54 protein-coding genes and 1 pseudogene (2 of these 55 only partly in view) are annotated in these 55,944 nt (G+C 68.9%); 32 read left to right on the top strand and 23 right to left on the bottom strand.

Annotation, left to right across the window (positions count from 1 at the left end):
* A protein-coding gene (locus ACFXJ5_RS03270) for a pentapeptide repeat-containing protein (RefSeq protein WP_384626056.1) crosses the window boundary here: on the top strand, positions 1-1,415 show its 3' portion. 187 nt of this gene lie to the left of the window's left edge; the window shows 1,415 of its 1,602 coding nt (coding positions 188-1,602); its start codon lies off the left edge, out of view; the stop codon is at positions 1,413-1,415.
* A gap of 9 nt (positions 1,416-1,424) precedes the next feature.
* On the opposite strand, the gene ACFXJ5_RS03265 is transcribed toward ACFXJ5_RS03270, so the two are convergent.
* From ACFXJ5_RS03265 to ACFXJ5_RS03245, 5 genes are all read right to left on the bottom strand, one after another.
* Positions 1,425-1,811 carry a DUF5994 family protein gene (locus ACFXJ5_RS03265; protein WP_384626053.1) on the bottom strand — a complete coding sequence of 129 codons (387 nt, stop codon included), beginning with the start codon at positions 1,809-1,811 and terminating at the stop codon, positions 1,425-1,427.
* A complete protein-coding gene (locus ACFXJ5_RS03260; RefSeq protein WP_384626050.1) occupies positions 1,808-2,062 on the bottom strand; it encodes a hypothetical protein in 255 nt (84 codons plus the stop codon). The genes ACFXJ5_RS03265 and ACFXJ5_RS03260 overlap by 4 nt, the downstream gene beginning before the upstream one ends.
* A gap of 44 nt (positions 2,063-2,106) precedes the next feature.
* Positions 2,107-2,322: a hypothetical protein gene (locus ACFXJ5_RS03255; protein WP_384626048.1), complete on the bottom strand. Its 216-nt coding sequence runs from the start codon at positions 2,320-2,322 to the stop codon at positions 2,107-2,109.
* 8 nt (positions 2,323-2,330) lie between these two features.
* Positions 2,331-2,807, bottom strand: a complete 477-nt coding sequence (locus ACFXJ5_RS03250; RefSeq protein WP_384626045.1) for a DUF5994 family protein — start codon at positions 2,805-2,807, stop codon at positions 2,331-2,333.
* Between the two features lie 177 nt (positions 2,808-2,984).
* On the bottom strand, positions 2,985-4,025 hold the full coding sequence (locus tag ACFXJ5_RS03245; protein ID WP_384626042.1) for a fatty acid desaturase family protein: 1,041 nt from the start codon (positions 4,023-4,025) through the stop codon (positions 2,985-2,987).
* 267 nt (positions 4,026-4,292) lie between these two features.
* Here ACFXJ5_RS03245 and ACFXJ5_RS03240 point away from each other — a divergent pair, with 267 nt between their 5' ends.
* Positions 4,293-5,813 (top strand): UDP-N-acetylmuramoyl-L-alanyl-D-glutamate--2,6-diaminopimelate ligase, encoded by a 1,521-nt coding sequence (locus ACFXJ5_RS03240; protein WP_384626040.1) that lies wholly within the window; start codon positions 4,293-4,295, stop codon positions 5,811-5,813.
* A gap of 7 nt (positions 5,814-5,820) precedes the next feature.
* On the opposite strand, the gene ACFXJ5_RS03235 is transcribed toward ACFXJ5_RS03240, so the two are convergent.
* Positions 5,821-6,387, bottom strand: coding sequence for a nucleoside deaminase (locus ACFXJ5_RS03235; RefSeq protein WP_384626037.1), 567 nt, complete (start codon positions 6,385-6,387; stop codon positions 5,821-5,823).
* 81 nt (positions 6,388-6,468) lie between these two features.
* Between ACFXJ5_RS03235 and ACFXJ5_RS03230 the strand changes: the two genes are divergently transcribed.
* Genes ACFXJ5_RS03230 through ACFXJ5_RS03220 form a run of 3 tightly spaced genes read left to right on the top strand, consistent with a single transcriptional unit; the run spans position 6,469 to position 9,999 of the window.
* Entirely contained in the window at positions 6,469-7,449 is a 981-nt protein-coding gene (locus ACFXJ5_RS03230) for an antibiotic biosynthesis monooxygenase (RefSeq protein ID WP_384626035.1), read from the top strand.
* A 17-nt stretch (positions 7,450-7,466) separates the two neighbouring features.
* Positions 7,467-8,837: an FAD-binding oxidoreductase gene (locus tag ACFXJ5_RS03225; RefSeq protein ID WP_384626032.1), complete on the top strand. Its 1,371-nt coding sequence runs from the start codon at positions 7,467-7,469 to the stop codon at positions 8,835-8,837.
* 10 nt (positions 8,838-8,847) lie between these two features.
* Positions 8,848-9,999 carry a serine hydrolase domain-containing protein gene (locus ACFXJ5_RS03220; protein ID WP_384626029.1) on the top strand — a complete coding sequence of 384 codons (1,152 nt, stop codon included), beginning with the start codon at positions 8,848-8,850 and terminating at the stop codon, positions 9,997-9,999.
* A 33-nt stretch (positions 10,000-10,032) separates the two neighbouring features.
* On the opposite strand, the gene ACFXJ5_RS03215 is transcribed toward ACFXJ5_RS03220, so the two are convergent.
* Positions 10,033-10,773 (bottom strand): class I SAM-dependent methyltransferase, encoded by a 741-nt coding sequence (locus ACFXJ5_RS03215; RefSeq protein ID WP_384626027.1) that lies wholly within the window; start codon positions 10,771-10,773, stop codon positions 10,033-10,035.
* 306 nt (positions 10,774-11,079) lie between these two features.
* Here ACFXJ5_RS03215 and ACFXJ5_RS03210 point away from each other — a divergent pair, with 306 nt between their 5' ends.
* The 3 genes from ACFXJ5_RS03210 (at position 11,080) to ACFXJ5_RS03195 (ending at position 13,379) form a co-directional block, all read left to right on the top strand.
* On the top strand, positions 11,080-11,604 hold the full coding sequence (locus tag ACFXJ5_RS03210; protein WP_384626024.1) for a roadblock/LC7 domain-containing protein: 525 nt from the start codon (positions 11,080-11,082) through the stop codon (positions 11,602-11,604).
* A gap of 514 nt (positions 11,605-12,118) precedes the next feature.
* On the top strand, positions 12,119-12,853 hold the full coding sequence (locus tag ACFXJ5_RS03200) for a dienelactone hydrolase family protein (RefSeq protein WP_384626022.1): 735 nt from the start codon (positions 12,119-12,121) through the stop codon (positions 12,851-12,853).
* A gap of 208 nt (positions 12,854-13,061) precedes the next feature.
* Positions 13,062-13,379 carry a hypothetical protein gene (locus tag ACFXJ5_RS03195; protein ID WP_384626019.1) on the top strand — a complete coding sequence of 106 codons (318 nt, stop codon included), beginning with the start codon at positions 13,062-13,064 and terminating at the stop codon, positions 13,377-13,379.
* Positions 13,380-13,648: 269 nt separating this feature from the next.
* Here the strand turns inward: ACFXJ5_RS03195 and ACFXJ5_RS03190 are convergent, their stop codons facing one another.
* Entirely contained in the window at positions 13,649-14,266 is a 618-nt protein-coding gene (locus ACFXJ5_RS03190; protein WP_384626016.1) for a MarR family winged helix-turn-helix transcriptional regulator, read from the bottom strand.
* Between the two features lie 89 nt (positions 14,267-14,355).
* Here ACFXJ5_RS03190 and ACFXJ5_RS03185 point away from each other — a divergent pair, with 89 nt between their 5' ends.
* Positions 14,356-15,105, top strand: coding sequence for an SDR family oxidoreductase (locus tag ACFXJ5_RS03185; protein WP_384626013.1), 750 nt, complete (start codon positions 14,356-14,358; stop codon positions 15,103-15,105).
* 81 nt (positions 15,106-15,186) lie between these two features.
* On the top strand, positions 15,187-16,098 hold the full coding sequence (locus tag ACFXJ5_RS03180) for an NADP-dependent oxidoreductase (RefSeq protein ID WP_384626011.1): 912 nt from the start codon (positions 15,187-15,189) through the stop codon (positions 16,096-16,098).
* Positions 16,099-16,499: 401 nt separating this feature from the next.
* On the opposite strand, the gene ACFXJ5_RS03175 is transcribed toward ACFXJ5_RS03180, so the two are convergent.
* Complete coding sequence (locus ACFXJ5_RS03175; RefSeq protein WP_384626008.1) at positions 16,500-17,141, bottom strand: HAD family hydrolase; 642 nt, start codon at positions 17,139-17,141, stop codon at positions 16,500-16,502.
* Positions 17,142-17,445: 304 nt separating this feature from the next.
* Between ACFXJ5_RS03175 and ACFXJ5_RS03170 the strand changes: the two are divergent.
* Positions 17,446-17,853 (top strand): annotated as a pseudogene (locus tag ACFXJ5_RS03170) (tyrosine-type recombinase/integrase); the annotation flags it as partial.
* A 324-nt stretch (positions 17,854-18,177) separates the two neighbouring features.
* Here the strand turns inward: ACFXJ5_RS03170 and ACFXJ5_RS03165 are convergent.
* Positions 18,178-18,642 (bottom strand): hypothetical protein, encoded by a 465-nt coding sequence (locus tag ACFXJ5_RS03165; protein WP_384626002.1) that lies wholly within the window; start codon positions 18,640-18,642, stop codon positions 18,178-18,180.
* A 172-nt stretch (positions 18,643-18,814) separates the two neighbouring features.
* On the opposite strand from ACFXJ5_RS03165, the gene ACFXJ5_RS03160 reads away from it, so the two are divergent.
* Positions 18,815-21,817: a Tn3 family transposase gene (locus ACFXJ5_RS03160; RefSeq protein WP_384625999.1), complete on the top strand. Its 3,003-nt coding sequence runs from the start codon at positions 18,815-18,817 to the stop codon at positions 21,815-21,817.
* A gap of 40 nt (positions 21,818-21,857) precedes the next feature.
* Here ACFXJ5_RS03160 and ACFXJ5_RS03155 read toward each other — a convergent pair whose 3' ends face one another.
* The gene (locus ACFXJ5_RS03155; RefSeq protein ID WP_384625997.1) at positions 21,858-22,025 is read right to left on the bottom strand and encodes a hypothetical protein; all 168 of its coding nucleotides are present in this window, start codon (positions 22,023-22,025) and stop codon (positions 21,858-21,860) included.
* 183 nt (positions 22,026-22,208) lie between these two features.
* On the opposite strand from ACFXJ5_RS03155, the gene ACFXJ5_RS03150 reads away from it, so the two are divergent.
* Positions 22,209-25,316, top strand: coding sequence for an NACHT domain-containing protein (locus tag ACFXJ5_RS03150; RefSeq protein ID WP_384625996.1), 3,108 nt, complete (start codon positions 22,209-22,211; stop codon positions 25,314-25,316).
* A 124-nt stretch (positions 25,317-25,440) separates the two neighbouring features.
* Positions 25,441-26,019: a recombinase family protein gene (locus ACFXJ5_RS03145; RefSeq protein WP_384625993.1), complete on the top strand. Its 579-nt coding sequence runs from the start codon at positions 25,441-25,443 to the stop codon at positions 26,017-26,019.
* A gap of 319 nt (positions 26,020-26,338) precedes the next feature.
* Here ACFXJ5_RS03145 and ACFXJ5_RS03140 read toward each other — a convergent pair whose 3' ends face one another.
* The 3 genes from ACFXJ5_RS03140 to ACFXJ5_RS41240 all read right to left on the bottom strand — a co-directional run bounded on the left by ACFXJ5_RS03140 (position 26,339) and on the right by ACFXJ5_RS41240 (position 29,772).
* The gene (locus tag ACFXJ5_RS03140) at positions 26,339-27,793 is read right to left on the bottom strand and encodes a serine/threonine-protein kinase (protein WP_384625990.1); all 1,455 of its coding nucleotides are present in this window, start codon (positions 27,791-27,793) and stop codon (positions 26,339-26,341) included.
* 288 nt (positions 27,794-28,081) lie between these two features.
* Positions 28,082-28,771 (bottom strand): Tn3 family transposase, encoded by a 690-nt coding sequence (locus tag ACFXJ5_RS03135; RefSeq protein ID WP_384625987.1) that lies wholly within the window; start codon positions 28,769-28,771, stop codon positions 28,082-28,084.
* Positions 28,771-29,772 carry a DUF4158 domain-containing protein gene (locus tag ACFXJ5_RS41240; RefSeq protein WP_459253978.1) on the bottom strand — a complete coding sequence of 334 codons (1,002 nt, stop codon included), beginning with the start codon at positions 29,770-29,772 and terminating at the stop codon, positions 28,771-28,773. Before ACFXJ5_RS41240 ends, ACFXJ5_RS03135 begins: the two co-directional genes overlap by 1 nt.
* Positions 29,773-30,095: 323 nt before the next feature.
* On the opposite strand from ACFXJ5_RS41240, the gene ACFXJ5_RS03120 reads away from it, so the two are divergent.
* Both ACFXJ5_RS03120 and ACFXJ5_RS03115 read left to right on the top strand, forming a co-directional pair.
* Positions 30,096-30,632: an aminotransferase class IV gene (locus ACFXJ5_RS03120; protein ID WP_384625985.1), complete on the top strand. Its 537-nt coding sequence runs from the start codon at positions 30,096-30,098 to the stop codon at positions 30,630-30,632.
* Between the two features lie 571 nt (positions 30,633-31,203).
* Complete coding sequence (locus ACFXJ5_RS03115) at positions 31,204-31,740, top strand: NUDIX hydrolase (RefSeq protein WP_384625983.1); 537 nt, start codon at positions 31,204-31,206, stop codon at positions 31,738-31,740.
* Here the strand turns inward: ACFXJ5_RS03115 and ACFXJ5_RS03110 are convergent.
* Positions 31,737-33,059, bottom strand: coding sequence for a helix-turn-helix domain-containing protein (locus tag ACFXJ5_RS03110; RefSeq protein WP_384625981.1), 1,323 nt, complete (start codon positions 33,057-33,059; stop codon positions 31,737-31,739). The genes ACFXJ5_RS03115 and ACFXJ5_RS03110 overlap by 4 nt on opposite strands.
* A gap of 303 nt (positions 33,060-33,362) precedes the next feature.
* On the opposite strand from ACFXJ5_RS03110, the gene ACFXJ5_RS03105 reads away from it, so the two are divergent.
* The 4 genes from ACFXJ5_RS03105 (at position 33,363) to ACFXJ5_RS03090 (ending at position 35,910) form a co-directional block, all read left to right on the top strand.
* On the top strand, positions 33,363-33,734 hold the full coding sequence (locus ACFXJ5_RS03105; RefSeq protein WP_384625979.1) for an ATP-binding protein: 372 nt from the start codon (positions 33,363-33,365) through the stop codon (positions 33,732-33,734).
* Entirely contained in the window at positions 33,728-34,093 is a 366-nt protein-coding gene (locus tag ACFXJ5_RS03100) for a hypothetical protein (RefSeq protein WP_384625976.1), read from the top strand. Before ACFXJ5_RS03105 ends, ACFXJ5_RS03100 begins: the two co-directional genes overlap by 7 nt.
* Positions 34,094-34,244: 151 nt before the next feature.
* Positions 34,245-35,339: a radical SAM protein gene (locus ACFXJ5_RS03095; protein WP_384625973.1), complete on the top strand. Its 1,095-nt coding sequence runs from the start codon at positions 34,245-34,247 to the stop codon at positions 35,337-35,339.
* Positions 35,340-35,364: 25 nt separating this feature from the next.
* Positions 35,365-35,910, top strand: coding sequence for a class IV adenylate cyclase (locus tag ACFXJ5_RS03090; protein ID WP_384625972.1), 546 nt, complete (start codon positions 35,365-35,367; stop codon positions 35,908-35,910).
* Between the two features lie 90 nt (positions 35,911-36,000).
* On the opposite strand, the gene ACFXJ5_RS03085 is transcribed toward ACFXJ5_RS03090, so the two are convergent.
* The 4 genes from ACFXJ5_RS03085 to ACFXJ5_RS03070 form a co-directional block, all read right to left on the bottom strand.
* Entirely contained in the window at positions 36,001-37,716 is a 1,716-nt protein-coding gene (locus tag ACFXJ5_RS03085; protein ID WP_384625969.1) for a relaxase/mobilization nuclease domain-containing protein, read from the bottom strand.
* Positions 37,713-38,495: a plasmid mobilization relaxosome protein MobC gene (gene mobC, locus ACFXJ5_RS03080; protein ID WP_384625967.1), complete on the bottom strand. Its 783-nt coding sequence runs from the start codon at positions 38,493-38,495 to the stop codon at positions 37,713-37,715. Before mobC ends, ACFXJ5_RS03085 begins: the two co-directional genes overlap by 4 nt.
* A 204-nt stretch (positions 38,496-38,699) precedes the next feature.
* A complete protein-coding gene (locus tag ACFXJ5_RS03075; protein WP_384625964.1) occupies positions 38,700-40,199 on the bottom strand; it encodes a DUF3631 domain-containing protein in 1,500 nt (499 codons plus the stop codon).
* A 139-nt stretch (positions 40,200-40,338) separates the two neighbouring features.
* The gene (locus ACFXJ5_RS03070) at positions 40,339-40,557 is read right to left on the bottom strand and encodes a helix-turn-helix transcriptional regulator (protein ID WP_384625961.1); all 219 of its coding nucleotides are present in this window, start codon (positions 40,555-40,557) and stop codon (positions 40,339-40,341) included.
* A gap of 431 nt (positions 40,558-40,988) precedes the next feature.
* Between ACFXJ5_RS03070 and ACFXJ5_RS03065 the strand changes: the two genes are divergently transcribed.
* A complete protein-coding gene (locus tag ACFXJ5_RS03065) occupies positions 40,989-42,290 on the top strand; it encodes a tyrosine-type recombinase/integrase (protein ID WP_384625959.1) in 1,302 nt (433 codons plus the stop codon).
* 66 nt (positions 42,291-42,356) lie between these two features.
* Here ACFXJ5_RS03065 and ACFXJ5_RS03060 read toward each other — a convergent pair whose 3' ends face one another.
* Positions 42,357-42,926: a hypothetical protein gene (locus ACFXJ5_RS03060; RefSeq protein ID WP_240677229.1), complete on the bottom strand. Its 570-nt coding sequence runs from the start codon at positions 42,924-42,926 to the stop codon at positions 42,357-42,359.
* 115 nt (positions 42,927-43,041) lie between these two features.
* On the opposite strand from ACFXJ5_RS03060, the gene hemL reads away from it, so the two are divergent.
* The 8 genes from hemL (at position 43,042) to ccsB (ending at position 51,499) form a co-directional block, all read left to right on the top strand.
* Positions 43,042-44,355, top strand: a complete 1,314-nt coding sequence (gene hemL / locus ACFXJ5_RS03055) for a glutamate-1-semialdehyde 2,1-aminomutase (RefSeq protein WP_384625956.1) — start codon at positions 43,042-43,044, stop codon at positions 44,353-44,355.
* On the top strand, positions 44,352-45,035 hold the full coding sequence (locus ACFXJ5_RS03050; RefSeq protein WP_384625954.1) for a histidine phosphatase family protein: 684 nt from the start codon (positions 44,352-44,354) through the stop codon (positions 45,033-45,035). Before hemL ends, ACFXJ5_RS03050 begins: the two co-directional genes overlap by 4 nt.
* Positions 45,036-45,188: 153 nt before the next feature.
* Complete coding sequence (locus tag ACFXJ5_RS03045; RefSeq protein WP_384625951.1) at positions 45,189-46,529, top strand: hypothetical protein; 1,341 nt, start codon at positions 45,189-45,191, stop codon at positions 46,527-46,529.
* A gap of 20 nt (positions 46,530-46,549) precedes the next feature.
* Positions 46,550-47,125: a type 1 glutamine amidotransferase domain-containing protein gene (locus ACFXJ5_RS03040; RefSeq protein WP_384625948.1), complete on the top strand. Its 576-nt coding sequence runs from the start codon at positions 46,550-46,552 to the stop codon at positions 47,123-47,125.
* A gap of 126 nt (positions 47,126-47,251) precedes the next feature.
* The gene (locus ACFXJ5_RS03035; RefSeq protein WP_384625946.1) at positions 47,252-47,869 is read left to right on the top strand and encodes a TlpA family protein disulfide reductase; all 618 of its coding nucleotides are present in this window, start codon (positions 47,252-47,254) and stop codon (positions 47,867-47,869) included.
* Position 47,870: 1 nt separating this feature from the next.
* Positions 47,871-48,644 carry a cytochrome c biogenesis CcdA family protein gene (locus ACFXJ5_RS03030; protein WP_384625943.1) on the top strand — a complete coding sequence of 258 codons (774 nt, stop codon included), beginning with the start codon at positions 47,871-47,873 and terminating at the stop codon, positions 48,642-48,644.
* 3 nt (positions 48,645-48,647) lie between these two features.
* Complete coding sequence (resB, locus tag ACFXJ5_RS03025; protein ID WP_384625940.1) at positions 48,648-50,426, top strand: cytochrome c biogenesis protein ResB; 1,779 nt, start codon at positions 48,648-48,650, stop codon at positions 50,424-50,426.
* Positions 50,426-51,499 carry a c-type cytochrome biogenesis protein CcsB gene (ccsB, locus tag ACFXJ5_RS03020; RefSeq protein WP_384626567.1) on the top strand — a complete coding sequence of 358 codons (1,074 nt, stop codon included), beginning with the start codon at positions 50,426-50,428 and terminating at the stop codon, positions 51,497-51,499. The genes resB and ccsB overlap by 1 nt, the downstream gene beginning before the upstream one ends.
* A gap of 70 nt (positions 51,500-51,569) precedes the next feature.
* Here the strand turns inward: ccsB and ACFXJ5_RS03015 are convergent, their stop codons facing one another.
* A complete protein-coding gene (locus ACFXJ5_RS03015) occupies positions 51,570-52,541 on the bottom strand; it encodes an isopenicillin N synthase family dioxygenase (RefSeq protein WP_384625937.1) in 972 nt (323 codons plus the stop codon).
* A complete protein-coding gene (locus ACFXJ5_RS03010; RefSeq protein ID WP_384625935.1) occupies positions 52,538-53,002 on the bottom strand; it encodes a nucleoside deaminase in 465 nt (154 codons plus the stop codon). The genes ACFXJ5_RS03015 and ACFXJ5_RS03010 overlap by 4 nt, the downstream gene beginning before the upstream one ends.
* Positions 53,003-53,103: 101 nt before the next feature.
* Here ACFXJ5_RS03010 and ACFXJ5_RS03005 point away from each other — a divergent pair, with 101 nt between their 5' ends.
* The 3 genes from ACFXJ5_RS03005 (at position 53,104) to ACFXJ5_RS02995 (ending at position 55,821) form a co-directional block, all read left to right on the top strand.
* A complete protein-coding gene (locus ACFXJ5_RS03005) occupies positions 53,104-54,372 on the top strand; it encodes a PucR family transcriptional regulator (RefSeq protein WP_384625933.1) in 1,269 nt (422 codons plus the stop codon).
* A 197-nt stretch (positions 54,373-54,569) separates the two neighbouring features.
* Positions 54,570-55,103 carry a rhomboid family intramembrane serine protease gene (locus ACFXJ5_RS03000; RefSeq protein ID WP_384626564.1) on the top strand — a complete coding sequence of 178 codons (534 nt, stop codon included), beginning with the start codon at positions 54,570-54,572 and terminating at the stop codon, positions 55,101-55,103.
* Positions 55,104-55,140: 37 nt separating this feature from the next.
* Positions 55,141-55,821 carry a DUF4870 domain-containing protein gene (locus tag ACFXJ5_RS02995; protein ID WP_384625930.1) on the top strand — a complete coding sequence of 227 codons (681 nt, stop codon included), beginning with the start codon at positions 55,141-55,143 and terminating at the stop codon, positions 55,819-55,821.
* A gap of 21 nt (positions 55,822-55,842) precedes the next feature.
* On the opposite strand, the gene mqnP is transcribed toward ACFXJ5_RS02995, so the two are convergent.
* Positions 55,843-55,944 carry the 3' portion of a menaquinone biosynthesis prenyltransferase MqnP gene (gene mqnP / locus ACFXJ5_RS02990; protein ID WP_384625928.1) on the bottom strand. It continues 801 nt past the right edge of the window, so 102 of the gene's 903 nt are visible here — the last part of the coding sequence; the start codon falls outside the window, past its right edge; the stop codon is at positions 55,843-55,845.

Below are 55,944 nucleotides of genomic sequence, written 5' to 3'. Positions count from 1 at the left end.
CCGCCCTACGGCTCCGGGGCGCGAGGGTGGTCGGTGCCCTCGACCTGGACTACGCCGACATCCCGTACCGGATCACCCTGAGGGGCTGTCACTTCACCGACTCCGTCAGCCTCTACGGGTCCCACCTGCGCCAGCTCAGCCTCAAGCGCTGCCACCTGGCCGACCTCAACGCCTCCCACGCCACCGTCAACGGCAACGTCCGGTTCAGCGCGAGCCGGGTCACGGACTTCCTGCGGCTGGACGGCGCCCACATCGACGGCAGCCTCGAACTGAACGGTGCCCACCTGTCCAACCCCGACGGGCCGGCCCTCGCCGCCAACCGCGTCCAGGTGGGGAACCACATATGGATGCGCGACGGCTTCACCGCCGAGGGCGAAGTGGTTCTGCGCGGCGCGCAGGTCGGCGGCGACCTCGACCTGACCGGCGCGCGGCTCTCGAACCCCGGCGGCGCCGCACTCGCGGGATCCCGCATGCGGGTCGAGGGCGATGTCATCGGCAACGGCCTGCGTACGGAAGGGGAGTTGCGGCTCCCCGGCGCCACCGTCGCGGGCGGCGTACGTCTCTGGGGCGCCCGGCTGAGCAACCCCGGCGGCACCGCGCTGCGCGCGTACGGCCTGGAGATCGGCGGCAGTCTGCACCTCACGGGCGGCTTCGAGGCCGAAGGCCGTACCGCGCTCACGGCCGTGAGGGTCGGCGGCGAACTGAACCTGCGGGATGCGCGGCTGACCGCGCCGGGCGGGACCGCGCTGCGCATGTGGCAGACCCAGGCCAGGGAGACCGACCTGCGCACCACCCTCGGCCCCGAGGGCCGCGTCGACCTCCGGCACGCCTCGCTCGGCGTCATCAAGGACGCCCCGGCCACCTGGCCCGACGACCTCCTGCTGGACGGCCTGCGCTACGACCGTTTCGAGGACCCGCTGTCCGCCCCGGAGCGGCTCCGCTGGCTGGCCCACGACCGTTCCGGCTACGCCCCCCAGCCCTTCGAGCAACTCGCCCTCGCCTACCGCGCCCTCGGCCACGAGACCGAGGCCCGCACCGTCCTCCTGGCCAAGGAACGCGCCCGCCACCGCATACTCCCCTGGTACGCCCGCCTCTGGGGCGCCGTCCAGGACGTCACCGTCGGCTACGGCTACCGCCCGACCCGCGCCGCCCTCTGGCTCCTCGGCCTCCTGGCGGCCGGTTCCGTGGTCTTCGCGCTCCACCGTCCCGTACGCAACGACCCCAAGGGCCCGGAGACGTTCAACACGGTCGTCTTCACCCTCGACCACCTCCTCCCCGTCGTCGGCTTCGGCCAGGGCTCCGCCTTCACCCCGACCGCCGGAACCCAGTGGGTCGGTTACGTCCTCACCGCCGCCGGCTGGATCCTTGCCACCACCATCGCCACCGGCATCACCCGATCGGTCAACCGTGCCTGAACTCGTGAACTAGCCGGCCCCCACCGGTGCGGCGAGGTCGTCGCCGGCTACGGCGGCCATGAGGCGCTCGCCCTCGGTGGGTGAGGCGCCGGGCGGTACGACGAGGAGGTCGCAGCGGCCGACGCCGTAGGACAGCAGGCACACCGCGCTCGGGTTGTGGATGACGTCGGAGCGGTTGATGTGCAGTACGCGGTCCGGGAGGCGCAGGCGGCGGGGGCTGGTACGCCAGAGGGAGCGGCTGACCGTGATGCGGGTGATCTCGGGCCATCGGTCGTCCAAGGCGGCCAGCAGCGCGGGGAGTTCCCGGGCGAGGTCGTGGGAGTGCGGCCACCAGGCGCCGTCCAGGCGGTGCGGGCCGGCGCCGGCGGGCAGCAGATTGAGGCGCAGGGCGGTCATACGGAGTCCGCCTTGTCGCGGGGGGCCAGCCATGGCTGGAGGGCTGTGGGTGGCCCGGGGGTGCGGGTCGTGTCCACGGTGATCTGGAGGCGGGTGCCGCTGCCCGACCTGCCTGCGGGGTAGCTGCGCTGCTCCGTGCTGGCGAACCAGCGGCGGAGCGCCTGCGCGATCTTCCGTGCCACCTCGGGGGAGGCGGCGGTGATGCGGACCTCGGCGAAGCCCGATGCGGGGAGGGAACGGTCGTCATTCACAAGGGAGTTCGCAATCTGAAGGAGCCGGGGGCGGGCGGGATGCGTCACGTCCGGCGGGAACGGGTCTGGTTGCCGCGCGGGCGGAGCCGTCCGCGTCCGCCGTCGCGGTGGTCGCGACGGGGGGTGGCGGCGCCGGGAACGGGCTTGCTGTAGTGGAAGGCCGAGATGCGCTCGGCGTGCTGGCCGTTGAGCAGATGGATCATGAGTGCTCCCAGGACGATCATCGAGAGGATGACGGCCACGGTGATGACGTTGTCCATGGCAACCGTCACCTCCCTGTGGGGTGTACGAGAGCCGCCTCGGCGGCCATCAACGCGCTCGCGGTGAGGATGCCGTGCGGATCGGCCGCGGCGGTCATCAGCCGGTCGGCCGCGGCGGGGCCGGTCTCCGGGGGGATCACCAGCAGGTCCCAGCGGCCCGCGGTGTACGAGAGCAGCAGCAGCCCGTGCCGGTCCAGTTCGGGGTTGAACCAGCCGACGCGCACCACATGCCCGGTGGCCGGGACCTTCCGGGGAACGACCGGCCAGAGCGCGGAATTCACCGAGACGTGGGTGATGCGCCCCCACCGGGGGTTCAACGCATCGACCAGGGAGGGCAGTTCGGCGGCCAGGTCACGCGACCGGGGCCACCAGGCCCCGTCCAGGCGTCCTGGTTTCACGCCGACCGGTGCCAGCCGTACGCGCAGTGTCTGCGGTGGCTGGGTCTGAGAGGGGACCGCCGGTCCGGTGACCAGTGGCTGGGTCATCACGCCCATGGCGTGGCGCCTGTCCCCGGGCGCGGCACATTCCGCATCCGCCCGGCGTCGTGACTCGCCGAAAACGACGCCGACACGGAAGCCGGCATGCGAAAAAACTCTCGGTGATCGCCATTCTACTCCGGCGGCCTCCCGCACGGGCCGTCCCGCTCGGACCGGCCCCGTGGCCTACGCGGTCGCGCGGCGCAGCGGCGCACCCACGTGGTGAAGGTGCCGCAGCGCCTGGACGTACGAGGCGACCAGCCCCGTCTCGGTGTACGTGACGCCGTGCTCGGCGCAGTACGCCTTCACGATGGGCCGGGCCCGCCGCAGGTGGGGCGTGGGCATGCTGGGGAAGAGGTGGTGCTCGATCTGGTGGTTCAGGCCGCCGAGGGCGAGGTCGACCAGGCGTCCGCCGCGTACGTTGCGTGAGGTCAGCACCTGGCGGCGGAGGAAGTCCGGCCGGTCGTGGCCGGTCAGGGTGGGCATGCCCTTGTGGTTCGGGGCGAACGTACAGCCCATGTACAGGCCGAAGAGTGCCTGGTGGACGGCGAGGAAGACCAGCGCCTTGACCGGGGACAGCACCAGCAGCAGCGCGGCCGCGTAGCCGACCACGTGGAAGCAGAGCAGGGCCGCCTCCAGGCGCCGGTGCTTCAGCGGCGGGCGGCGGGCGAAGAGCGCCCGGAAGCCGGCGACGTGCAGATTCATGCCCTCGAGGGTGAGCAACGGGAAGAACCAGTACGCCTGGCGGGCACCGATCCAGCGCGGCAGCCCGCGCGACACCCGCGCCTGGTCGGAGGACCACACCAGGATGTCGGGCAGGACGTCGGGGTCGAGGTCCTCGTGGTTGGGGTTGGCGTGGTGGCGGGTGTGCTTGTCCTGCCACCAGCCGTAGCTCATGCCGATGCACAGGTTCCCGGCGATGCGCCCGGCCGTCTCGCTGGGGCGGCGCAGCCGGAAGACCTGGCGGTGCGCGAGGTCGTGCGCGACCAGTGCGACCTGGGCGAACAGCACCGCGAGCACGCCGGCGGTCAGCAGCTGCCACCACGAGTTGCCCAGCACCGCGAAGGCCGCCCACACGCCGGCGTACAGCAGACCGACGCCGCCGATCCGGGCGACGTAGTAGCCGGGGCGCTGTTCGAGCAGGCCCGCGCCGGCGATCAGCCTCGACAGTCCGGCGAAGTCGCTGCCTGCCGTGCGGTCGGCAGCGAGCGAAGAATCAGTGGTCATCGGCACTCGGCCCGTCCCCGGACCCGTGCCCGGTGTATCCACTCACCGCAGGAGGACGGCGGCAGGAGGCCGGCGCGTGAAATGTCCTGGGTCCGGCCAGCGTACTCCGGCGGAACGGGATCATCGGTTTGCCGGGCGTAGACTCCCGGGGCTGAGTAGCTCAGGCGCTGCTTTCCCCTGCGGCCCTTCCGCGGTCCCCCTCCGGGCTTCCGTTCGGCGCTCGGCACACGTGCGGCGTGCCGGAGAGCCGCCTTCGAGGGGACAGTCATGAAACTGAACGAACTGCTCGACGGCCACACCCACCACATTCTCCAGGGCGACCCCGGCACCGCCTGGATCAGCGCCGGCATCACCTTCGACGCCCACCGCACGACCCCCGGTTCGCTCTACGTCGCCGTACCCGGCCACACCGAGGGTGGCCCTGGTCCACGGGCTGTGGCGCAGGCCGTGGAGCTGGGGGCGGTGGCGGTCCTGGTGGAGGACGGCGGCGACGCCCCCCTCGTGCCGGGCGGCGTGTGCGTCGTACGCGTACCGGACATCCGTGTGACGGCCTCGGCGCTCGCCGCCCGCTACCACGGCGAGCCCGGTCGCGGGATGGACATCGTGGCCATCACCGGCACGAACGGGAAGACCTCGGTCTCGTACATGGTCGAGTCGGTCCTGCGGATCGCCGAGGGCGCGAGCGTCGGCGTCATCGGGACGGCCGGCAGCCGCGTCGGCGACGTGCTCGTGCCGATGCCCCGGTCGGTCCTCACCACCCCCGAGGCCCCGGACCTGCAGTACGTCCTCGGCTACATGCGCGACCGCCGGGCGACCGCCGTGGTGCTGGAGGCCACCTCCATGGCGCTGCTCACCCACCGGGTCGACGACGCCCACATCGACGTCGGCGTCTTCACCAACCTCACCCAGGACCACCTGGACGACCACGGCACCATGCAGAGCTACCGGGACGCCAAGCTGCGGCTCTTCCAGGGCCTGTGCCGGCGCGCCGTGATCAACGCCGACGACCCGGTCGGCGCCCGCATCCAGGCCCTGATGCCGGGGGCCGCGACCGCCACGTACGCTGTCGACGCCGCCGCCGACTACCGCGCGACCGACCTCGTGATGGACGCCTCCGGCACCCGCTTCACCCTGCACCACGGAGGCCGTACGTATCCGGCGGCGATCCCCGTCCCGGGACGCTTCTCCGTGTCGAACGCCCTCGCCACCGTCGCCGCCTGCCACGTCCTGGGCCACGACCTCGGCGCGCTCGTCGCCGCGCTGCACCTGATGCCGCCGGTGCCGGGGCGCTTCGAGCGGCAGGTCACGGAGCTGGGCACGTCGGTGATCGTGGACTACGCCCACTCGCCGGACTCCCTGGAGAAGGTGCTGACCGCGATCGGCGGCTTCGCAACCGGCCGCGTCATCACCGTCTTCGGCTGCGGCGGCGACCGCGACACCACCAAGCGGGCCGCCATGGGTGAGATCGCCGGCCGCCTCTCCGACCTCTGCGTCCTCACCTCCGACAACCCCCGCACCGAGCACCCGGACGCCATCCTCGACCAGATCGCCCCCGGCATCGCGGCCACCGGCACCCCGTACGAGCGAATCGGCGACCGCCGCATGGCGATCGCCTTCGCACTCTCCGCCGCCGGGCCGGACGACATCGTCCTCGTCGCGGGCAGGGGCAGCGAACCTCACCAGATCATCGGTGACCAGCTGGTCCCCTTCAGCGACATGGCCGTCGTACGCCAACTCGGTCACGAACTCGCCCGGTCCCAGGGGCTGTCCGGGGTCGCCGTCCTCTGACGCGGGGTCAGTACGGGTGGTGGTCCTTCTTGTCCGTCCAGGCCTGATAGGCCTGGGCGCCGAGCTCGGGGTAGATCTGCTCGATCTGGATCCGGCGCTCGCTGAGGGGCTTCTGGAAGTCCTCGTACTGGAAGGAGTCGTCGAAACCGATCTCCTTCGTGTCCTTCAGATCGCAGCTGTAGTACACGTTGTCGATCCGCGACCAGTAGATGGCGCTCATGCACATCGGGCAGGGAGCGCCGCTGATGTAGATCGAGCAGCCCTTGAGCATGCGGGCCCGCTCGGCCACCGGGTCGGGCGATCCTTCGGGCCGTGGGATGTATTCGAGCGTGCTCTCGTTCTGGTGCTCCGGCGATATGGAGGGGGCCTCGGGGTTGAGAGCCTGCACGGCTTTACGAATCGTCTCCACTTCCGCGTGAGCGGTCGGATCGCCGGTCAGGAGGACGCGGTTCTGGCCACGGGCGACGACTTCGTCGTCGCGGGTGATGACGGCGCCGAACGGGCCGCCCCAGCCTTCGTCCACGGATTCCGTGGCCAGCCGGACTGCTTCGGCGAGGAACTCCTTGTGCCCCATGGTTCGGACCTCCACTCAGCACTGCCGAGTCGAATTTGCTCCGTTTGTCTGTTAAGTCCCCTTTGAACTAGACTACTCCGCATGGGTGTCACTGCAAGCGGAACCCCGCAGAGCGGCAGCGTGACCGTCGTGACCTCCCAGAAAGTCCGGGAAGGCCGCGATGACGAGTACCGCCGCTGGCAGGAGCGGACCAACCGGATCGTGCGCGGATTCGACGGATTCGAGGGTACGGAAATGTACCCGCCGGGTGACGGCGACGAGCGCGAATGGGTCGTGGTCTTCCGCTTCACCCGTATCGACCAGCTGACTTCGTGGCTGGAGTCCGGCGCGCGTCGTGAACTGCTCGAAGAGGGCAGCCCGTTGTTCGAGGGGACGCCGACGCAGGAGGTCCTCGCCGGCGAGGCGGCTCCGGCCGAGCCCGCCCAGGAGGCCGTCACGGCAGTCATCTCCCACCAGGTGCGGCCCGGGCGGGAGGACGACTTCATGGGGTGGCAGGACAAGGTCCTGAGGGCGCAGGAAAAGCATCCTGGCTTCATGGGCACCGAACTGTTCAAACCCGTCGAGGGAATTCAGGACCACTGGGTCGTCGTCTTCCGCTTCGACACCCGGGAACACCTCGACGACTGGCTCGGCTCCGCCGAACGCCAGGAACTCCTGGAAGAAGGGCGCGACTACTTCTCCTCCTACGACGTGCGCAAGGTCGGCTCGGCATTCAGCGGCTGGTTCCGCTTCGGGGAAGGCGCGGAGGAGGGAGCCCCGCCCAACTGGAAACAGGCCATGTCGGTGGTGATGGCGCTCTATCCCACCGTGATGGTGCTCAATCTGACGGAGGGTAAGGAACTGACCTCCCTGGGCGTGCCCGGATATCTGGGCCTGTTCATCGGAAACGTGCTGAGCGTCTCCATCCTGACCTGGCTGCTGATGCCGCTGGTGAACAGGGTCTTCGCCTTCTGGCTGGTGCCCAGCCGGGCGCGCTCCGTGCGCACCCATGTCGCGGGCGCCGCGCTCGTGGCACTCGTCTGGGGGCTGTGCATCATGATTTTCGCCCTGACCACCGGCTGACGGCGAAGGAGCTCATCATGGCGATCGAGGGGGACGTCGTCCGTCGTGGTGACGCCGCGTACGAGACCACCTGGGAGTCCATGCTGTGGAACGGGCTCAAGCCGCAGCGCTTCCCCGATCTCATCGTCCGGGCCACCTCCGAAGCGGACGTCGCGGCGGCCGTCCGGCTCGCCCGCTCCCAAGGCCTCCGGGTCGCCATCCGCGCCCACGGGCACAGCTGGTGCGGGTCGCCGCTTCGCGACGGCGGGATGCTCATCGACCTCTCCGCGCTCAACGGCTGCCGAATCGACGCGGCTTCGCGGACCGCGACCGTACAACCGGCGCTCAGCGGGAGCGAGTTCGTGTCCGCGCTCACCCCGCACGGCCTGGCCTTCCCCGCCGGACACTGCGGATCCGTCGCCCTGAGCGGCTACCTCCTCAGCGGTGGCCTCGGCTGGAACGCCGGCGCCCTCGGGCCGGCCTGCGCGAGCGTCGAGGCGGTCGAGGTGGTCACGGCGGACGGCGAGGTCGTCACATGCAGCGAGGACAAGGACCCCGACCTCTTCTGGGCGGCCCGCGGCGCCGGGCCCGGCTTCTTCGGCGTCGCCACCCGTTTCCACGTACGCCTCTACGAACTCCCGGCGGCCATCGCGGTCACCACGTACACCTTCCCCCTGGCGGACGTCGAGGCCGTCGCGCGCTGGGCCACCGAGGCCGCGGAACGCCTCCCGGCAAACGTCGAGGCGTCGTTCACCCTCGCGACCGCCTCCCCGGCCCTCGCGCCGGACTCCTCCCCGCGCCCCAAGGTCGTCTGCGTCACCGGCACCGCCTTCGGGACCTCGCCGGACCACGCCCGACGCTCCCTGGAACCCCTCCGGGACTGTCCCCTCGCCGACCGCGCCCTCGACAGTGCGGTCGACCAGCCGACGACCTTCCCGGCCCTCTACGACGCGTCCGACGCGTTCTGGCCCGCCGCCCACCGCAACGCCGTTGACACCCTCTGGTCCGACACCCCCTTCACCACGCTCCTGCCGACGCTCGCCGCCTCCCTTGCCCAGGCGCCCTCCGACAAGTCGCTCATCCTCACCCCCTTCTGGCCCGCCTCCCGTGACCGCAGCCTCTCCCGCGACATGGCCTTCTCCGTCCTCGGCGAGACCTACCTCGCCCCCTTCTCCATCTGGGACGAACCGGCCGACGACGCCGCCAACATCCGCTGGCTCCGCGACACCATGCGCGCCGTCGAACCGTACGGAACCGGCCACTACATCGCCGAAGCCGACCTCACCGCCGACCCGTCGCGGGCCCGGCGGTCGTACACTCCGGCCGTGTGGCGGCGCCTCCAGGCACTCAAGGCCGCGTACGACCCGGAGGGCGTCTTCCACACCTACCTGACGCCGACGACCCCCTGACGGTGGACCGATGACAAACCTGCGCGACCTCCTGGAGAAGCACGTCAGCAACGGCCCGGTGCCGGGAGCGGTGGGCCTGGTGGCCCGCGGCGACCGCATCGAGGTAGAGGCCGTCGGCTCCGCCGACGCCGAGGGCACGACCCCGATGGCCAGGGACACGATTTTCCGCCTCGCCTCGACCACCAAGCCCGTCACCGCCGCGGCCGCCATGATGCTGGTCGACGACGGCCGGATCGCGCTGGACGACCCGGTCGCGAAATGGCTGCCCGAGTTGGCGTCGCCGACGGTCGTCCGCACCCCGGCCGGTCCGGTCGACGACGTGGTCCCGGCCGCCAGACCGATCACCCTGACCGATCTGCTCACCTTCCGCGCCGGGTACGGCTTCCCGTCCGACTTCTCACTGCCGCAGATCCAGCTGCTCTTCAACGAGGCACAGCAGAAGTACGGCCTCGAACCGCAACGCGTCGCGCCGCCGGACGACTGGATGGCGGCGCTGTCCCGCATTCCGCTGCTGTACCAGCCGGGCGAGGCCTGGCTCTACAACACCTGCTCCGACATCCTCGGCGTGCTGATCGCCCGAGTCTCGGGCAGTCCGCTGCCCGAGTTCCTGGCGGAGCGGCTTTTCGAGCCCCTCGGCATGGTCGACACCGGATTCGAGGTGCCGGCCGCCAAGCTTCCCCGGTTCACCACCTTCTACCGCCCCTACCCGGCGGGCGGCCTCGAACCGGCCGACCCCCCGGACGGCCAGTGGAGCAGCCTGCCGGCCTTCCCGTCCGGCGCCGGCGGCCTCGTCTCGACCGCCGACGACTGGCTCGCCTTCGGCCACATGCTGCTCGCCGAAGGCGCGGTCGGCGGCCGTCAGCTGTTGTCGCCGGCATCCGTACGCCAGATGACCACCGACCAGCTCACCCAACCCCAACGCGAGGCCTCCGGCTTGTTCCTGGAGGGCCAAGGCTGGGGTTTCGGCGGCTCGGTCGACATCGCCGCCACCACCCCCGGCAACGTACCGGGACGCTACGGCTGGGTCGGCGGCTCCGGCACCGCAGCGCACATCATCCCGTCCACCGGCACGGTCACCATCCTGCTCAGCCAACTGGCCATGACCAGTCCCACCCCGCCCGCCCTGATGCGCGACTTCTGGCGGTACGACAGCGTCAGTTGACGGCCGAAGACGGCTCAAAGCCGACCTCCGGGGTTATCCGCGCCGGGCGATCGTGATGATCTCCCGGCTCGTACCGGTGACGGGACCGCGATCCCAGTCGCCGTACTGTGCCTCGATCTCGAAGCCGGCCTCGGAGAGGAACACATCGAGCGCCGGGACATCCAGGAAGCGCAGAGTCGCGCGGTCGACGCGGAGGACAGTGCCGTCGGGCTGGGCCGTGGTCCCGGTGAATGTGACGAGCTCGCCGACGACGGACTCGACCTCGTGCCAGACGCGCAACGCGCGACCTGCCGCGTCGGCCAGGTCGACGACATCGGCGGCGTTCGACGGATTCCACCCCTCCCAGGCGCGGGCCTGCGGATGGCGCGTCTCGAACACGAAGCGGCCGCCCGCGCGCAGGGTGGCGTGGATGGCCGCCAGCGACGCACGGACCTCGTCGTCGGTGAGAAGGCACTGGAACGCGTGCCCTGTCATCGTCGCCAGGTCGAATGCGGCCTCCCACCCCGCGCTCGCCGCCGTGCCCTCGGTCCACTCGATGTCGGATCGCCGTTGCGCCCGCGCCAGGGCGACCCGGTCCGGGTCGAGGCCGACGAGACGGCCGGGATGACCGCGCTCTCGCGCGAGATGCAGCATGCTCCCAGTGCCGCAGCCGACGTCCAGGACCGAGCCGGCGGCCATGACCAGCTCCGCGTAGAAGCGGTCGCCGGGGTGGTGATCAGGGTCCCAGGGGTTCAGCAGGTCGTAGAGCGCGGCGGCGTCGGCGTCTGAGAACACCGCGACAGTATCGACGCAGCGCCGGCCGCGACCAACCGGTTTACCGGGCGGCGCAGGTGCGCTTCCCGTGGTCGTCGGTGCGGCTGCCGCCCGTGAGGGTGACACGACAGGGCCGGACAGCCGTATCCGATCTCCGGGCTGATTGTCGGATTCGTCGCCTGGACCTCGGCCGCAGCCGCCCCCGACGCCGGAGCGGTCGCCCGACGAGGTCTCCGACATGCTCTCGACCCTGCGCAGCGCCCACATGCGTGGCGGGATCAGCGTCGAGAGGGAGAAGCGGGCCGAGGCCGGCAAGGAGGGCAAGAAGTGACCGTCGACATCAACAGCGAGTCGCAGACCTTCAACTGGCTGCTGGCCAGCTTCGTCCGTAAGACGGACGGCGTCCGCGACGCCGTCGCGGTCTCCTCCGACGGTCTGCTGGTGGCCATGTCGGACGGCCTGGGCAGAACCGACGCCGACCACCTCGCGGCGGTGGTGTCGGGCCTGGCGCGCAGTGCCTCGCGGCGGTACGAGTTCGACGGGGTCAAGCTCATCATGATCGAGATGGGCCGCGGCTTCCTGCTGGTCTCGGCGATCCGGGACGGCAGCTGCCTCGCGCTGGACTATTTCGAGGAGCGCGACGCGGCCTTCGTACTGGCCGTCAACTGCTCCGACGGAGCACGCCACTTCGAACTGGAGGAGGTGCGCGAAGCGCTGGGCCTGGACGATTCCGTGCTGATGGTGGCCTGTGACGCCCGCGACCGCACTTCCGTGCGGGACGTCCTTGCTGTGCTGATGGACCAGGTCGTACGCCGGCACGCGGCCGCCCGGTCGCGGGTGCGCGTGCGTTAGGGCCCTTCTCCGGCTCCCCGAGGCGTCGCGTGCCCCGGTAGCCGGGGACCCGCTCCTTCACCCCCCACCAGCGCCCAACCGCTGCTTGGCTGTGCGGCGCCCGAGGGGATCGTAGAGATAACGCCAGAGAGTGCCGTCCGGGACGGCGGTGGCCTGAAGTCGAGGTGGTGTGTGCTTCGGAACCGTTGGAGCTCGACGACTACGTCAAGGTGGCTTTGTTCACGAGAACCGACAGCGCCAGTGCACCCCGCCGTCGCAGAGCCGCCACCCGGGAAGTCGCGACCACCCCCCGAGTAGCTCTGCGTAGTGTCTCCGTGGCATCTGGCCAAGGAGACTGCGCAAAACCCGTTGGCGGACCACGGCGACCGCTGCTAGTTTTCCGGAGGCCGTGCGAGAGAACGAGGAGGTGGTACCCGTGAACACAGTTTCGACATGGGTGCTCCCCTCCGGGGTCACGGTCGGGCGATAGGTCGTCCGGGAGCGCCGTTCAAGCGCACTCCCGAAAGGCACGACCATGCATTTCACTTCCGAACAACGCCTCGACGACGGCGTCCTCGAACGCGAATTCACCCTCGGTGAGATCCCCGGCATCCTGTGGACACCCGCATCCGCATCCGCACCGGCGCCGCTGATCCTGCTCGGCCACCCTCCCCTCGGGCTGCGCACGATGTACCCCCGACTGGTGGCCCGGGCCCGGCACTCCGCGGCGGAGGGCTTCGCCACGGCCACCATCGAGCTCCCCGGAAGCGGCGACCGGCCCCGTTGGCCCGCCGCCGAGCAGGCCCGCGCTGACCTGCGCCGGGCGATGGAGGCCGGCGAGCCGGTCAGCGACCAGATCGTCGACGCCCTCATCCTCCCGTTGGTCGACAAGGCGGTCCCGGAATGGCAGGCCGCCCTGGACGCCCTCCTTTCGCTGCCCGAGATCGGCGGCCCGGTTGGGTACTCGGGAGGAGTGATCTCCATCGGCATCCGGCTGGCGGTGGTCGAGCCTCGCATCTCGGCCGCCGTTCTGTTCGCCGGGAGTTTCGTGCCTCGCGCCCTGTTCGAGGAGGCTCGGCAGGTCACCATTCCACTGCACGTCCTGCTGCAGTGGGACGACGAAGGGAACGACCGGCAGGCGGCCCTGGACCTGTTCGACGCCTTCAGCTCCAAGGAGAAGTCCCTGCACGCCAATCTCGGCGGGCACACCGGCGTCCCGCAGTTCGCGGGGGACGCCGCGGTCCAGTTCTTCACCCGACATCTGAAGTGAGGCCGGGCCGTCAGACCGGCAGCAGTCGGTAGCTGATGTCGGCCGGCATGCCGCTCATCGAGGACAGGTCCCGTCTTCCGCAGCTCTCTAACCGTGGGCCCCTGCTGAACTCTCTGCAGGGGCCCGTGCTGCCTGAAGTCATGACCTGTTCGATTTCTGCAGAGCTTCGAGTGCTGCCCAAACTCGTGTACAGGTGCTGTCGGTTCTCGTGAACAAAGCCATCAAGGCCATCGGCGACGAGAAGCTCGTCATCGACATGCTTGCAGGCTGCTACGTGGCGGGGGCGGTCAGCCGGGTGGTGGCGGTGAAGACGATGATCGCGGCTGTTGAGCCGGCTGCTGTGGCCAGTGTGTCTGCCGGGAGACGGGTGAAGTGCAGGCGGCTTCGGGCCAGGGGACGCCGCGGGGCGCTCGGGGCGTCCCGGGGATTACGGCCAGACCAGGCAGTACAGCTGGTGGCCGGACTCGTGGCAGCGCTGGGCGAAGTCCTGCCATTCGTGGAGCAAGTGGCCCTCCTGGGTCGCTGACCTGCGACTTTGTGTCGATCCTGCCGGGGACCTGCCAAAACTCCCTTCAGTAGTTGACGCTGGCCACCGGCGTTTTCGGCCCCCGTGTGCCCTGGATGTGCCCTGGTCCTGCTGGGCTCGATTCTGGCCCGGAGCGTGGCTCGGGCTGGTGCCTGTCGTCAGTGACTCTCCCCTGGTGATGCTCTCTTGATCTTGTGAGTGCGCCGGTCAGGCGATACCCAAGAGGTCGCCGAGCCGAACCCGACGACATTGCCGAACTGGTCGCATTCCTAGTCAGCGCCCGCGCCATCACCGGAGCCGCGCACAGCATCGCCGGCGGCACCATCTGCGTAGAGGTTGTCTGGTGGGGGGAGCGATCCGTGTGCGAGGAGGTTCGCGTACACGCATTCCAGTGCGGTGCTCAGTGGGTCTAGCAGTTCGCGCGGAATTCCACCGAAGAACAGCCGCTTGATCAGTTCGACATGACCGGGGGCGGCTCGTTCGAGGCTGACGCGGCCCTCGGCGGTCAGGCGGACTTCGGTGGCTCGCCGGTCGGAGTCGGCGGTCGCAAGTTCGACCAGTCCTCGGCTCGCCATCCGCTTTGCGTGGTGGGACAGCCGGCTTCTTTCCCAGCCGATCTGGGCGGCGAGGGCGGTGACGGTCAGGCTCGCGGATTCGCTTGCGCCGAGCGCGGTGAGCACGTCCCAGTCGGCGAGGGACATGCGGCTGTCGGCCTGTAGTTGTCGGTTCATCTCATAGACCAGCCGTAGCTGGACCTTGATGTAGGCCAGCCAAGCCCGTTGTTGCTCCTCGTCGAGCCAGCCTGTGAGGGGCTCGGGTGCGGGCCGCTTGCGGGGCATCACGTGCAGGCCTTCCTCGGTCCAGCCGTCATCGGCTCGTCTGCTCATTCTCACACCCTCGGCGTGGCGCCAGGAATATTGCGATCCACCTCAGGCTTATGCTTGACATGTCACGTAATCTACAACGGAGGACAACGATGAACCAGCTTGAAGGCAAGACGGCCCTCGTGACCGGCGGCACGTCCGGGATCGGGCTCGCGACGGCCCAGCGCTTCGCCGAGGAGGGCGCCCACGTGTTCGTCACCGGCCGCCGCCAAGCCGAGCTCGATCAGGCGATCACTTCGATCGGTCACGGCGCGGTCGGCGTCCGCGGCGACGTGTCCGACCTGACCGATCTCGATGAGATCTACGCGGAGATCGCTCAACGCGGTCGCGGCTTGGATGTGCTGTTCGCCAATGCCGGTGGTGGGTCGTTGGCGACGCTCGAAGAATTGGACGCCGCGCACTTCGACCAGACCTTCGCCATCAATGTCCGGGGCACGGTGTTCACCGTGCAAAAGGCTCTACCGCTGCTGAACGAGGGCGCCTCGGTCGTCTTGTCCGGCTCGACTGCCGCCACCAGCGGCACTCCCGCTTTCGGCGTCTACGCCGCGACCAAGGCCGCTATCCGATCGTTCGGACGGACGTGGGCGGTGGAGCTGGCCGGCCGAGGCGTTCGGGTCAACGTGATCGTGCCCGGCCCAACCGAGACCGCCGGCTTGCGCGGCCTGGCCGGCGACGCAGCCCAGGCCGACGGACTCATGGCTCAACTGGGTAGCGGAGTGCCGTTGGGGCGAGTCGCCCGCCCCGACGAGATCGCCAACGCCGTGCTGTTTCTGGCCTCCGACCAGAGCAGCTTCGTCACCGGCAGCGAACTCTTCGCCGACGGCGGCGAAGAACAGCAGTAGTCGTCGCGGGAGCGGGCACCCGTGCTCGCTCCGCACCACTCCTACGCAGTTCTGACAACGACCTTCCAGAAGGAGGACCTCATGTCAAAGGCAGTCCTGCTCACCGATTTCGGACCCCCGGAAGTACTCAAGCTCGGCGACATCAAGGTCGGCGACCCGAGCCCGACCCAAATCCGCCTGGCCGTTCGCTTCGCCGGTGTCGGGCCCACGGATCTGGCCATCAGGTCCGGGCACCTGCGCAATGTCTTCCCCGCGTCTGTGGGCGCGGTGCTCGGCTTCGAGGCCGCAGGGGTGGTCGATGCCGTTGGAAGCGCGGTCACCGATGTCTCGGCCGGTGACGAGGTCGCGGTCTTCCTGCCCGGGCTCGGTGGCTACGCCGAACTCGTGCTGGCCGACTACTGGGTGCGCAAGCCGCCATCGGTCGACTGGGACGCCGCGGCGGCATTGCCGGCTTCTGGTGAAGCCGCGGTGCGTGTGCTGAATCTGCTGCGCGTAGCACCGGGAGAGACCCTGCTGATGCTTGGCGGCACAGGTTCAGTTGGCACCATCGCCACCCAGCTCGCCGTCGCGCGCGGCGTCCGAGTTGTCGCTGCGGTCCGACCCGATGACTTCGCCGTCGCCGAGAACCTCGGTGCGATCCCAGTCGCATACGGCGAGCACCTGGCCGACGCAGTGCGCTCGGCCGTCGGACGAGTCGACGCGGTGATGGACGCAGCGCGCGCCAGCGACCTGGAAACAGCCGCTGAACTTGCCGGCGGTCCCCAACGCGTCATCACGCTCACCAATCCGAGTGCCGAGCAGCTCGGCGCCACTCTCTCCGGACCGATCCCGGCTGAGATCCCGGCGGCGCTGACCGAAGCGATGCAACAACTGGCCGACGGCAATCTGATACTGCGCGACCGAACCGTCAGGCCGCTCGCGGACGCCGCAGAGGTTCACGCGCAGCTGCAGGCCGGGACCCTTCGCAGCAAAGCCCTGCTCGCGGTCCCGTGACCGCTGGCCCCCTCGTCGCTGCCATCGCTACACGGTTGGCGACCGGCCTCCACTGCGCCCGCGCCAAGGTCGACGCGGGCGCAGTCTCAAAGCCGATTCATTTCGACACGTCCGTGCCCAAGAGGGTTGAGAATGGTCTTCCACTGGTCCTCAGACCAGTCGGGCGAAGCCGCGAGTTGTTCGGCGGCCCAGGCGTCTTTCTCTGCTTCAACACCGTGTCAGCCGAGTTGGGCCCTGGGCCGCCTTCATCGCCGCACCGCTCGCGTGCAGAAACCGGAGACAGGAGAGAACATCCCATGGCACACACTGCTCACCACGCCGTTGTGATCATTCCCCGGGCGCTTCCGCCGATGCCGTTCTCATCGGCTGCGACGCAGCGGCTGTCACGCCCCGCGAAGTCTTCAGGTTGCATTAAGGATGATGTCCTTCAATTCAATCAGAGTCTCGATTCGATGGCTAGCCTGCGAAAAGTCATGGGCTTTTGTAAAGTCGTTATAGACAATGACACAGTCAATACCGGCCGCCACGGCTGAGTTCAGCCCTCTGGACGAATCCTCTACAACCAGCGTCTCTTCTTTGGTGGCTCCGAGGCGCTTTAAGCCGGTCAGGTACGGTTCCGGGTGCGGCTTGGCGAGCTTGTAGTCTTCGCGAACAAGGACGAAATCCATGAATTGTCTAACCTGGCGCTTTTCATGGATAATTTCAAAATCCACACGTTTTGCAGTCGTCACGATGGCCATGCGGACGTATTTTGACAGTTCAGCAAGAGTTTCAACGACGCCTTCAATCTCAATGGATTCTGTTCTAAGATATTCCTGATAATAATCATTGCGAACCTCACGCTGCCTGCTGATGGTCTGTTCATCAATGCCTGCCGCCCTGGCTTGGGCCCAAGTGCCCAATCCATGGTTCATGTCCCGGAGGTATTGATCCTTGTCCAAAGTCAAACCAATGTCCGCCAGGGCGCGTTCTCCAGCTTTGTAATACCAGAATTCGGTATCCACCAGAACGCCATCATGATCGAAGAGTATGTACCTTTTCACTGAGCCCCTTCCAATCTGGTCGCTATGCCTGCCTCGTACTGCTCGGGTCGACCACCAACTGGCCCACGCAGCGGCTGCCAGACAGCGTCTGACCATGAGCATCCCAAGTCGGCGGTCTCAGCTGGTTGGGTGCGCCTATCCCTCGAGCCAGGTCATGAAGCGCGTGTGCACTTCGCCGCACCGGCCGTTGCCGGAGGCTTGGGCGCTGTTTGGGCTGAAGGTAGAGCCATACGGTCCGGAGGTGAGCGCGCAAGCTTCCCGGACGGGCTGCAGAGCGCAGTCCATGCCGATGTCGCCCGGCGTTGCCAAGGAGCTGAAGGCTCACATGGTCAAGTTCTCGCCTGCGGCGATCACCGTGCCCTGGGGCACGCCGGACGGCGAACCGCGCACGTACCGCATCCTGTTCACGGACGCGAAAGGCAAGGCGTACAACCGCAGCGTCTTCAACCAGGGTGACTGGAAACGAGCGCTCGTCGCGGCCGGGGTGATCCCGCCCCGCACCTGCGGCTCGCAGTACTTCGCAGCCGCACCCGACGACGGGATGCACGCACTCCGGCACGCGTACGCCTCCGTGCTGCTGGACGCAGGGGAGACGGTCAAGGCGCTCGCCGAATACCTCGGGCACTCCGACCCCGGCTTCACGCTGCGGACGTACACCCACCTCATGCCGGCATGCGCCGCCCGGACCCGGCGGGCCATCGACGAAGCCTGAAGGGGCTCTCCCGGACGGCCGATTGAGCGGCCTCTAAACGATCAACTCAAGACGCAAACCCGCAGGTCACGGCCACACCAGGCAATAAAGCTGGTGTCCGCTCTCGTGACACCTCTGCGCGAAATCCTGCCATTCGTGGAGCAAGTGGACCCCCTGGGCCGTTGACCTGCTGCTTTGTTTTGATCTGGTCGGTGACCAGCCAAAACTACCTTCAGTAGTTGACGCTGGTCACCGGCGTTTTCGGCCCTCGTGTGCCCTGGATGTGCCCTGGATCCTGCTGGGCTCGATTCTGGCCCGGAGCGTGGCTCGGGCTGGGGCCTGTCGTCAGTGACTCTCCCCTGGTGATGCTTTCTGCACGTCGAACTGAGCAAGTTGATCTCGCAGCCGGTCGGCTTCGGCCTCCGCCTGTTGGAGGCGACGCTGCAGGCTGGCGCGCGACGGCGATTTCGGCTCCGGCTTCCGCGCGACAAGCCAGCCGATGCGTTGGTAGGCAACGATGAACCGGGCCTGGGGACAGGTGTAGCACAGACGCTCGGGATCCGGACTGGGCCAGCCTTGCGCGAGCATTCGCCTTGTGTGCTCGCGCTCGCGCTCATCCCGCCAGTCCGGGTGTGATGCCCAGAATTCCTCGAACTCCTTGATCATCTCCTGCTGTCTCTTGGCGCAGGCCCGGCGGGGGCCGTCTGAGGGTTTCCAGTCAAGATCTGGGGCGACGGCGTCGGTGACGTGCCCACAGGAAAGCGTCACTGTCCAGAACGCAGAGGTATGCGGCTCGTCATGGCGGATCACGGCCCATGTCTGCGGGTCCACCCAGGCGGGTGGCTCGGCAGGATCCGCGGGGAAAGTCATTTCCCTGCGGGTTGGGGTGCCGTTAACGAACGTGTCACCAGCCGCCACAAGCACCCCGAATCTTGAGCATTCCGGCTTCTCGTCCTGGTCATGTCCGGAATGATGCGTGGGCATGAGTCGTGAGCCGGTGGGCATGGACGAGTTGGTCGAGCACTGGACGGTGCTCGACGATGAGCGGGACCTGGTGCTGGACAAGCGCGGCGGTCCGCAACGGCTCGGGTTCGCGTTGTTGTTGAAGTTCTACACACGCTACGGCCGGTTCCCGCGAGGCCGGGCGGAGTTCGCGGACGAGGCGGTGGAGTTCGTCGCCCGTCAGATCAAGGTGTCCGGTGCGGAGTTCAGCCTGTACGAATGGACGGGCCGCACGGTAGAGCGGCACCGCGGCCAGATACGTGCTCACCTGGGGTTTCGTGAGTGCTCGGTAGCGGACGCGGACAAGGCGACGGTGTGGCTTGCCGCGAACGTCGCGCACGCGGAACGCAACTCGGACCGGGTCCGCGATGAACTGTTGAAGGGGTTGCGGGAGGAGTCCATCGAGCCGCCCGCCCCGGACCGGGTGGCGCGGATGGTGCGCTCGGCGCTGCACAACGCGGAGGAGGCCTGGTTCCGCACAGTGTGGGACCGCGTCCCGCAGCCGGTCCGGGGCCGCGTGCTGGCGCTGGCCGGGGATGGCCTGGATGGGGCTGAACCGGTCGCGGCACCCGAGGACGAGGAGAGCGGGGACGACGAGTCGGTGCTGGCGCTGGTCAAGTCGATGCCGGGGAACGTGAGCCTGGAGTCGATGCTGCGGGAGATCCGCAAGCTGCAGGCGATCCGCGCAGTGGGCCTGCCCGCCGGGGTGTTCGCGGACACTGCGCCGAAGGTGCTGGCCACCTGGCGGCAGCAGGCGGTGGTGGAGTCGCCGTCCCACCTGCGTCGGCGGGCACCGCAGGCGCGGTTGACGCTGCTGGCCGCGCTGCTGGTGGAGCTGGAGCGGGAGGTCACCGACACGCTGGTGGACCTGCTGATCGCCACCGTGCACCGGATCGGCGCGCGGGCGGAGAAGAAGGTCACCGACCAGCTGATCAACGCGTTCAAGAAGGTCACCGGCAAGGAGAACATCCTCTTCCAGATCGCCGAGGCGTCCATCGCCCGCCCGGACGAGGAGGTCCGCCAAGTCGTCTTCCCCGCGGTCCGCGGCGGCGAGCAGACCCTTCGCGAACTGGTCCACGAGTTCAAGACGAAGGGGCCGGTGTACCGCAGGACGGTGCAGACCACACTGCGGGCCTCGTACACCAACCACTACCGGCGCGGGATGATCGAGCTGCTGGACGTGCTGGGGTTCCGCTCGAACAACGTGGCCCACCAGCCCGTCATCGACGCACTCGCGCTGATCAAGCGGCATGCGAAGGCGGGGAACACCACCTACTACCCGCTCGCAGAGCAGGTCCCCGAGCACCGGGGCTCGTCCGGGCAGTGGGCGGACCTGATCTTCAAGGAGGACACCCGGGGGCGGCGGCGGGTGGTGCGGATGGTGTTCGAGGTCGCGACCTTCCAGGTGCTGCGCGAGCAGCTGCGCTGCAAGGAGGTCTGGGTGGTCGGCTCGGGGCGCTGGCGCAACCCGGACGAGGATCTGCCGAAGGATTTCGCGGCCCGCCGCACCGAGCACTACGGCGAGCTGCGCAAGCCGCTGAACCCGCGGGATTTCGTGGACCAGCTGCGCGAGGAGATGACCGCGGAGCTCACGGCGCTCAACAACAGCATCGGCGAGTTGGACTGGGTGGAGATCAAGGAGCGCAAGGCGGGCGCGATCCGCTTCACCGCCCCCGAGGTCCAGGAAGAGCCGAAGAACCTGCGGAAGGTCAAGGCCGAGGTGGGCAGGCGCTGGCAGGCGGTCCCGCTGATCGACATCCTCAAGGAGTCGATCCTGCGGACGGGCTGCCTGCGCAACGTCGCCGCCCTGTCCGGGGGCGGGACGCTGAACGCGGAGGTGCTGGCCGAGCGCCTCATGCTGGCGATCTACGCCTACGGCACGAACACCGGGATCCGTCAGGTCATCGGCGCGGGCAGCGCCCACAGCGAGGAGGAGGTGCGCTACGCGCGCCGCCGCTACCTCACGCTGGAGGCGGCCCAGCTGATCGCCAACGAGATCGCCAACGCGACGTTCGCCGCGCGCGCGGTGGGCCTGTGGGGCCAGGGCTCCACTGCGGTGGCCTCGGACTCGACGCACTTCCGCAGCTGGGACCAGAACCTGTTCACCGAGTGGCACTCGCGCTACAGCGGGAGGGGGATCTTGGTGTACTGGCACGTGGACCGGGGTTCGGTGGTGGTGCACTGCCAGACGCTCAAGGCCTCCGCCTCCGAGGTGGCGGCGATGGTGGAGGGCGCGATCCGGCACGGCACCACGATGAGCCTGGAGGGCAACTACACCGACTCGCACGGCCAGTCGGAGATCGGGTTCGGCGTGACCAGGTTGCTGAACATCGAACTGCTGCCGCGGATCAAGCAGATCAACCACGTGCGCCTGTACCGGCCGGCGGCCGGGGAGGCGGGCGCCTACCCGAACCTGCACGCCGCCATGACCCGGCCGATCCGCTGGGAGGTGATCGAGAACAACTACGACCAGGCCATCAAGTACGCCGCCGCGATCCGCACCGGCACCGCCTCCACCGAGGCAATCCTGTCCCGCTTCACCCGCGCCGCCTCCCACCCCGCCTACCAGGCCATGCTGGAGATCGGCCGCGCCCAGCGCACCCGCTTCGTCGCCCGCTACCTGCGCGACCGCGACCTGCAGCGCGAGATCGAGGAGGGCCTGAACGTGGTGGAGGCCTGGAACCGCGCCAACGCGGTGATCTACTACGGCAAGGGCGGCGAGATCTCCACGAACAACCGCGAGGAGGTCGAGATGGCCGCCCTGTGCCTGCGGATCCTCCAGGCGTCCCTGGTGTACGTCAACACCCTGATGCTCCAGGACGTCCTCGCTGAATCTCAGTGGTCCGCCCTGCTCGGCACGGCCGACCGGCGCGGCCTTACCCCGCTGTTCTGGTCCCATGTCCGCCCCTACGGCGAGGTGCGCCTCGACCTGGGCACCCGGCTGGACATCGGCACCCGCGCACCGGCCGGGGAAGTCCGGTGACGCGGACACGGCCGGCGCCGCGAGGGCCGCTGGCGGTCCGTCACCTGCGGCCACGCACGGCGAGAATCACCTCGGCCACGGCCCTCAGGACCGTGGCGCGGTCCCGCGAGGCGGTGTCTTTCAGCGCGACAACGACGATCAGCACGGCCGCGGTGGCCGCGACCAGCATGCCGGCCACGGGCACCAGGGCCCAGGCGGTGACGTCCATGGCAGTCCCTCCCTCCGTGCCGCCGTCCGACGAACGGCACGAGGGCCATCCCACAACAGCGGCCCAGAGCGGCGAAGACCTGCCGGACCGACCGGACGACACCGACAAAAGGGCAGGTCAAACGCGTATCCGGTCCGGCCCTGAGCGGATCCGCCGGATCCGGGGCGCCGGGGAAGGACTGCGGTGAGCAAGAAGACGAACCTCAGCGCGGGACGGCAGGCGCTGCGCAAGGCACTGCGGGACCTGGCGGAGACGGCGCTTCCGGGCAGAAACCGCACAGTGGCGATCGACGAGGCAAACCGCCGGCTGGCGCAGGCCGGGCTGGCAAAGCTCGGGCCCACCACGGTGGGCAGCTGGTTCGAAGCGGGCAGCCCGGCAAAAGACTTCCGATCCCTGTGGGCCCTGGTCCAGATACTGCTGGAGTGGTCCGGACAGCCGTCACCAGACACCCTCGAAGGCCCCGCTCGCGGCCAGGCAACAGCCCGATGGAAGAGCACCGAGGAACTATGGAAAGCGCACTGGGAGCACGCCCAAGACACCCGGCCACGCACCGATCCACCAGCCAACGCGCCACTGGTAACCGCGTACCTGGCCGCAGTACGTGACGCCGCCAGACAACACCCCTATCCAGGCGTCCCGGGCACCCCGAATCCGCCGGCCCTTGCCGATGTCTACGTGCGCCAGCAGGCTCATGCCCCGGCAGCGGACAACCAGGACAGCCCGAGCCCGAGCAACGCCACGGCGCGCGGGAACCAAGCCGCCCCCGCGGTGCCCGCCACCGAGGTCTTCGAAGAAGACCGGGCCATGTGCGTACTGCTGGGCGGCCCCGGCGGCGGCAAGTCCACGCTGCTGCGCGCTCACCTGGCCAACTCCGCCGACAGCTGGCTGGGCGGCACGACCGGCACGACGATCCCGGTCATGGTGAGCGCAGCCGCCCTGACCGGCACGGACCCGCTGCCCACGGCCCTGGCCAAAACCGTCACCGGCGACCTGCGGCAGGTCGGGCTGCTCGACGAGCTACCAGTCGACTTCTTCCGCCGCCCGCCACGCGCCGGGGTGTCCTGGCTGGTGCTGGTCGACGGCCTCGACGAGATCCCCAATGCCAATACCCGCAGCGCTGTTGTGACGATGCTCGCCTGCGCTGCCGCGGCCGGGGCGGGACTGTACCGGTTCGTCGTAGCGACCCGCCCCCTGCCCGCAACAGAACTCGGCGCACTGGGCCGGGACGTGCCGAGCTACGAACTACAGCCCTTCTCCCACGATGATCTGCACACCTACGCCACGCACTGGTTCCAAGTCTTGGACGACCCCGGCCGCCATGCCAAGACATTCATGACCGGGCTCAAGCGCTCCCGCTTGGATGTCCTGGCCCGCACCCCGCTGATGGCCTTCATGCTGTGCCAGCTCTACGCGGCCGATCCCGCCCGTCCCCTGCCCGACGGCCGTACCGGGGCCTACCAGTCGTTCGTCGAGCTGGTCTACGAACAGAACACCCACAAGCGCGTCGCGGCGACCCATGACGAGGTGATCCGCCGTCTGAAAGACCGCCACCAGGTGCCCAGTGACAACCAGGCCGCCGAACAGGCCGCCGAACAGGTACGCGACCGCCTACTGGAGCTGATCAACCACCTCGCCTACGAGAGGATCGGCCGCAACACCGCCCCCGCCGTCGAGATACTGGCCTCACACCTGCACGTCAACCGTCCCGAGAAGGTGAGAGAGCAGCTCTGGAATTCCTTCCTGAGCGACCTCCTGCGGCCCACCGGCCTGCTGGTCCAGCACGCGGACGACTTCGACTTCCTCCACCAAACCCACCTGGAGTACCACGCGGCGCGTCACGCCACCCGCAATGAACAGGCACGCGCTCAACTGCTCCGAGAGATGTTTAGTAGTGGGGAAACACATCCCCGTCACCACTGGCGGGACCTGATGCTGAACTCGTCCTACCTGGGCTTCCTCCTCGACGGACTCCTCGTCCCGAAAGACCGCAACGCTACCGAGACCGCCCGGCGCATTGAAGAACTCGCTACACACAAGAGACACGAGGCATGCGATTTCCTAGCGGCGCAGGTTCGCATGAGGACCAACCTGCCAGACACTACCGCCAGCCAACTGGTCCGCCTCGCCGAAGACACCACCTTGCATGGTCGAGACCGCATGGTGGCGGCTAGAGGCCTGGCCGAGGTGGGGGGGCACCGGGAGGCCGGGGCCACTCTGCTGGCCCGCCTCGCTAACCACGTCACCCTGGACAGCAGCGACCGGGTGTCGGCGGCTGGGTACCTGGCTGAGGTGGAGGGCCACGGGGAGGCCGGTGCCACTCTGCTGGCCCGCCTCGCCGAAGACACCACCTTGCATGTTCAAGCCCGGGTGTCGGCGGCTGGGTACCTGGCCCGGATGGAGGGGCACCGGGAGGGCGGCGCCGCTCTGCTGGCCCGTTTCGCCGAAGACACCAGACTGGATGGTTACACCAGAGGGATGGCAGCTCGGGATATGGCCCAGATGGCGGGGCAGGAGGAGGATGCTGCCGCTCTGCTGGCCCGCCTCGCCGAAGACACCACACTGAGCGGTCACGAGCGCTTGAGGTTAACCGATCTGAACTGGATGCACGGGTACCGGGAAATCCGCGCCGCTCTGCTGGCCCGCCTCGCCGAAGACACCACACTGAGCGGTCACGAGCACTTGCACGCGGCTCGGGAGCTGGCCCAGATGGCGGGGCAGGAGGAGGGTGCTGCCGCTCTGCTGGCCCGCCTCGCCGAAGACACGCATGGCCGGGCCTCGGTGGCCGGCATCAGGCACCTGTCCGCCGCGGTGTCGGCGGCTGGGTACCTGGCCCGGATGGAGGGGCAGCGGGAGGGCGGCGCCGCTCTGCTGGCCCGCCTCGCCGAAGACACTACACTGAGCGGTCCCGAGCGCTTGCGAGCGGCTCGGGAGCTGGCCCAGATGGAGGGGCAGGAGGAGGATGCTGCCGTTCTGCTGGCCCGCCTCGCCGGAGACACCACACTGAGCGGCCCCTGCCGTGTGCGAGCGGCTGGGTACCTGGCCCAGGTGGAGGGGCACCGGGAGGGCGGCGCCGCTCTGCTGGCCCGCCTCGCCGAAGACACCACACTGGACAACGGCAACCGTGCTTGGGCAGCTCGGGATATGGCCGTGATGGAGGGGCACCGGGAGGGCGGCGCCGCCCTGCTGGCCCGCCTCGCCGAAGACACCACACTGGACAACGGCAACCGTGCTTGGGCAGCCCAGGCACTGGCCAGGCTTGAAGGGGCCCTGCCTGAGGGTGGTGTTCGTTAGGGGATCCGCCAACGAACAGGCGCGATCTTGAGCGGCGGGGGACCGCGACCTGCGAGATCGCCGTCTCATTTAGGGTGTCCGGTGATCTGTACGGTCAGCGGGGGCTATCCGTACACTCGGGGCCGTGAACGATTCCATCGGCTACGCTCGCTGCAGTCTCGACGAGCAGGACCTCACCGCCCAGCGTGGCATCCTGCTCGGCCTCGGCGTTGCGGAGGACCGCATCTACCTCGACCACGGACTCACCGGCACCAACCGCGACCGGCCCGGGCTCGACCAGGCGCTGGCCGCCGTACGTGCTGGCGACACTCTCGTTGTCTCCAAGCTCGACCGCCTCGCCCGCTCCGTGCCCGACGCCCGCGACATCGGTGACTCCCTCACTGCTCGCGGCGTCAAGCTGTCGCTGGGCGGCACCCTCTACGACCCGGTCGACCCGATGGGCAAGATGTTCTTCAACATCCTGGCCACCTTCGCCGAGTTCGAGGTCGACCTGCTGCGGATGCGCACTCGCGAGGGCATGGCCGTCGCCAGGGCGAAGGGGAAGCTGAAGGGCAAGCAGCCCAAGCTGACGGCCCGCCAGCAGGCCCACCTCGTCAAGGAGCACGCCTCCGGCGAGCACACCATCGCCGACCTCGCCGAGCTGTTCAGCGTCAGCCGCGCGACGGTGTACCGAGTCCTCGAGCGCGCCCACGACAACGTTTGAGATCAGCGCAGAGCGCGCTCACCAGAACATGGTCATTTGGGGCTGGTGACACGTTCGTTAACGGCACCCGAAGGCAATCGATCACACCCAGTCGTGTGCGCAGACTGTCGAACCAGGGTGCCTCTGCGGAGTCCCTGGCGCCGGAGGCACGGAGCACGGCGCCGACCGCCATGACGGTGCGCTCATCGTCATCGGTCTTCCGCCCATGCTGGACGCTTGGAATCGACGGCGAGGGCGTTCTGATGAGCGGTCACCCGCAGGAGCGACGGGCTGGCCACCCGAGGCGCGTAGCCGACTGCAGTGCCCTCGCACGATCAGCTCACGTTCGAGATTCGGGTTCGCCGGCTCCAATGGCACGAGCCGTCCCGAGGAATAATAGCGCTGCCAACAAGACGCCCAAGATCTTCAGCGGCCAAAGTTCGACCACGTAGCTGGAGTCATGGAGGCCCACCTTGTCCGCCGCATACCGCTCTGCGTAAAGGCCCAGACCAAGGCATGCCACCGCCCCGAGCGCGCCCCACCCGGGGTGCACCAAGCCCACAAGGCCGACGGCCATCGATAGCACCACAAAGAAGAAGAGCGGCCACGCCCAGCCGGGTCCCGGCGCCGTGCCCAGCACCACCTCCTTGCCGCCGTAGGACGCACGCAGCAGCGGCAGCCTGGCGATGAAGATGGCAAGCATGGTGAATGCGGGGACCAGGCACACCCCCTGATGGATAGATGTCAGCAACCTCGCAGAAAGCGTGCGCTGTTCGTCGGTCGGGGGCTTGGGCGGTGGCTGCGTGACTCTGGACCGTGTCGGCGGCAGGGTGGTGGTTGAGCGGTCGGGCGGCTCTTCCAACGTGGGCGGGTGGCCGCCCACGCCGCCCGCGAGCATGGCCTCCACGCGGGCTCTGGCCTGGTGGGCGGACGGCCGTTTGCCGGGATCCTTCTCCAGCAGATCCTGAATCAGCCCCGCCATCGCTCCCGCGCGCACGGCGGGCGGCGCGGGGGCGTACTGGATCTGCTCCGCGAGCTCGAACTGGTCGCGGCCGTTGAATGGGCGCCGCCGCTCGGTCAACTCGTACAGGATGACGCCCAGCGCCCACATGTCGAACGCCGGTGTCGCGGGGCGGCCCCGGATCTGCTCAGGCGATGCATAGGGCAGGGTGCCCGCGAAGGCCGTCGTGGTCGGGTCGGTGCCGGGCGGGGCGACCGACCTCAGCCGGGCGATGCCGAAGTCGGCGATCACGGCCCGGTCCCGTCGCATCTGTCGCGCCTCGGCCAGCATCATCTGCCAGCTAGCCGAGTCAATGTGGATCTCGGGCCCGTCCTCCGGACCCGCCAGGCTGACCGAGGGCTGGTCCATGAGGATGTTCTCCGGCTTCAGGTCCCGGTGCACCACCCGGCGCGCATGCGCATGCGCCAACGCTTCTAGCAGATCCAGTGCCACCCTCGCGAGCCCGTAGGCGGTGAGCCCCTCGTGCTCGTTCATCCCGCTGCGCAGCGAGTCGCCCTCCACGTACGCCATCACGATCACCGGCGCGCCCTGATGCCGGAAGATGTCGTGCACCTTGACGATGTTGGGGTGGTCCAGCCTCGCGGCCAGCCGCGCCTCCGACATCAGCAGGTCGAAGGCGCCCTCCTCCCCGCGCCTGGGGAGGACCTCCTTCAACGCGACCCAGCGGTCGAGGGCTTGGTCCTGTGCCTTCCACACGCGGCCCATGCCGCCCTCCCCGAGCAGCTCGTAGATCCGGTAGCGACCGTCTATCGTCTCCCCCGCGTGGATCACCATGCCTGGCATTGTGGCGGCGTGGCCTATTGCCCTGCAACTAGCCCCTGCCGCCGAGCAGTCGAGTGGAGTTTCACCCCTCGGCTCTCAGTAGGGTCAGGGGCTAATTAGCGCGGTGGCTTCCGCTTTTTCATTCCCCGACCCTACTGAGTCGGTGCGCCACCACGAGCAGGAAGAGAAGCACCTACTCACAGCAGGTGTGCCCGAGCGACCCGTCGTTCTGTGCTCATTCGCCTGGATGCCATTTGGGCGTGCCGGGTCCTTGAGCCTGGCGGTCCCTCTGCGGACCTCTCACGCGGCGGCATGTTGTTCCTCCTCAGCTTCGAACTCGACGTCTAGGTACGGGTCGAATGCGTCGGGCCGCAGGGTCAGTTCCGTGGTGGCGTAGGTGCCGAACCGCATGATGTGGTCGGTCAGGTACGGGCTGATCGCGGCCAGGTCCTCCCCGGTGATCTGCCAGCCCTCCGCCTGGAGCTCACGGACCACGTTCATCAGGTCCAAGGTCGTATGGAAGATCACGCAGTTGGCGAGTAGAGACGTCAGCTTCACCGCTTTCTCCCGCTCCACCGGGTCGTTCTCGGCGATCACTCCGCCGTTGCAGAACGCCAGCCAGTCGGTGAAGTTGTTGAAGGACTCGACCTTGCTGGTGGCCGCCGTCACCCGGCGGCGTAGCGACGGGTCCGAGATGAACCGCAGCAGCTGTACGGTCGCGACCGCCCGGCCCACCTCGCGGAAGGCCCGGTAGATCTGGTTGCGGTGGGAGTCGCTGCCCAAGCGCCGCAGCAGCAGCGGCGAGGCCAGGGTGCCCTCCCGGATCGCGATCGAGACACGCATGAGGTCGCGCCGCCAGTGCGTCTCGATCAGCCGCCAGTCGATGACGTTGCGGCCGCCCTGGTCGAACAGGACGTCGATGTGCCGATAGCGGGCGCTCGCCGTGGGCCGGTAGAAGGTGCGGTCCTTCCAGTTCCGTATCCTCGGCATCAGCTCAAACCCATCAAATGGGCGAGACAGAAGACCGGGAACGACTGCCCTTGCGTATCGGCGTGGATCGTGTCGGCTTCATCTCGGAGGCGTTCTTCAGCAGCCCGTCGATGATGTACACGGCCTCCCACACGCCACAGGGCACGAATCTGGAGAAGAGTGCGATGTATTGATCCGATATGTGGTGGTACGCAATGCCGCCGAATCCTCCGTACCGGATCGAAGTCTCGGTGAGCAGGTTGTCGATGAAGGTGTCCATCTGCGTGCCGTCGGCCGCCACGCTCGTCCCGTCGCCCCACGCCTTGACCAGGTCCAGGCGCATGAACGCGTTGACCACGTCGGTGATCGCCTCGTTGATAGCTCGGCCGCTTCGCGGGCTTCTTCAGCCGGTTCAGCCCGCTCTTGCGATCCAGCCCGCCCACCTCCAGCAGAGCTTGCACGCGGGCCCGGTCCTCCAGCGTCATCCGGGACCGGACGGTGGCGAAGATGTCCTCGTTCACCTCCCGGCGGACCCGGGCGGCCATCTCGTCCAGGGTGCGGAACGCCGGCAGCTCACACGTCGCCCGGACCAGTTCCTCCAGCGCAACGTTGATCAGGTCCGGCGGGTTGTTCTTCACCAGCGCCGCCCGCCGGATCGCCTCCTCGGCGATCTGACGGGCCCGCTCCTGGTCGTAGGAGATGCCCTGCCGCATGCGCACCAGCTTGCGGTGCAGCTTGGCGGTGTTGATCGACTCGTAGTACGGCCCGGTTCCCTCCGGCAGCTCCAGGGCGCCGCAAACGTGCTCGACCACCGTCTCGGGAACCTTGGCGGCCTTCGGGAAGTAGCCCAGCTTCTGGTAGCACTTCAGCGCCAGGACCAAGGCGAGCAGATGCTCATCGGAACGGGTCCGCTCCCGCACCCAGGCCGCTTCCTCGGACTTGGGGGTGAAGAAGACATGCATCTCCCGCGCCGACATCAGCCGCTTGAAGCGCGGATACGCGGTCCATTCTATCGAGGTCACGCCGCCGGTCCCCGCCCCTTGGTACGAAAACGATCGCTTCCGCGCGGGACCGTACCAGGGTGATCACCCGCCGATACGGGCGCCCCGGAGAACCCCGCTCAAAACCGCGCTGCTATCCCTTTCGGCCGTATCTCGGCTGACCCTCAACTACGGACACTTCACCTCGATGCGCGTGGAGGACGGCGGGGTCCGTGGGCTGTCGTTGCACCTTGCGCGGCTAGTACGCGACTGCCGGGCGGTCTTCGATGCCGATCTCGACCCCGAGCGTGTTCGGGGGGTTCGCGCGCCGTGCAGTAGTGGCCGGGAGCTCGGGCGTTGTCCGGGTGACGGTCTTCGACCCAGCGTTGGAACTTGGGCACATCGTGGCGCTGGCCCATCCCCAGGTGCTGGTGACCACCCGGCCGGCCGCCCATCTGCCGCTCCCGCCGCTGCGAGTGCGCTCTGCCGTCTACACCCGGGACACGCCGGCCGTGAAGAGCATCGGTCTGTTCGGCTCGCTGCGGCACCGACGCGACGCGCAGCGTGCCGGGTTCGATGACGCGCTGTTCGTGGACGGGCAGTCGGTCATCTCCGAGGGCGGCACCTGGAACATCGGCTTCATCAGGGGTGATCAGGTGGTCTGGCCGGATGCCGAGTACCTGGTCGGCACCACCATGGAGCTGCTTCAGCAAGTCCATGACTACACCTCTACTTCGGTGAAACTGGCCGATGTCGCTGACTTCGACGCGGCCTTCGCCACCAACGCCGCCATCGGAGTGCGGGCCATCAGCGGCATCGATGACCGCGCCCTTCCGGAGACCCATCCGGTGATCGAACTTCTGTGGAAGCAGTACACCGAATTGCTCGGCGACCTGCTCTAGTTGCTCATGGGCACGGAGTCGGAAGGCCAGGGGCTGATGGCTGAAGTGGCGGACGACCGGTGGCAACGGTAGAGAGGCGGACCGGTATTGAAGTACGGGCCACTGCGGCAGGCGAAGCGGATGAGTATCGAGGCAATTGCCGCTCACCTGGGGCGTGAGCGACCACATTGTCTCCTAGTGGGAGGCCCGAGGTGAAGCGATCCATCCCCGCCCGGTCAACCAGGCCGCCTTCTAGCGAGGGTCGGGAGCTGGCAATCCCAGTCGACGTGTCCCGACCGCGCGGTCGTCACCTACTAAGTCGCGAGGGCTGCGTTCGATAGGGCTTCGCCGGGTAGCCGCCGCGAACGCGCACGTGCTGGGTGGCGCGTGCCTTAAGCGGCAAGGGTTGCAATGCGTTCGCCTCGTGCCTCGGTGCCTTATCCCTGCGGACTTCCTGGGGGCGCTCGACGCCGCCTTGGGAGTGGATGCCCTGGTTGGTGAGATCCGCAGCGGTTACTCGCGCTGCAGCGCTGCCTAACGAGAGCTGTGGGCTGGCATGCTGGACTCCTCGCTTTTGAGAGGGGCTGGACGTATGCAGTGGGAGATCCACGGTGAGCGGCAGATCTACAGCAACCCTTGGGTCAACCTCTGGCTGGTAGATGTCCAGCAGCCCGACGGGCGGCGCTGGGAGCACCACGTGGTGCGGATGCGACATCTGGCCGTGACCGCAGTGGTGGATGACCAGAAGCGCGTGCTGATGATGTGGCGGCACCGGTTCATCACGGACACGTGGGCGTGGGAGTTGCCCATGGGCCTGATCGAGGCGGATGAGACGCCGGAGCAGGCGGCCTTGCGTGAGGTCGAGGAGGAGACGGGCTGGCGGGTCGAGGGGGCCAAGCCGTTGATCTATGGGCAGCCGGCCAACGGCATCACCGACTCCGAGCATTACGTCTATCGGGCTGACGCGGCCTCGTACGTGGGTCCGCCGACGGAGAAGAACGAGTCGGACCGGATCGAGTGGATCCCGCTCAAGGACATCCGAGGGATGATCGACCGCCGGGAGGTTGTCAGCAGCGGCTCCCTCATCGGGCTGCTCTATCTGCTGCTGGACGAGGCCACGGCCGGTTAGGAGAGGGCTTCGCGCATCTTGGCCTCGAAGGCGATCACCGAGGTCTCGCGGGCGTATGGCTGAAGCCGGGCGTGGAACTCGCGGACGTGACCTGTTACGCGGGGTGATTCGACGCTGGTCGCCAGCTCCAGGGCGAGACCGGCGGTGTCGCAGGCTTGGTCCAGGGCGCCCTGCTGGAGCTGGGTGGCGGCGAGCCAGAAGGCGTGGAAGGCTCGGCCGCGCTGCTGGGTAGCGTTCTCGCGGCGGAAGCCCTCGGCAATGAGTGGTTCTGCCTTGTGTGGTTCGCCGAGTTGGGCGAGGGCGATGCCTGTGTCGACGACAAGCTTGGTTTCGTCGAAGTAGCGCACCCATTGAGGCGCCGGGCCTTCGCCAGCTGCCCGTTCGAAGTTCTGGTGGGCTTTGTCGATGGCCTTGTAGCAAGCGGCGGCGTCGCGGAGCGACGCGAGGGCGAAGGCCTCGCGCATGTGCAGCATGGACATCACGAGCGCGGACGGGGCCGTGTCACGGGCGGTGTCCTGGGCGGCGCAGGCAAGGGCAGCGGCTTCGCCGGCGCCACCCTCGTAAGTGGCCAGCAGGCTCATGCAGGACAGGACGTTGGCGATGAACTGCCGGTCGCCGATGCCTTTCGCGAGGAGGAGCGACTGGGAGAAGTACGACCGAGCTGTGCTGTACCGGCGGGCGTCGAAGTAGGCCCACCCCGCGAGCCGTGCCAACTCGGCGGCCAGGGACTGCAGGCCGCGTTTGAGGTCGCCGGCGGTCGTGCTGATGATGAGCCGTTGGACATGGCGCAGCTGGCCGACTACGGCCGGGCGGAGGGCTGCTCCGCCGTGCTGGTCGTCGCGACGCCAGTAGTCCTCGATGGACGACTGGATCGCGGTCAGCATGGGGCGCGTGACGCGGTCTTCGTTGACGAGCGACAGGATGTCGTCGAGGCCCTTCATGCCGCCTCGGTCGCCTTCCTCCTCTTGCTCTGTTCGTACGACCGGGGAGGGCTCAGGCTCAGGCTCGGTGACCATAGCTCGGGATGGGATTTCCCAGGGGCGGTGAGCGAGTCCAAGCATTGCGCCCGGGATACGTAGTCCATCGGCAACGCGTTCGATGACGTCGATGCGGGCCAGCTTGCGCTGGCCGCTCATGATCTCGCCGACCCGGCTTGGTGTCATCCCGCACAGAGCTGCGATGCGCGAGGGATAGATCCCTGCTCGCCGCCGTACGAGCTGGAAGATCGCGGAGAAGTCCCGGATCCGGCAGGCGTGCACCATCTCTGGATCGCGCAGGAGCACAGTGGGCAGCTCGCACGGCCGTTCCGGGGCGGGCATCGTCGGATCCCTTCCCTCCGAGGGTTTCTGACACGGCGTTCAGTGACCTGGGCGTTCAAGAAGGTTACCCACGTTGGGTAATCACGTGGGCCTTATTCGTAGCCCTTCCCCCGAGCCAACCTGATCTTGCGCTCGCAGCGAGTCTTCGGACATACGCGGGCGGGGACCACTTGGACGCCTTCGCAGAGGCCGTCGGCTTCTCATGGAGGAAGCGGTGCGAATGACGATGTTGCAAGACGGTGCGGATGGTGGAAGGCCGCTCCGGTCCGACGAGCGTGTTCCTTCGTCAGCTGCCCGACGGCAGTGGCTGCGGCCCGGCAGTTCGTTGCGGGTGCCGTGGCGCGCTGGAACATCACGGAGCGGGTCGACGACATACAACTCTGCGTCAGCGAGATGAGCACCAACGCCGTCGTGCACGCGGCTTCTCAGTCGGGCTTCACCCTCCGCTTGCTCGCATGGGCCCAGTTCCTGCGTGTGGAGGTGGAAGACCACGGTGTCGGACTGCCGGTGCGGCGGGCAGCTCGGTTGGAGGGCACCTCTGGCCGGGGGCTGTTGCTGGTCGAGGCACTGTCCGATGGCTGGGGCGTCGTTGAGGGACAAGGCGGCAAGGCGGTGTGGTGCGACTTCAGGCTCAAGCAAGATGTCGACTGGAGCGTAGAGGCGGTCGCATGCTGACCACGCTCAACGACTCCGACGGCTACTGGTGCGAGTGTGCTGCCTTCACCGCTCAGCGTCCGATCCTGCTCGGGTGCCGGCAGACCAGGACACCAAGGCTGGCCCTCCGGTGGCTGCGTGGCCAGGCCCTACGTATCGCGGAGCAGCTTGATGCCTCAGCTGCCCTTCCGGTGCGGGAGTGGTGTGGCAGCGCAGTCGAGCACGAGACCGCGTTGCGGGTGCTCATCGCGGGTGATCTGTACGCCGTCACCACGTACGACGACGAAGCGCGCTACGTGCTGTCCGCCCGCCCCGTGCGAAGGGTGTCGTTCCTGGAGTGGTGGAGCGACGTCGATCCGGAGGTGCTCCAGGCGGCCTGAAGCAGCGCCCTCGTGTAGCGGGTCGAGATCGGCCCCATCAACTGCCGCTCTACCAACGACTTCCGGAACGTGAGCCCTCACGGACGGCCCTGAGCCCTGGCAAAGCGGGGGCTTCCTGGATCCGCCCCCACAGACGATGGAGAAGCCCCAGATGATCCAGCACCGTGCCTTGCGGGGCATCAGCAGCGCCATTCCGGTCCGTGTCTCGATGGACCGCACCTTACGCGTCAAGGTCATCGACGCCTGCGGCATGACCTGCACCTTCTGCCACAACGAAGGCACACCCGTCGCCGCCGACAACCACGAGCAGAACACTGGGGACTTCGGTGCCGCCGGCCGCTCCGGCCGCGTCTCGATCTACCTCGCCACGAACGGCGCGCGCTTCGTCGCTGCGCCGGTCTTCCCCGACGAATTGTTCCGCTCGGCACTCAGCCAGCTCCGTGAGGCGCTCGGCTTCGACGAAGTCCACCTGACTGGTGGCGAGCCGACCCTGCATCCGCGGCTGCCGCAAATCACCGACCTGGCCAGGGCCGCCGGGTACGAGGTCGGCATTACGTCCAACAGCGAGAACGGCGCCAGGATCCTGCCCTTCTGCGCGGAGGCCGGGCTGAACCGCGTCAACTTCTCCATCTTCGGCACCACCCCCGAAGAACTGGCCCAGGTACAGAACGAGAGGTTCAGGACCGGCTCGCGCGCGACACGGAAGATCGAGGCGCTAGAGGAGTCGATACGGGTCGCCATGGAGCTGGGGATGGGCGTACGGGCCAATGTCGTCATCCCCGATCGCAGCCACGTCCAGCGTGTCCATCGCCTGTTGGAGAAGTACTCCCCGCAGCTGTCCATACGTGTCCTGTCCTCGCTGGCCGACGGCGAGGAATCCCTCGATGCGATAGACCTGCTTCTGGGCCAACTCGGTGCCCAGCCGCAGGAAGTCCGCCTCATCGCTGGCACATCCGGCTTCCGGATCTCGTACCAGCTCCCGGACGGCCGGCCCCTGGTGGTGAAGCACATCCGCTCGCTGCGGCTGCCCGAGACCTGCGCCGGTTGCCGGTTCAACAACGCCACCGACTGCCAGGAGGGTTACTACGGCGTAAGGCTCTACCGAGACCCGAAGGGGACCTTCCACGTCGGTGTCTGCATTCAGCGGATGGACCTGTGCCTGCCAGTGGAAGAGTTCGTAGACAGCGACGTGTGCGGCGAGATCAGGAAGATGCGCGAGCAGGACTTCCACGACCTGAGCGCTTGAGACCGTTACAAGTAAGAGGAGAACCATGGCGCAGAACGAGTACGAGGCGAAGTTCCTGGCGGTCGACGCGGACGCGCTCCGCGACCAGTTGCGTACCGCACGCGCGGATCAGGTCTTCGCCAAGACACTCTTCACCCGACTGATCTTCGAGAACGACGCAGTCCAGGGCGAACAGTGGCTGCGCCTGCGGGACGAAGGCGGCAAGACCACCCTCACGCTGAAGCAGGTCACCGACGCCACGCACATCAACGGGACCACCGAGATCGAGATCGAGGTCAACGACCTGGAGACCACCGCCGAACTGCTCAAGGCCCTGGGCCTGCGGCAGGTGCGTTACCAGCAGAACTACCGCGAGAAGTGGCAGCTCGACGGCGTCGCATACGACTTCGACACCTGGCCGGACCTGCCGACCTTCCTGGAAATCGAGGGCTCCTCGGAGCAGGCGGTACGAAGCGCGGTGGCCGCGCTCGGCCTGGACTATGACGAGGCTCGTTTCGGCAGCATCGACCTGATCTACAAGAGCGAACTCGGCCGCGACATCCTCGCCGAGCCCACACTGCTGTTCGCATAGACGGGATGGCCGTTCTGGGCCAGACAGAGGAGCAAGGGCCGCTGGGGTCATCCACCCGATAAAGGTGGATGACCCCAGCGGCCCTTTGCGTCAGCGCGCACGTCGGCTCGGGCCCGGGGGAATGGCCCGCGCCTTGGTCGATGGGGGCTGCGTAGTGGCTGGCGCGGGCTCGGTATGTGTAGTGCTGCGGCTGCGGGCGGCCTTGGCGCGAGTGTCGGGGGCGGGGTCGTGGCCGAGGAGTTTGAGGCGCCAGATCATGACCTGGGCGGGGGACTTGGCGGTGTCGAGTTCTTGGAGTTCGGCGGCCTTCTTCAGGAGCGGGGTGGGCTTGTGGCCGGAGTCCTCGGCGTCGGAGAGCGCGGTGGTCAGGGCGGGCCAGGTGGGGTCGGCGAGGATGCGGGCGGCTTGGTCGGGGACGGCCTGGCGCAGGGCGGTCTCGTAGCGGTGGGTGATCTCGGGCGGGGGAGTGCGGCGGGTGAGGTCGGCGAGCGGGCGGCTGGCGGCGTGATCGTGGGCGGCCTGCAGGTGGATCAGGGCCTGGTGGGTGGCGGAGGTCTGCTGCTCGTGGAGGCGGGCGTTGTGCCAGTTGGCGGCGGCGATAGCCACAAGGACGAGGCTGGAGATCAGGATCGCGATGCCTTCGCCGTCGCCTGGGCCTGTGGTGCGGAAGAGTTGCTTGGCGGCGTGGCGTAGGTGGCCGGCGTGCTCGTGGTCAGCGCGGATCTTTGAGCGCGTGGCGTGCTCGAAGACCTTTGCTGCGGCGCGTAGTTCGGTCTTGGTGGGCCCGGTGGTGATGGCTGCGGTGGCATCGATGAGTTCGCCGAAGGCGGCGAGCTGGGCCTGGGCTGCGGCGTCGTCTCCGGCGTTGAGGATGGCGGAAACGCCGTCGACGGTCTCGGTGGCGGTGTGCCACGGGTTGGCTGGGCGGGTCGTCGACGCGGTCGGCCGGTCGGGGGACTCCTGGGCGGCGAGGCGCTCGCGGATGCGGTTGATGGACAGGTCGGGGGCGAGTTTGACGCCGCTGTACCAGACCGGTTCGCCCTGGTTGTTGACGTCGCCGGGCTGGGCGACGGCGTATCCGATGATGTCGCCGGTCTCGGGGCCGATCCGGGTCTTCACCTGGATGCCGAGAGCGGTGAGGACCGAGAAGAACTCGGCCTCGTCCCGGGCGGCGGAGGCGAGGGTGCGGACGTGGCCGCGCAGCCACTCTCGTGCGGTTTCCGGTCGGCCTCGACGGAGGGCCTTGGCCTGCTCGGCGCTGGTAGGGGTGGGGGCGGCGGTGTAGTCGCCCTGCTTGAGCTGGCGCAGGCCGAGTTGCTTTTCGATGCGGCGGCATTCGGCCTGGGCGCGCATGCCGTCGCGTTTGTTGCGGGGCCGGCGGCCGTCCTCGCGGACGGTTGTGGCGACGATGTGGATGTGATCGTCAGCGTGGCTGACGGCGATCCAGCGGCAGGCCATCTCGTCGCCGTCCGGGGCGATGCCGGCGGCGTGCACGACGCGGCGGGCGACCTCGCCCCATTCGACGTCGGAGAGGTAGCGGTCGCCGGGTGCGGTGCGGACAGGGCAGTGCCAGACGTGCTGGGGCGGCATGGTGCCGGTTTCGCGGGCGCGGAGTTTGACGGGCTGGTCGAGGTAGGCGGCGAGTTCGGTGAGGGTGGTGTCGGGGTCGCGGCCGGGATCGGGCAGGCCGGTCATGGCCCAGGCGCCGACGATGTGCGGGTCGAAGTGTTCGTCGCGGCGGCCGGGTCCGTAGAGGTAGGCGAGCAGGCCGCGGGTGTGGGCTCCGGTGGAGACGTCGGGGATCACTTGGGCTGCTCCTGGAGCTGCTGGGCGATGTAGGCGCGGACGTCGGTGATGAGTTGCTCGACTTCGTCGAGGACGGCGTCGGCGTGGTCGGCGGTCAGGCCGGAGTTGCAGGTGCGGGCGACCTGGTTGAGGTTGGTGCCGATGCGGTTGACGGCTCGGATCATCAGGGCCAGGGCTTCGACCACGCTGCGGGTGGCGCGGTCGTGCGGGTTGACCGCGCTGGCGTTGCCGTACGCCACGGACATCGAGGCGTCGGCGATGAACCCGCACACACCGAGGTTCCACTCCTTGGCCTTCTGTTCCAGGACGGGGATGTCGGACGGCGTGTAGCGGGAGCTCTTGATCTTGCTGCGGGTCTCGCCGACGCGCTTGCGGTAGCGGCGGGGCTTGAGTGGGACGCTGCCTGGGTTCGCGATGTGCAGGGGCGCCCGGTCCAGGACCGGGCCGTTGGGGACGAACTCCTCGGCCGGAGGGATCATTTCAGCGATCGGCGAGGTGGCGTCGGTGTCGCGTTCGGCAGCGGGGACGGGCGCGTGGTCTTCCTGGGCGCGGCTGCCTTCGGCCGCACCCTCCTGGTCCGGCGCCCCCTGGCGCTGGGCCTCCTCCGCCACCCCTGGGGCGGAGGCAAGCGCGATCGAAATGCCATTGGTATTTCGATCGCCCCAGCTTGCTCCACGGCTGATGGCCCGGCTGATCCTGCCGCGCATGCCCTTCCTGGACTGGGAATCGGGCTCGGTGTGGGCGTCGGCTATGTCCGGGGTGGGGTGCTGGTCGTTCACGGTAGCGCTCCTGAACTGGGGTGTGCGGGTGCGAGGCGAGGAGTCTCGGGGTCTGGGCATGCCGGGGGCTGACTCGTCCCACTCGTTGCATGCCTGGTCAGCACAGGTACGGGTGGTGGTGCAGGGACGGGTGGACTCGTCCCGGGCAAGTGACCCGTCCCCGCGCTGAGCTGCGCGGGGACGGGTGGGACGGGTGGATGCGGGTCAGCCGCCGTTCGGCGCGGGTGCGGTGGACTCGGGGCAGTAGCGGGTCCAGGCATCCAGGAACTGGTTGCGGGCGAAGCCTTTGCGCTGGTTGCCGTCGCCGAAGCGAATGTTGGCCGAGCCGATGCCGTAGTCCTTGAGCAGGAGTTGCAGGCCGCGCGGGGTCAGGCCGTTCGTGCCGTACTCCGTCCACGGGCCCTCGGGCGCCCTGGACAGGAGCATCAGCAGGTGCTCGGTGGGCAGCGCCACCGGGTCGCCGACCTCGGCGAAGGCTGCCCGGATGTCGGCCAGGATGCGGGTCTTGATCCCGCCTTCCTCGTCCTGGCCGGCCTCGTGCGCGGTCATCACCTTGCAGGCGGTGCGGGCCAGGTGCGGCCAGTCGCCTCCGGCGAGGTCGGCGACGATCACCAGGGGTTCCCAGGTGTCCGCCGCGCGGTCGTCGACCGGCATTGGCGGCGCCATACGGGCGGCGGCCTCCAGCAGCGGGGTCAGCCAGGCCGCGATGCGGTCGCGCAGGGAGTGGAGGGGCGGGGTGTCCCAGCGCGAGCGGAAGGGCCGGACTTCCTCGCCCGGTGCCCGGCGCCGCATCCGGACGACCACCGCCCGGTCCATGATCGTGTCCGGGAGATCGCCGATCCCGGCCAGCGCCGCCATCGCGAAGGTCGGAAACTTCGTCGGCTTGTGCTCCGGCCCCGACACCCGGGTGGTGGGCCGGTTGCGCTGGTGACCGGCGTTGAGCAGGCCGCGCATCTCCTCGTTCTTCTCCGCCGCCTTCGCCGAGCCGAAGATGGTGTCCACCTCGTCCACCAGAAGGGTCGGTGGCTTCTCCGTGATCGACCGGAAGATCGCCGCCGGGGTGGAGTTGACCGTGATGAAGGGGTCGTGGACGGTGTCGTGCAGCACATCCAGCAGTCGGGACTTGCCGCACCGCTTCGCCGGACCGACCACCGCCAGGCGTGGTGCGTGCTGCCACGCGGGCTGGAGGTGGGTGGCGGCTATCCACAGCGTGGTCGCGACCTCCGCCTCTCGGCTGGGCAGGATCACGTACCGGGTCAGCGCCGCCCGCAGCTCGGTCAGCAACTCAGCACCTTCGGGTATCGCGGTGTCCGCCGACTCCGGATGATCGGGCGGACCGACTGGGTCACCGGAAGTGACCGGATCACTGACCGGCGACTGACCGGGACTTCCGGTCACCCGGTCGGTAGTTGCGGTCAGCCCAGCGGGAGTGACCGAATTAGCCGAGGACTCGGCAATCGCGCGGTCCGGCTGACCGGCCGGGATGACCGTGGTGGTCGGTGCGCTCCCGTCGGAGTGACCGGGCGCGGTTGGTGTCGGGGGGACGCGGTGGTCAGTGACCGCGAGAGGCGCGTCCGTGGTGACTGGCTGCGCGTTGCTGGCGTGGTCGCCGGACCGGTGTGCGCTGGGCTGGCCGGGGACGGCCACGGGTGGCCAGGTCGACTTCGGGGATGCGGTTCCGGTGGGCGGGGTCGTACGCTGCATGTGTACCTCCTCGACCGGGGGCGCCGGGCTGGCAGGCCCGACACCCCCGTGGTTGATCGTTAGTCGCGGTTCATCAGGGGAGTTCGCTTGGCCCTCGGCGTTGGCGCGCCGGGGGCTGTTCTTCGTTTCGGGGGAGGGCTCAAGCAGCCCGGTCTGCGGTCTGGGCGTCCAGCCACACGTCCACCTCCTGCCAGCGGTAGCGGAGGTGACGGCCGACCTTGGTGGCCTTCGGGCCGATGCCTCGGTGATTCCAGGAGTAGAGGGTCCCGATGGGTATCCCGAGATACGCCGACAATTCCTCGGGGGTGGCGAGGGACCGGCGGTTCGTGTCGGCTGATATACGGGCGGTGGGCGGCATGGTTGCTCCACTTCGGATTCGTGGATGGGCGGGCACGGCCAACATAGCCACGCGGGGTCCGAACCATCCAGCGGCATTGTGGAGACAAATTCCGGCCGCACCAAACGAGAGTTTCCGGCTGCCCTTGACCTTGATGCCAGTGGCCCTGCGTTCGTTGGGGCCGCAGGCCTGTCTGGGGTGCGCAGCCTAGGAAGTGTCAGCTCAACGAGTGGCCGGCGTCGTACACATGGGCCTTGAGAGCGCTTCGGTCTGTGATGAGCGGCGGAACATATCACGAAAATCCGGCCGCGTTTTCTGGGTTCTTGCCGTTGATGTGAAGGCTGCTTCTATCGGAAAAATAAAGCTTGCCCAAACCGCGATTCCCAAGCAAACCTACAGGGCACTTCCAACCGCCCGCCGAAAAGCGGGACGACCGAAAGAGGCCCTTTCGCGTGGCTGATGTCTACGACCGCTGGCACAAGTCCCACCCCAAGCCTGGTGAGGAGCAGTGCACCGAGCACAAGAGCAGGACCCGGCTGATGGTTCCGACGACGGACCACGGCATCGGCAAGCGGTGGCAGGTGCGCTACCGCGACCTCAACGGCGCGCAACGCAAGGAGAATTACGAGAACAAGGCGGCGGCCGACGCGCGGGCAGCCGAGGTCGAGAACGAGCTACGGGGCGGCACGTACGTCGACCCCCTGGCCGGCAGGGTGACGCTGGCGCGGTACGCCCAGCAGTGGCTCTCAGCGGTCACGGCAGGGCCCACGACGGTCCAGCGGTACGAGGGCGTCATCCGCAACCACATCGAGCCGCACCTCGGCCGACGCGAGCTTCGGACGCTCAACAAGCCGTCATTGATCCAGGCGTGGGTCAAGCAGCTCCAGACGGCAGGGCTGGGGGCGTCGACCATCAACGGGATCAACGACATCCTGGTCAGCATCCTGGACGCGGCCGTGGAGGACGGGCTCGTCTCCCGGAACGCCTGCCGCTCCAGCGCGGTCAAGCTGCCAACGCAGACCAAGAAGAAGATCGTGCCGTGGTCGCTGGAGCGCATCCACGCGGTCATCGCCGGCCTGCCCAAGCGCTTCCAGGGCGGCGGCAAGTTGGGTTTCGGCTGTGGCCTGCGGCAAGGCGAGCTTTTCGGCTTCGCCGAGGACGACATCGACTTCGCCGGGTTGGAGATCCACGTCAACCGGCAGATACGGATCGTGAAGAACAAGCTGGTCTTCGCCCTGCCCAAGGGCAACCGGATCCGGTCCGTGCCGATGTCACCCGGCGTCGCCAAGGAGCTGAAGGTCCACATCAAGGAGTTCCCGCCCGTGGCGATCACCCTGCCCTGGGCGACGCCGGACGGAGAGCCGCGTACGTACCGGCTTCTGTTCACCGACGCCAAGGGCAAGGCGTACAACCGCAGCGTCTTCAACCAGGGTGACTGGAAACGAGCACTCGTCGCGGCCGGGGTGATCCCGCCCCGTACCTCGGGCTCGCAGTACTTCGCTGCCGCGCCCGACGACGGGATGCACGCGCTTCGGCACGCGTACGCCTCCGTGCTGCTGGACGCGGGGGAGACGGTCAAGGCGCTCGCCGAATACCTCGGGCACTCCGACCCCGGCTTCACGCTGCGGACGTACACCCACCTCATGCCCGCAAGCGCCGCCCGAACCCGGCGGGCCATCGATCAAGCCCTTGCCCTGACGGGTGCGGAAGGCACTTCCCAGGCCATGTGCCCTCAATGTGCCCTGGCGGCCTGAACAGGCCAGCTCAGAGGGCCGCTTGAACGGCCCCTAAACGATCAACTCAACCCGCGAACCCGCAGGTCACGGCCACACCAGGCAGTACAGCTGGTGGCCGCTCTCGTGGCAGCGCTGGGCGAAGTCCTGCCATTCGTGGAGCATCTGGTAGATGACGAAGGCGTCGCGGGGGCCGCGGCGGTCGGGGACGGTGGACCAGATGAAGGCGGCGGCGCCGAGGGATTCCTCGTCGGCTTTGCGGAGGGGTTCGACGACGGATATGGGGAGCTTGACGACGGCGTAGTCGGGGTGGAGGACGACGAGTTCGAGGGGAGGGACCTTGGCGGGGGGTATGCCCTCGATGCCGGTGAGGACCATGGCGGCCATGGTTTCCGGCTTGACCTTGGTGTACAGACCCTGGCCCAGCTCGTCGCCGCCGAGTTCCTCGGGGCGCATGGAGATGGGTACGCGGGCCGCGGTGGCTCCGTCCGGCGCACCGAAGTACTTGTAGGTCACCCCCACTCGGCCACCCCTGCTCCCACTCTCTGCGGTTTGTTCGCGATCGGCTGATGACCGGCGGCGGCGTCCGGTGGGGCGGGCAGGTTCGGGCTCGTGGTCATCGCCCGCACCATCGCCCAGCTCGCCACCGCGCTGCATTTCACTACCCGACCATCCGCAGGCCCAACCGCGCAACCCGATCATCGTCTCAGATGCACGGTCGAGACCTGACCGCGCAACGCCCGCCACGCTCAGCATTTGAGAGCATGTGCTTGTGAGCTATCCGTACGCATACGAAGCACCAGTTTCTCAGACCCTGTTCGACCGAGCTTCGGCGGTGACCCCAGGTGGCGTGAACTCGCCGGTCCGGGCCTTCCGGGCGGTGGGCGGTACGCCCCGGTTCATGGTGTCCGGAAAGGGTCCGTACCTGACGGACGCCGACGGCCGCGAATATGTTGATCTTGTGTGCTCGTGGGGGCCGATGATCCTCGGCCACGCGCACCCCGAAGTGATCGGCGCGGTGCAGGCGGCGGTCGCGCGCGGTACGTCCTTCGGCACGCCCGGTGAGGGCGAGGTCGAGCTGGCCGAGGAGATCGTGGCCAGGGTCGCGCCGGTGGAACAGGTGCGGCTGGTGTCGTCGGGGACCGAGGCGACGATGTCGGCGATCCGGCTGGCGCGCGGCTTCACGGGCCGGGCGAAGGTGGTCAAGTTCGCGGGTTGCTACCACGGTCATGTGGACGCGCTGCTGGCGGCGGCGGGTTCCGGCGTTGCCACTTTCGGGTTGCCGGACACGCCTGGGGTGACGGGCGCACAGGCGGGCGACACCATCGTGCTGCCGTACAACGACCTGGATGCCGTACGGGCCGCGTTCGCCGCCCACCCCGGCGAGATCGCGTGCGTGATCACGGAGGCGTCGCCGGGGAACATGGGCGTCGTACCGCCGCTGCCCGGGTTCAACCAGGGGCTGGCGGACCTGTGCCGGGCGGACGGCGCGCTCTACATCTCCGACGAGGTCATGACCGGCTTCCGGGTCTCCAAGGCCGGCTGGTACGGGATCGACGGGGTGCGCCCGGACCTCATGACGTTCGGCAAGGTGATGGGCGGCGGCTTCCCGGCCGCGGCCTTCGGCGGCCGGGGCGACGTGATGGGGCGCCTCGCGCCCGCCGGGCCGGTCTACCAGGCGGGCACGCTGTCCGGTAACCCGGTGGCAACGGCCGCGGGCCTTGCGCAGCTGCGGCTGCTCGACGACGCGGTGTACGAGACCGTGGACCGGGTCGCGGCCGAGGTGTCGGGGCTGGTCAGCGAGGCGCTGAGCAAGGAGGGTGTGGCGCACCGGCTGCAGACCGCGGGGAACATGTTCTCCGTGTTCTTCACGGACGAGGCGGTGACCGACTACGACCTGGCCAGGAAGCAGGAGGCCTTCCGCTTCAAGGGCTTCTTCCACACGATGCTCGCGCAGGGCGTCTATCTGCCACCCTCCGCCTTCGAGTCCTGGTTCGTGTCGTCCGCGCACGACGCCGCCGCCATCGAGCGGATTGCCGCAGCGCTTCCCGCCGCTGCCCGAGCTGCGGCGGAGGCCGCGGCATGAACGACAGCAAGGACATCACCGTCGTCCACCTGATGCGCCACGGCGAGGTCGAGAACCCGACCGGCGTGCTGTACGGGCGGCTGCCCGGCTACCACCTGTCCGACCTGGGCCGGAAGATGGCCGACCGGGTCGCCGAGCATCTGGTCGGCCGCGACATCACGCACGTCGTGGCGTCGCCGCTGGAGCGGGCGCAGGAGACGGCGGCGCCCATCGCGGCGAAGCTGGGCCTGGACATCGCGACCGACGACCGGCTGATCGAGGCGGAGAACGTCTTCCAGGGCAAGACCTTCGGCGTCGGCGACGGCGCGCTGAAGAACCCGGGCAACTGGAAGCACCTGGTCAACCCCTTCAAGCCGAGCTGGGGCGAGCCGTACGTCGACCAGGTCGTACGGATGATGGCGGCGCTCGGCGCGGCCCGGGACGCGGCGCGCGGGCACGAGGCGGTGGCCGTGAGCCACCAGCTGCCGATCTGGATCGTACGGAGCTTCGCCGAGCGGCGGCGGCTGTGGCACGACCCGCGCAAGCGGCAGTGCACGCTGGCCTCGCTGACCTCGTTCACGTACGAGGGCGACAAGATCGTGGCCATCGGCTACAGCGAGCCGGCCCGCGATCTGGTGCCGGCGCATCTGCTGGCCGGGGCGAAGCCGGTCAAGGGCGGTTCGAAGGGCTTCGGGGCGTAGGCAGGGCGGGTGGGCGGGGTGTAGGCGGGGCGTAAACGGGGGGTGCGCCGTACGCGTGAATCCTGCCCTCGGGGTATGAACAGCCGTGTTCGTCATGGCATCTGGCTAGTTGTCCTTATTGTCAGATGTCGAGCGCGGACGGGGTGCGTGCGTATGACTCAGATCAGCCGACGGGGGATGGTGGGGCTGGCGGCAGGGGCCGCCGGGGTGGCGGGCGCGGCGACCTTCGGCCTGACCAGGGGCTCCGAGCCGGATCCGGAGGCGCATCCCGCCCCCGCTCCACGCAGGCCGCACAAGCAGGACAAGCCGCGCAGCCCGCAGGAGCCCCCGGTACGGCTGATCGGCGACGGTTCGACCGCCGACACCGGCGAGCAGCCGCACCAGCCGCCCCGGCCGGAGCCGATGGAGCCGGGGCAGAAGCCGCCGCAGTTCGTGATCTTCTCCTGGGATGGGGCGGGGGAGCTGGACACCGGGCTGTTCGCGCGCTTCCGCAAGGTCGCCGCCGACCATGGCGCGAAGATGACCTTCTTCCTGTCGGGGATCTATCTCCTCCCCGAGTCGAAGCGGCACTTCTACCGCCCGCCCCGCAACCCCGTCGGCGCCTCCGCCATCGGCTACCTCACCGACGCCCACGTCCGGGCCACCCTCGACCAGGTGCGGCTGGCCTGGCTGGAGGGCCACGAGATCGGCACGCACTTCAACGGCCACTTCTGCACCGGCACCGGCTCGGTCGGCCGCTGGTCGTCCCGCGAGTGGCACAGCGAGATCGAGCAGGCGATCGCCTTCGTCGAGAGCTGGCGTACGAACACCGGCTTCCGCGACCTCGACCCGCTGCCCTTCGACTACCGCAAGGAGCTGATCGGCGCCCGCACCCCCTGCCTGCTCGGCCAGCAGAGCCTGCTCCCGGTCGCCTCCCGCCTGGGCTGGCGGTACGACGCCAGCTCGCCCGGCGGCATGCAGAGGTGGCCGTCCAGGACGCACGGACTGTGGGACCTGCCGTTGCAGGCGATGCCCTTCCCCGGCCGCGGCTTCGAGGTGCTGTCGATGGACTACAACATGCTGGCCAACCAGTCCGTCCGCGCCACCCACAGCGACCCGCGCAACTACCCGGGGTGGGAGCGGCAGGCGCGCGAGGCGTACCTCGCCGGCTTCCGGCGGGCGTACGAGACGAACCGGGCGCCGCTGTTCATCGGCAACCACTTCGAGGAGTGGAACGGCGGGATCTACATGAACGCCGTCGAGGACGCGCTCAAGCGCATCGCGGACCACGAGGATGTCCGTCTGGTGTCCTTCCGGCACTTCGTGGACTGGCTGGACGCCCAGGATCCGGCGGTGCTGGCGAGGCTGCGGACGCTGGCTCCGGGGGAGGCGCCGGCGGCGGGGTGGCAGGAGTTCCTGGCGGAGGCGGGTCCGGAGGCGGGTCCCGGGGCGGCTCCGCAGAAACGTTTCGCGTACGAGGACGGCAAGGCGCGAGGTGCCCGTTTCGTCCGGTAAAGGATGGGGAGGCGACCCGCATGTCGAACTCACGGAGCACACTCCAGAGCCGGACCGTCGCCTTCCTCGTCGCCCCCGAGGGCGTCGAGCAGATCGAGCTGACCAGCCCCTGGCAGGCCGTGCAGGAGGCAGGCGGCATACCCAGGCTCATCTCGCTCAGGGCGGGCCGGATCCAGGCCTTCAACCACCTCGACAAGGCCGACACCTTCGCGGTCGACGCCGTCGTCCGGGACGTGAGCGCCCGGGACTTCGACGCCCTCGTCCTCCCCGGCGGAGTCGCCAACCCCGACTTCCTGCGCATGGACCGGCAGGCCGTGTCCTTCGCCGCGGACTTCTTCGGCCAGGGCAAGCCGGTCGCCGCGATCTGCCACGCGCCCTGGACGCTGGTCGAGGCCGACGTCGTACGGGGCCGCACCCTCACCTCCTGGCCCAGCCTGCGCACCGACATCCGCAACGCGGGCGGCACATGGGTCGACGAGGAGGTCAAGATCTGCGATGCCGGGCCGAACGTGCTCGTGACCAGCCGTAAGCCGGACGACCTCAAGGCCTTCGAGGACGCCTTCGTCAACGTGTTCGCGAAGGCGGACGCGAGCTGATCACGCCACAGCCCACGCGGTGATCGCCTCATCGATCACCCCGCCCTTACTTGGGGCATTTGCCGCTTTCGGCAAAGGTGTCGGGGGTGCGTAAGATCGCGCGGCACCCCATGCGAAACTTTTCACATGAGTACTGCGCGCGCCCCTCGACGCCGTTCGCTCCGCAGGGCCTCGGCACTTGCCGGGGCCGCGGCATTCGCGCTGCTGGCGCTGACCGCCTGCACGTCGGGCTCCGGCTCGTCCTCGTCCGGCAGCGGCACCAACTTCGTCACCGGCACCGGCGAGATCAGCACGGTGAAGCAGGGGCACCGCGAGGCGGCCCCGGCGCTGAGCGGGAAGACCGTGGACGGCGCCGAGCTCAGCGTGTCCGACTACAAGGGCAAGATCGTCGTCCTCAACATCTGGGGTTCGTGGTGCTCGCCCTGCCGGGCCGAGGCCCCGAACCTGGTGGCCGTCGCCAACGCCACCAAGTCCAAGGGCGTCCAGTTCGTCGGGATCAACACCCGTGACCTGCAGACCGCGCAGGCCGTGGCCTTCGAGAAGCGGTACGACGTCACCTACCCCAGCCTGTACGACCCCACCGGCAAGCTGATCCTGCGCTTCCCCAAGGGCAGCCTCAACCCGCAGGCCATTCCCACCACGATCATCCTCGACCGGCAGGGCAGGATCGCGGTGCGCGCTCTCAAGGCACTCACCGAGAGCGAGCTGAGCAAGACCCTCGACCCGCTGATCGCGGAGAAGTGACGTGACCCCACTCGTCACCCTGGCCGCGGCCGGCGACGTCAACAAGACCGTGCTCAACGGAGCACTGCTGGCCGCCGTGCCGATCGCGCTGCTCGGTGGCCTGGTCTCCTTCTTCTCGCCCTGCGTCCTGCCGCTCGTGCCGGGCTACCTCTCGTACGTGACCGGGGTGACCGGCACGGACCTGGCCGAGGCCAAGCGGGGCCGGATGGTCGCCGGCGCCTCGCTGTTCGTCCTCGGCTTCACGGCGGTCTTCGTCTCCGGGGGCGCGCTGTTCGGCAACTTCGGCTGGACGCTGCAGACGCACAAGGACGTCATCACCAAGGTCCTGGGCGCGCTGACCATCGTCATGGGCCTGGCCTTCATGGGCTTCGTCGGCGGGCTCACCCAGCGCGAGTTCCGCTTCCACAGGCGGCCCGCGATGGGCCTGGCCGGCGCGCCGCTGCTCGGCGCGCTGTTCGGGATCGGGTGGACGCCCTGCATCGGCCCGACGCTCGGCGCCGTACAGACCCTGGCCTTCAACCAGGCCAGCGCCGCGCGCGGCGCACTGCTCACCGTGTTCTACTGCCTCGGCCTCGGCGTGCCGTTCATCCTCGCCGCGGTCGCCTTCCGCCGTGCGCTGGGCGCTTTCGGCTGGGTCAAGCGCCACTATGTATGGGTCATGCGGGTCGGCGGCGGCATGCTGGTCGCGGTCGGCGTGCTGCTCGTCACCGGCGTGTGGGACCACATCGTCTACCAGATGCAGATCTGGTCTTCCGGCTTCACCCCAGGGATCTGATCCATGAGCACCACCGAAACCGACGAGAGCGAGCTCGGCACCGCCGGCGCGCAGCTGTCCACCGCCCCCCAGGAGGACCTGGGCACGGTCGTGCCCGGCTCCTTCGGCGGCGTACGAGCACCGGGCCTCGGCGGCGGGCTGGCCTGGACCGGCCGCGAGGGCTGGGGCTGGGTGCGCTGGATGTGGCGGCAGCTGACCTCGATGCGGGTCGCGCTGATCCTGCTCTTCCTGCTGTCCCTCGCCGCGATCCCCGGCTCACTGATCCCGCAGACCAACACGAACGCGGTCAAGGCGCAGGACTTCCAGGACGCGCACACCACCGTCTCGCCCGTCTACGAGAAGCTCGGCCTCTTCCACGTCTACAGCTCGCCCTGGTTCTCGGCGATCTACATCCTGCTCTTCATCTCGCTCGCGGGCTGCATCGTCCCGCGCAGCTGGCAGTTCGTCGGCCAGCTCCGCGCCAAGCCCCCGGCCGCGCCCCGCAACCTGACCCGGCTGCCCGCGTACGCGACCTGGCGCACCACCGCGGAGCCCGAGCAGGTGCTGGACGGCGCGCAGAAGCTGCTGCGCAAGCGGCGTTTCCGTACGGCGGTGGGGGGTTCGTCGGTCGCTTCGGAGAAGGGCTTCCTGCGCGAGGCGGGCAACCTGATCTTCCACATCGCGCTCTTCGGACTGCTGATCTCCTTCGCGGTCGGGCAGTTGTGGAAGAGCGACGGCAGCAAGCTGATCGTCGAGGGCGACGGGTTCACCAACACCGTCACCTCGTACGACGACTTCACCCCCGGGACCTTCTACGGCGCCGACGACCTGAACCCGTTCGGGTTCACGCTGGACAGCTTCACCGCCACGTACGCCACCAGCGGCCCGGACATCGGCACCGCCCGGACCTTCCGCGCCAACATCCACTACTGGAACGGCGCGGACGGCAAGGAGCAGAAGTCCTCGATCGAGGTCAACAAGCCGCTGGAGATCGGCGGTTCGAAGATCTACCTCAACGGGCACGGATACGCACCGGTCGTCACCGTCAAGGACGGCACGGGCACGGTCGTCTACAAGGGCGCCGTGGCCTTCCTGCCGACGGACACGGACCTCAACTCGACCGGCGTCATCAAGGTGCCCGACGCCCGGGACAAGAGCGGGAAGACCGACCAGCTCGGCTTCAGCGGCTCCTTCCTGCCGACCGCGGTGGTGAGCCAGACGAGGGGCTGGTACTCCTCCTTCCCCGCGCTCGCCAACCCGGCGCTCATCCTCAACGCCTACCACGGTGACCTGGGGGTGGACTCCGGACTGCCGCAGAACGTGTACCAGCTCGACACCAAGAACATGAAGCAGTTCAAGGACGCGAAGGGCAACATCGTCAGCAAGGTGATGCAGGTCGGCGACACCATGACGCTGCCGGACGGCGCCGGGTCGATCACCTTCAACGGCATCAAGACCTTCGCCCAGTTCCAGATCACCCACCAGCCGGCCACCGGCTGGGCGCTCGGCAGCGTCGTCTCCATGATCGCGGGCCTCATCGGCTCGCTGTTCATCCAGCGCCGCCGCGTCTGGGTGCGCGCGGTGCGCGGCGCGGACGGTGTCACCGTCGTCGAGCTGGCCGGTCTGGGCCGCAGCGAGTCCGCGAAGATCGCCGACGAGCTGGGCACCGTCGTGGACGGCCTGCTGCCCGTGGCGCCCCAGGCGTCGGAAGACCCGCCGGAAGACCCACAAGACTCCACAGAAGAGCCCACGGAAGACCCCTCCGCAAAAACCCGGTCCGAGGACGAAGGAGCCCGCGCGTGATCACCGCTGCCGCGGCTGTCAACGAGAACGTCGCCCACATCAGCAACTACCTGATCTACTCCGCGATGGCCGTCTACACGCTGGCGTTCCTCGCGCACATCGCGGAGTGGACCTTCGGCAGCCGCAGCAAGGTCGCCGTCCAGTCGGCCGCCCTGGTCTCCGGGCAGTCCGCGAAGCCCGCCGTCACCGTCAGCTCCCAGGGCGGCACCACCGTCCTCGACCGCCCGAAGGTCGTCACCCGCACCACCGCCAGTGACCGGGGCATCCCCGACGGCCCCGGCGCGGCCGGTGAGGACGAGCAGGGCGACCTGTACGGCCGGATCGCCATCTCCCTCACCGCCCTGGCCTGGGTGCTGCACGTCGGCGGCGTCGTGGCCCGCGCCATCTCCGTCGAGCGTGCCCCCTGGGGCAACATGTACGAGTTCTCGACGACCTTCGGCGCCACGGCGGTCACCGCGTACCTCGCACTGCTGCTCCTGAAGAAGAAGGTCCGCTGGATCGGCCTCTTCCTCGTCACCGCCGTCCTGCTGGACCTGGGCCTGGCCGTCTCCGTCCTCTACACCGCCAGCGACCAGCTCGTCCCGGCCCTGCACTCCTACTGGCTGTGGATCCACGTCTCCTGCGCGATCATCTCGGGCGCGGTCTTCTTCCTCGGCGCCACCGCGACCTTCCTCTACCTCTTCCGCGACAACTACGAAGTGGGTCTGACGCAGGGCAAGCCCAACAAGGGCACCTGGGCCGGCATCATGAACCGCCTGCCCGCCGCCGCGTCCCTCGACAAGTTCGCGTACCGCGTCAACGCGGCGGTCTTCCCGCTCTGGACCTTCACCATCATCGCGGGCGCGATCTGGGCCGAGGCCGCCTGGGGCCGCTACTGGGGCTGGGACCCCAAGGAGACCTGGTCGTTCATCACCTGGGTCGTCTACGCGTGCTACCTCCACGCCCGCGCCACCGCCGGCTGGAAGGGCCGCAAGGCCGCCTACCTGGCCCTTCTCGCCTTCGCGTGCTTCATCTTCAACTACTACGGCGTGAACATCTTCATCACCGGCAAGCACTCGTACGCGGGCGTCTGACGGCGGCAGCGTACGAACGTGGGGCCGCCTCCCGGCACCGGGAGGCGGCCCCACGTCGCCGCAAGGGTGATCAACTCACGCTGATCGAGTCCAGCTTGGCGCGCAGATAGGTGTGCGAGTCGACGGGCTCGTACGCCACCCGGCCGGTCGGCGCGGGCAGCGACTCGACGAGGGTGCGGGTGTCGCACTCGTAGAAGTAGACCAGCGACATCAGCTCCTCGGCCGGCGCGTCGACGGGCGGGGGGAGGACGCGGTGGCGGCCGGAGCGCCAGCGGTCGCCGGTCCAGCGGGCCATGAGGTCGCCGATGTTGATGGTGAAGGCCTCGGGGTCGTGGGGGGCGTCCTCCCAGCCGCCCTCGTCGGTGAAGACCTGGAGGCCGCCCTTGCCGTGCTGACGGTCCAGGACGGTGACGGTGCCGAAGTCGGTGTGCGGGCCGATCCGGAACTGGCCGGGCTCGGGCTCGCCGACGACGTCCGTGCCGGGGTACCAGTTGATGTTGAAGCCCCAGGTGGGGTGGGCGGTGTGGCGGGTGAAGAAGTCCAGCGGCTCGCCCAGCGCGGCCGCCAGCAGCTCCAGCAACTGGTCGGAGAGGGCACGCATGCGGGCCAGGTACTCGGTCACCAGGGCGTGCAGCTCGGGGGCCTCGGCGGGCCAGACGTTGGGCAGGAACCACTCCGCGTCGGTCTCCGGGTCGCCGATCGGGTCCTCGGAGGCGAAGGACCAGGACTCCTTGAGGTCGGGCGGCGTCTCGGTGCCCTCGGCGTAGCCGTTGGCCTCGGCGCCGGGGCCGAGCCAGCCACGGCCGCCCACCTTGACGGCGTACGGCTCCTTGGCGGCGGCCGGGAGGCGGAAGAAGGCCCGGGCGGCGTCCCGGATCCCGGTGCGGAGGGCGGGGTCGACGCCGTGGCCGGTGACGAGCAGGAAGCCGGCGGTCTGCAGGGCCTCGTCGACGGTGGTGGCGATGGCCTTACGGGCGCCGGGGTCGCCGGACAGCCAGGGGCCCAGGTCGACGGTGGGGATCCGGGGGGAGGTCGTGGTCATTCTCCGATGTCCTCGTTCCAGAGTTCGGGCCGGGCCTTGATGAAGTCGGTCATGAGCGCGACGCACTCGGGGTCGTCCAGCAGCACGATCTCCACGCCGTGCTCCGCCAGCCAGCCATGCCCGCCGTGGAAGGTCCGCGCCTCGCCGATCACCACCCGCGAGATGCCGAACTGGCGCACCAGGCCGCTGCAGTACCAGCACGGAGACAGCGTCGTCACCATCGTCGTACCCCGGTACGTGCGCTGCCGACCCGCCGCGCGGAAGGCGTCGGTCTCGCCGTGCGAGGACGGGTCGCCGTCCTGGACCCGCCGGTTGTGGCCGCGGCCGAGGACCGTACGCCCGTCCGGGCCGTACAGGGCGGCCCCGATCGGGATCCCGCCCTCGGCGAGCCCGGCCCGGGCCTCCTCGACGGCCGTCGCCAGCATCGCCTGCGGGTCGGATCCCATGTCATCGAGCGTCATGACCACCACTCTCTCCGGCCGGAAACACCCCGGCAACGTGCGGAAAGTACTCTCCGGACAGCCTGACTCAGGACGAAGTGTCAGTGCCCAGGGAGGATCGCATGCCCGCTCTCACCCTCCGCGAGATCCTGGCCCTCGACACCGTCGCCGAGGCCGCGCCGCACGTACTGGCCGGCGAGCGGTCGCTCGACCGCCCGGTCCGCTGGGTCCACTCCAGCGAGGTCTACGAGGCGGTCTCCTTCCTCGACGGCGGCGAACTGCTGCTCACCAACGGCTTCGGCCTGGTCGGCGCCGACGCCGAGACCCGGCGGCGTTACGTACGCGAGCTGGCCGCACGGGGGGTCGCCGGGGTCGCCGTCGAGGTCGGGCGGTCGCTGCCGGACATGCCGCCGGAGGTCGTCGAGGAGAGCGAGCGCTGCGGACTGCCGCTGGTCGCCCTGCGCCGCGTGGTGCCCTTCGTACGGATCACGGAGGCCGCCAACACGGCGATCGTGACCGAGGGCATCGCCGCCCGCGCCACCGGGCACCGTACGCCCTCCGCCGTGCCCGGCGACCGCGCGGCGCACGTCGTCGCGCTGCTCGCCGACCTCGCCGAGGGCCGGGCCCTCAACCAGCCCGAGGTCTCGGCCCGTTCCGCCCTCGCCGGCTTCCGGCCCGGGCGCGGCCGGCGGCTCGTCGGGGTGTCGGCGCACGGGCCGGCCTCCGGCGCCGTCGACGCGGCCGCCCGCGCCCTGGGGGCCTGCGTCCTGAGTGCGGCGTTCCCCGGTGACACCCTGGCGCTCTACGCGCTTCCGGGGACCGTACGCGACCCCGTACGCGCCCTGCAGGACGCGCTGCGCGCCGGTCCGGCCGCCGCCTCCGACGGTCTGATCGCCGCCGTCGGGCACGCGGTCCCGGCCGACGCGGCCTGGATGGGCTGGAGCGAGACTCTGCGCGCCGCTCGCACCGCCCTCGAACTCGCCCTCACCGTCCCCGCCGCCGAGCCGTCCCGCCCCGGCCCCGTCATCACCTCCTCGCGCGCCCTCGCCCTCGAACGCGAGCTGACCCGCGGCGGCATCGAGCCCAACCGCGACCGCCTCGCCCGGCTGGTCGGCCACACCCTCTCCCCGCTCCTGGAGTGGGAGTCCGCGCACGCCAGCGACCTCGTCCGCACCCTGGAGGTCCACCTGCGGCACGGCTGCAGCCCCACCCGTACGGCAGCCCTGCTGCACGTCGGCCGCCAGTCCCTTTACCAGCGCCTCGAACGCATCGAGCTGCTTCTCGGCGTCCCGGTGACCGACCCCGAGCTGCACTCCGAACTGCTCGTCGCCGCCTGCGCGCACCGCATCCTGCGCGGCGCGGGGGCGGCATCCCGCGTCGTGGCGGCGTAATCCTCCGACAACCTCCGGAACCACCCCGAATGTCAGCGGCGTTGTCTACCGTGGACGGAGCATGACCGAAGGGGGATTCGGTGGCGTACGAACCTGTCGTGGGCGACCCGGACGACGCGGGCGGCCCCGCGAGCCGACGGACGCGGGAGTGGGCGGCCCTCAGGCCCGGCGACCGGGTGAAGGCCGCAGCGGGGCTGATGCTCGCCTGGGTGGGCCTGCTGTGGCTGGTGGAGGCGCTGGACGTCCTGTCGGGCCATGCGCTGGACACCTTCGGCATCGTGCCCCGCCAGATCGGCGAGCTGCGCGACATCATCCCGGCAGCTTTCATCCACTTCGGCTTCGACCATGTCGCCGCCAACAGCGTGCCGTTGTTCGTGCTGGGCTTCCTCGCGGCGCTGCGCGACCTGAGGCGCTTCGTGGGTGTGGTCCTCGTGATCGTCGTGACCAGCGGCCTGGGGGTGTGGCTGGTCGCCCCCGCCCACACCAACACGGCGGGTGCCTCCGGCGTCGTCTTCGGTCTCTTCGGCTATCTGCTGGTCCGGGGCTTCGTCGACCGCCGCCTGCTGGACATAGCCGTCGGCCTGGGCATCGCCGTCGTCTACGGCTCCATCCTCTGGGGCGTGCTGCCGACCGCCCAGGGCGTGTCCTGGCAGGGGCACTTGTTCGGCCTGCTGGGGGGCGTGGCATCGGCCTTCCTGTTCCGTGACGTACGATCCGGGATCATTCGCTGACCGATCGAAGGGTGGTCGGCACGCCTCGGGGGAACCTATGACCAGTTTCGAAAAGCGTGACGACGCGGCGGCGGAAGCGACGGATGCCGCCGAGACCGTCGACGCCGTGCCGCCCGCGCCATCCGTGCCCCCGCAGCCGGGTGCCCAGGGAGCCGGGCCGCAGCCGCCGTGTCCGGGCGTGCCGGGCCAACCGCCGTACGGGGGGTGGCAGGGACAGCCGGGGTATCCGGGCCGGCCGCCGTATCCGGGGCAGCCGGGGCCGGGGTGGCAGCCGTATCCGCCGCAGAGGTCGCCCACGAGCGTCGCGATGTGGGCGCACCTGAGCGCGGTGCTCACGCTCACCGTGGGCGGCACCGTGTGCTGCATCGGCCCGCTGCTGTGCTGGATCGCGCCCGTGGTGATCCGCAACGAGTCGCAGAACCGGCACGACCCCTTCATCCGCCATCACGCGACCCAGGCACTCAACCACGCCATCACCCAGGCGATCGCGATGGTGCTGGCGGTCCTGCTCTACATCGGCGTGATCGCGTCGTCCGCGTTCGCGGACTCCTCGCAGTCCGGGTGGGTGGCCCCGGTCGTCGTGGGCAGCCTGCTCCTGGCGCTCATCGGGTACGGCATCGCCGGGTTCGTCTTCGCCATCATCGGCACGACGAAGGCCAACGGCGGCCAGTGGTGGTCGTATCCGAAGATGTTCGCGATCCCGTTCGTGAAGCCGTAGAAGCGGTCGACGCGGCCTCCGCTACACGCTGAGGCCGCGCACCGCGAGGTCCAGCAGCGCGCAGCCGAACAGGGCGATCCCGATGAAGCCGTTGACGCTGAAGAAGGCCCGGTTGAGGCGGCT

This window comes from Streptomyces sp. NPDC059373 (assembly GCF_042751495.1).
Classification (GTDB): domain Bacteria; phylum Actinomycetota; class Actinomycetes; order Streptomycetales; family Streptomycetaceae; genus Actinacidiphila.
Note: the sequence above shows the minus strand (reverse complement) of the source record. Positions and strands in the feature narration are given on the sequence as shown.

Coding starts and splice junctions, on each gene's coding strand:
- ACFXJ5_RS02995 (WP_384625930.1), top strand. CDS start 55,141: ATGACCAGTTTCGAAAAGCGTGACGACGCGGCGGCGGAAGCGACGGAT.
- ACFXJ5_RS03220 (WP_384626029.1), top strand. CDS start 8,848: ATGACAAACCTGCGCGACCTCCTGGAGAAGCACGTCAGCAACGGCCCG.
- resB (WP_384625940.1), top strand. CDS start 48,648: ATGAGCACCACCGAAACCGACGAGAGCGAGCTCGGCACCGCCGGCGCG.
- ACFXJ5_RS03100 (WP_384625976.1), top strand. CDS start 33,728: ATGCTGACCACGCTCAACGACTCCGACGGCTACTGGTGCGAGTGTGCT.
- ACFXJ5_RS03035 (WP_384625946.1), top strand. CDS start 47,252: ATGAGTACTGCGCGCGCCCCTCGACGCCGTTCGCTCCGCAGGGCCTCG.
- ACFXJ5_RS03265 (WP_384626053.1), bottom strand. CDS start 1,811: ATGACCGCCCTGCGCCTCAATCTGCTGCCCGCCGGCGCCGGCCCGCAC.
- ACFXJ5_RS03180 (WP_384626011.1), top strand. CDS start 15,187: ATGTCAAAGGCAGTCCTGCTCACCGATTTCGGACCCCCGGAAGTACTC.
- ACFXJ5_RS03000 (WP_384626564.1), top strand. CDS start 54,570: ATGCTCGCCTGGGTGGGCCTGCTGTGGCTGGTGGAGGCGCTGGACGTC.
- ACFXJ5_RS03040 (WP_384625948.1), top strand. CDS start 46,550: ATGTCGAACTCACGGAGCACACTCCAGAGCCGGACCGTCGCCTTCCTC.
- ACFXJ5_RS03010 (WP_384625935.1), bottom strand. CDS start 53,002: ATGACGCTCGATGACATGGGATCCGACCCGCAGGCGATGCTGGCGACG.
- ACFXJ5_RS03060 (WP_240677229.1), bottom strand. CDS start 42,926: ATGCAGCGCGGTGGCGAGCTGGGCGATGGTGCGGGCGATGACCACGAG.
- ACFXJ5_RS03255 (WP_384626048.1), bottom strand. CDS start 2,322: ATGGACAACGTCATCACCGTGGCCGTCATCCTCTCGATGATCGTCCTG.
- ACFXJ5_RS03050 (WP_384625954.1), top strand. CDS start 44,352: ATGAACGACAGCAAGGACATCACCGTCGTCCACCTGATGCGCCACGGC.
- ACFXJ5_RS03240 (WP_384626040.1), top strand. CDS start 4,293: ATGAAACTGAACGAACTGCTCGACGGCCACACCCACCACATTCTCCAG.
- ACFXJ5_RS03160 (WP_384625999.1), top strand. CDS start 18,815: ATGAGTCGTGAGCCGGTGGGCATGGACGAGTTGGTCGAGCACTGGACG.
- ACFXJ5_RS03075 (WP_384625964.1), bottom strand. CDS start 40,199: ATGCAGCGTACGACCCCGCCCACCGGAACCGCATCCCCGAAGTCGACC.
- ACFXJ5_RS03135 (WP_384625987.1), bottom strand. CDS start 28,771: ATGCCGAGGATACGGAACTGGAAGGACCGCACCTTCTACCGGCCCACG.
- ACFXJ5_RS03235 (WP_384626037.1), bottom strand. CDS start 6,387: ATGGGGCACAAGGAGTTCCTCGCCGAAGCAGTCCGGCTGGCCACGGAA.
- ACFXJ5_RS03185 (WP_384626013.1), top strand. CDS start 14,356: ATGAACCAGCTTGAAGGCAAGACGGCCCTCGTGACCGGCGGCACGTCC.
- ACFXJ5_RS03115 (WP_384625983.1), top strand. CDS start 31,204: ATGCAGTGGGAGATCCACGGTGAGCGGCAGATCTACAGCAACCCTTGG.
- ACFXJ5_RS03015 (WP_384625937.1), bottom strand. CDS start 52,541: ATGACCACGACCTCCCCCCGGATCCCCACCGTCGACCTGGGCCCCTGG.
- ACFXJ5_RS03140 (WP_384625990.1), bottom strand. CDS start 27,793: ATGGTGATCCACGCGGGGGAGACGATAGACGGTCGCTACCGGATCTAC.
- ACFXJ5_RS03250 (WP_384626045.1), bottom strand. CDS start 2,807: ATGACCCAGCCACTGGTCACCGGACCGGCGGTCCCCTCTCAGACCCAG.
- ACFXJ5_RS03045 (WP_384625951.1), top strand. CDS start 45,189: ATGACTCAGATCAGCCGACGGGGGATGGTGGGGCTGGCGGCAGGGGCC.
- ACFXJ5_RS03230 (WP_384626035.1), top strand. CDS start 6,469: ATGGGTGTCACTGCAAGCGGAACCCCGCAGAGCGGCAGCGTGACCGTC.
- ACFXJ5_RS03190 (WP_384626016.1), bottom strand. CDS start 14,266: ATGAGCAGACGAGCCGATGACGGCTGGACCGAGGAAGGCCTGCACGTG.
- ACFXJ5_RS03070 (WP_384625961.1), bottom strand. CDS start 40,557: ATGCCGCCCACCGCCCGTATATCAGCCGACACGAACCGCCGGTCCCTC.
- ACFXJ5_RS03110 (WP_384625981.1), bottom strand. CDS start 33,059: ATGCCCGCCCCGGAACGGCCGTGCGAGCTGCCCACTGTGCTCCTGCGC.
- ACFXJ5_RS03200 (WP_384626022.1), top strand. CDS start 12,119: ATGCATTTCACTTCCGAACAACGCCTCGACGACGGCGTCCTCGAACGC.
- ACFXJ5_RS03090 (WP_384625972.1), top strand. CDS start 35,365: ATGGCGCAGAACGAGTACGAGGCGAAGTTCCTGGCGGTCGACGCGGAC.
- ACFXJ5_RS03225 (WP_384626032.1), top strand. CDS start 7,467: ATGGCGATCGAGGGGGACGTCGTCCGTCGTGGTGACGCCGCGTACGAG.
- ACFXJ5_RS03095 (WP_384625973.1), top strand. CDS start 34,245: ATGATCCAGCACCGTGCCTTGCGGGGCATCAGCAGCGCCATTCCGGTC.
- ACFXJ5_RS03005 (WP_384625933.1), top strand. CDS start 53,104: ATGCCCGCTCTCACCCTCCGCGAGATCCTGGCCCTCGACACCGTCGCC.
- ACFXJ5_RS03245 (WP_384626042.1), bottom strand. CDS start 4,025: ATGACCACTGATTCTTCGCTCGCTGCCGACCGCACGGCAGGCAGCGAC.
- ACFXJ5_RS03155 (WP_384625997.1), bottom strand. CDS start 22,025: ATGGACGTCACCGCCTGGGCCCTGGTGCCCGTGGCCGGCATGCTGGTC.